Genomic DNA, 57,671 nt, shown 5'->3' on the forward strand with positions numbered 1-57,671 from the left:
GGCGGTAAAATATATGGACTTGATCCGGAAATTGCATGGAACTATGGCATCAGCTTTATACAGGGTTTTCCGCTATTTAATAAAAATGCAGAGTTTGTAGTAGATTTTTACAGAACTGATTTTCAAAATCAGGCTGTTGTAGATCTTTATGCATCACCGCAACAGGCATTGTTTTATAACCTTGACGGCAAATCATATGCTAATAGCCTTCAGGTTGAATTAAATTATGAAATAACAATGCATTTTAATATCCGTACAGCCTATAAATATTACGATATTAAAACGCAGTATACAACAGGTATGGAAGAAAGGCCTTTGCAGGCTAAACACCGGTTTTTTACTAACTTAGCATATGAAACACATATTGTTGAAGGTGGTAAACAATGGAAATTTGATTTTACCTATAATTGGATGGGGAGGCAGAAGCTGCCCTATACAGGCAGTAATCCTGAAGAATATCAAATGAGAGATTACTCGCCTTCGTTTTCTTTGATGAATGCCCAGATAACCCGTACTTTTTCAAGTGTATTTGAAGCATATGTAGGAGGGGAGAATATAGGTAACTATCAGCAGAAAAAAGCCATTTTAGGCAACGATGACCCTTTTGGCCCATATTTTGACAGCTCTATTATATATGCCCCGGTTTTTGGGCAGATGTATTACGCGGGAATACGATTTAAAATAAAATAATTAAGAATTCTAATAATAAATTATAAAATGAAAAAACTAATTTTAGTAATGCTTGTTACCCTTGTGGGATTATCAGTGCAGGCACAGGAAAAAAAACAGGAAAAAAATAAAAATGCCAAATATGAAATTAATGTAAATGGCAATTGTGACCAATGTAAAAAAAGAATAGAAAAAGCAGCGTATAGTGTTAAGGGCGTTAAATCGGCACAATGGCATCAGGATCATCATGATATGCATTTAATTATAGATGAAACTAAGTGCAGTATAGATGATGTACATGCAGCTGTTGCGAAGGCAGGGCACGATACTGATAAAGTAAAAGCCAAAGACGAAGATTATGAAAATCTTCATAGCTGCTGTCAGTATGAAAGGCTTTAATATTATTATACGGATCCCAAAATTTATTTTGGGATTTTTTTAGTGAAGATCGTGTATCCACCTAAAGCTACAAAACACACCACCAAAATAATAATAATGAAGAAAAACAAATTCATATTGGCGCTGGGTGGGCTTATGGCAATTTTGCTGCCTCAGAATTTTGCTGCTCAAACTACAGAAAATGTAGAGGTTTCCGAAGAAAGTGATAAAGACCGTTTTTTTAAAAACAGGAAATTGTATCTCAATGAGGATGGAAGTAATTATGTTAAATTTACTTTTTTAACCCAGGTATGGCTAAGAACTGCAGATTATAACCCTGGAACCACAATAAATGGCGTAGAAAAAAGTAGTGGCACAGATATCGGCATTCGCCGTTACAGAATCCAGCTATACGGACAGCTTACAGACAGAGTGTTTGCCTATAGCCAGTTTGGAGAAAATAATTTTAATAATATATCCGACAGAAAGGCCGGTTTTTTTGTTCATGATGCTTATGGTCAGTATGATATTGATAAGAAGTATATATCTATTGGTATGGGGCTTTCAGCCTGGAGTGGGCTAACACGTTTTTCTTCTCCTTCTACAGGGAGCATATTAGGTATAGATACTCCAATATATCAACAAACTACCAGCGATATTACCGACCAGTTTCTTAGAAAATTATCGGTATTTGCAAAAGGTAAGTTAGGTAAGCTGGATTATCGTGTGCAAATGGTTCAGCCCATGGCGATACAAAAGTCGGCAGGATATGATCCTGCTAACGCTATTTCTGAAAATTCATCATTTTCTGCAAATCCGCCTAAAATGCAGTGGAATGGTTATTTTCAATACCAGTTTCAAGATCAGGAATCTAATCTCACCCCATACAATACAGGTGCATATCTTGGTAAAAAGTCAGTGTTTAATATAGGTGCAGGTTTTATTTATCAAAAAGATGCTATGTGGCGTTTGAGTGTTGCTAATGATACCATTCAAAGTAATCTGGTACAACTTGCCGCAGATATTTATTATGATGCTCCGGTAGGAAGTAAAGGTCAGGCATTAAGTTTATATGGTAGTATTACGCATTCTGATTTTGGTAAAGGATATCTCAGAAATAACGGACCTATGAACCCTGCTGATGGAAATAATAATAGCTCTATATTAAACGGGGCAGGTACAGCTTTTCCAACCTATGGTAATGGTACAGTAGCTTATTTTCAGGGAGGATATAAGTTTAAAGATAATAGTATAGGTAACACTACTTTAATGCCTTATATATCTGTACAATATGCAGATTATGACAGATTAAATGATGCCATGATCTATTATGATACAGGTATTAATTGGCTATTATCCGGTAATACTTCCAAATTTACTATTGCATATCAAAATAGGCCGGTTTTTAACACTGAAGGTAACAGTATGGAAAGAAAAGGCGCTATTCTCGCTCAATATCAGGTATTCTTTAATTAGATTTAAAAAGCCCCAATATAAATTGGGGCTTTGTTTTTATTTAGTATTTATAGTTTTTACTTCAGATATTAATTTCCCATCGGCACTAAAACCTTCAATGAGGACTTTAAGAGGTTTGGACGACATTTTAGGGATGGTAAATTGAAATTCACCATTTTCATTTGTCATTATAGTAGGCTCCCAATCAACAATACCAAAATTTTCAAATCCTTTGTCATCTACGGTATTGTATGTTACGTTTTGAAAAGGCATTACTTTTTCAAAACTGTTTTTCACAATGATTTCAGGCGCTCCGCCTTTTTTGTTAGGTCTTGCGCCTTTCTTAAGATATATTTTTATCACTCCCTGATAATTACGAACAGAAGGTACAATTGCTGTAGAACTCATATAAATTTCATCTACATCTCCCATTTGTATAAGGGTTAGCATGCTATAATCTACTAGCTGTACGCCGTCCATATATATAATGGGGCCTGCCTGTGCTCCATTAATACTGTTTACAGTACGGGTATATATTTTTAATTGACCATCATGCTCATCTATCCAGAAACCGCCATATGTTTTTATGAAATTAAGAAGATTAAAGTACATATTAGCTTTTTCATCAGTTATTTTATAGCCATGCAAGTCTCCGTTTCCAAAGCTATTGGCATATTTAAGTGCAGATCCTTCAATTTTCACTTCTTCAAGTTCGGTGAACTCCTTAAAAATATTGGGATTTGTAATTGTTGTTTCCTGACTTAAGGAGTCATAATATTGAGGCTGAGGTTTAAAAGGTTTATTGAATTTTCTGTTTACATTAAGTATTTGAGGCGCCAGAGTTAGTTCTTTTGGCTGTGAGCCTTTTTTAAGAAGTGTAAAGTTTACATATGATGAATCAGGAATAATCAGGTTGTTAAAGTAAAATTCTCTTTTATCATTTACTTCGGTTGTTTCATCTATACCTGATGTAAGTGAATATAATCTTACTTTGCCAAATTTAGTATCAGTAGTTCCCGGTACAGTTCCTTTAAGCGTTACGCCCATATCAAATGTGTAGTTGCTTTTAGGTGGGTTTTGTAAAATGTCGTTCCACTTATATTTACTTCTCTGACTCATCAGGTAAAGATCAAGCTCATACATTTTTCCTTTTGAAAGTGTTGTGAAATAGTGCCTTCCTGATGCTTTCTTTTGCGTTTCAAGGTAGGGAAGGAGCATAAATGAGCCATATATATCATTCGTATCATCAAAACTGATGGTGTTTTCAGGTAAGACGGATATACTGATATTCATATTAGGATAATTGATCTTGCCTTTATATTGCAGTTTATCAGCAGATGTAGTCCCGGTATTCAATTCGGTATTCAGCATTGCTTCAGGATACTTAAAAAATATCCTTTCGGCTAACTGTATTAAATCGCTGTCCAATATTCTTATTGTATTCATTCCGTTTGCAATATCTGTGTTAGGATTTACAATAGTTTGCTCAAGATTTTTGTCATTAAGTGTAAGCTCTATAGAGGTAGCCTTGTCGTCCTGATGTATTAGCATATACAAAGGTTTGGTACCGTATAGATCAATTGTGGTTTTATTAGTCTTTACTTTTATTATAGTTTTATCGGCTACAGCATAATTGTTTACTTCAAGCGCGATCCCCTTTAGCTGACTTTGTGGTAACGACTGCTCGTATTTTTTGTCATCTACAGTTACTATAGCTTTGTAGCCTGAAGTTTCTCCTGATAGTAGCTCAAATTTGCCATAACCAAGTTTATTTAGCTGAACGGTCTTAATGGTTTTTCCTGAACTATCAATGATGTCAGCAGATGTAACAGGTAAGGCATTGCCATTGCAATCAGTTACATGTATACCTATATTATTGTTTATGCCGCTTAATAATTTACCTCCTTCAGGATTTAATTCAATATTTATTTTTGAAGGATCGGCTTTTGCTAAGGCATTTCCGCTGCCTGTTTCGGGATTAACAACAGCAATCTCATATACAGATGATTCATCTTCAATAAAATTGTTCATCCAGTTTGTGTAAAATTGGATATAGTATTTACCGGATTTAAAACTGCTTCCAAGATTAAAGCTTCCGGCAAAACTGCCTATGTTTCCATATAACAATTTGGTTTCGATTATTTTTCCGTCACTATCTATCAGAGATGCATAAATATTAACGGTTGTAAAAAAAGGAGCATTTTTTTTTCTGTGAAAAACATAGCCTTTAAACCAGATTTTTTCATTGGTCATAAAAACATTTTTGTCAAAATGGGCATGTATGTTTTCTCTTTCAAGTAAGAAATAATCAGTAACAGCTTTAATTATTTCATCATTTCGACTTTGTTGTGCACTAACTTTGTGGTTAAAAATAAGCATGCAGCTTAATGCCAGCAATGCATAAACAGAATTTTTCATAAGGTTGATTGGTTGGTAAAATTTTTCTTTCAAAATTTATGCCATAAAAATATGCTATTTATTTTTTATTTGCTTAATGAAAGCATCCAGATGGGGGTTAAAAAATAAAAAGAGGAGCATTAAATTAATGCTCCTCTTTTTTAGAGTTTGATTTAGAATGTGTTACATCATTCCCGGCATACCGCCGCCCATAGGCATACCGCCACCAGGATTATCTTCTTTAATGTCTATAAGTGCACATTCTGTTGTAAGTATCATCCCTGCTACAGATGCAGCATTTTCAAGAGCAACACGTGTAACTTTTTTAGGATCTATAATACCTGCAGAAAGCATATCTACATATTCATCTGTTTTTGCATTATAACCAAAATCAGCAGTTCCTTCCGCAACTTTTGCAACCACTACAGATCCTTCAAGGCCTGCATTTTCAACAATGGTTCTTAATGGGGCTTCTACTGCACGTGCTACTATCTGGATACCTGTAGCCTCATCAGCATTCTCAGGATTAATAGCCGTAAGTACGGCTTTAGCTCTTAATAGTGCAACACCACCACCAGCTACGATACCTTCTTCAACTGCAGCTCTTGTAGCGTGTAGGGCATCATCAACACGGTCTTTTTTCTCTTTCATCTCAACTTCAGATGCAGCACCTACATAAAGTACCGCTACACCACCTGCAAGTTTTGCAAGTCTTTCCTGTAGTTTTTCTTTATCGTAGTCAGATGTAGTAGTTTCCATCTGTGCTTTTATCTGGTTAACACGGTTTTTGATGTTGTCCTGATCGCCGGCTCCATTTACAAGTGTAGTGTTATCTTTATCTATAGTTACTTTTTCACAGGTTCCAAGCATATCAAGTGTAGCATTTTCAAGAGTGTAACCTCTTTCTTCTGCAATTACAGTACCGCCTGTAAGTATAGCTATATCTTCAAGAAGTGCTTTTCTTCTGTCACCAAAGCCAGGAGCTTTCACAGCAGCAATTTTAAGTGCGCCTCTTAATTTATTTACTACAAGAGTAGCAAGGGCTTCTCCGTCTACATCTTCTGCAATAATTAATAAAGGTCTTCCAGATTGCGCAACCGGCTCAAGTACCGGAAGTAGATCTTTCATTGAAGATACTTTTTTATCATATAATAAAATGTAAGGCCTTTCAAGTTCAGCCTCCATTTTTTCAGAATTTGTTACAAAGTAAGCAGATAGGTAACCTCTGTCAAACTGCATACCTTCCACAACATCTACATAAGTGTCTGTTCCTTTAGCTTCTTCAACGGTAATAACGCCTTCTTTGCCTACTTTACCAAAAGCAGTAGCAATAAGCTCACCAATAGTTTCGTCATTGTTGGCAGAGATAGAAGCAACCTGTTTGATTTTCTCAGTAGCACTTCCTACCTCTTTAGATTGTTTTGCAAGATCAGCCACGATAGCTTCAACAGCTTTGTCTATACCACGTTTAAGATCCATTGGATTTGCACCTGCAGCAACGTTTTTAAGTCCTTCTTTAACAATAGCCTGAGCAAGTACAGTAGCTGTTGTAGTACCGTCTCCTGCAAGATCGTTAGTTTTAGAAGCAACTTCTTTAACCATCTGTGCGCCCATGTTTTCAAGGGTGTCAGAAAGTTCAATTTCTTTAGCTACAGATACACCATCTTTAGTTACTGTAGGCCCACCAAAAGATTTGCTTATAATAACATTACGCCCTTTAGGGCCAAGGGTTACTTTTACTGCATTTGCCAATGCATCTACACCGCGTTTTAAACCGTCGCGTGCTTCAATATCAAATTTTATTTCTTTAGCCATTTTGTATTTCGTTATATGTTTTTAAAATAATTAACCTTAAAATTAGATAATAGCAAAAATCTCGTCTTCCTTCATTATAAGGTAATCTTTGCCTTCAAATTTCAGTTCAGTTCCTGCATATTTTCCGTATAAAACAGTGTCACCTACTTTTACAGTCATGTCATGGTCTTTAGTGCCATTGCCTACGGCTACTACAATACCTTTTTGTGGTTTTTCTTTTGCAGTATCAGGAATAAAAATCCCTGAAGCAGTTTGTGTTTCTGCAGCTACCGGCTCAATTAGTACGCGGTCTGAAAGGGGTTTAATGTTTAAAGCCATATTAATTGTTATTATTTATTGTTATTAAAATTGATGTTTACAGTTTTTCAGAAATTATGCCAGTCAGTGTCGGTCTGACAAAGTTTCATGATAAAAAAATGCCAGCTTAAAAAGGCTGGCATTTTATATTGTTATTTACGAAGAAATTACTTTTGTGGTTCTGCAACAGGAGCAGCAGGTGTTGTTGCTTCTGGTTTTGCAGGAGTAGTAGTGGCCGGAGTTTGTACAGCCGGTACTGCAGATTCATCAATAAAAGACTCATCGCTGCTAGCCGTAGAAAAGCTCAGGCTTGATAATAATATAAGTGCAACCAATATAGTAGCAAGGGTCCATGTACTTTTGTCAAGAAAATCAGTAGTTTTTTGAACACCGCCCATCATCTGGGAACCTCCAATAGAAGAAGAAAGACCTCCGCCTTTAGGGTTTTGAACCATAATTACCACTACAAGCAAAAAGCTTACTATCGTTATAAGTATCAGAAAAATTGAAAAGTTAAGCATCGTTCTTTAAATTGTTATTTTGTTGAATTGTCTTTATATCTGAAATACGGTCTGCAAAGAAAACACTTTTTTCCGGATATTTCAAAATTAAAATTTCATAAGCTTGTATTGCTTTGCTGTATTTTTTTTGTTCCAGATAAACCCTCGCAAGCGTTTCGGTCATAAGCATTGAGTTTTCCTGACTGCTTTTCTCAATGTTTGCAGGGGTTGGCGTTATATTTTTAACAGGTGCTATTTTAGGATTAGTCTCTATAAATTTATCTATAATTTCCATTTTTTTACTTATAGATTCATCTATTTCATCTGATTTGGCATCTTCCCTTAGTTCATCTTCTCTGTTTATAGGAGTAATTTTAGACAATTTAAGCCATTCCGCGAATGAATGGGTTTCAGATGCGCTAAATTCAAGTGGCCTGCCTATGTTTAGTTTTTCTTCTGTTTCTTTAACTGTTTTTTCAGGTTCAGGCTTTAGCTCTTCTTTTTTCTCTAAGTAAGCAATGTTATCTTCTGTTGCTTTAATAGAGTTTTTTATAGACTCTTCTACTCTGTTTTCTGCTTCAGGTCTTTGTTGTTTTACAGTTTCAGTATCTTCAACAACCTGTATAGAGCGTTTTATAGATTCCTCAAGTTTGTTTAGAGGACTAATCTGCTCTTCAGCGTCATTCGTCTCAATTTTATTTTCTATTATCTCACTCTCATTTACAGGTATAGATTGCAGCGCTTTTTCATGTTGGGTAAATGCTTCTTTATCTACACTTTGAAACTGTTCTGAAGTAATAAAATCAAACAGTATAGATCTGTCAGTTGTATAAGCTGCGGTTTTTCTGAGCTCGGTATTATAACGAAAACTATCCTGATTATATAAGCCCTTTAAGTAAATAGCACGAGCACTCTGCAGGAACGGAAATTCCGAAAGGATGTTTTCCAGTTCTGCCGTTTGCTTATCGTTCAGCGAATAAGGCTTGTTTAGCAAATATGTATAGTCTTTTGTATTCAATAGTTTTTAGTTTACAGTTTTAGTTTACAGTTATGAGATGTTCGGGCTAAGCTGTCTATCATTAACTGTAAGCTGTCAACTTTTTACCATTTAGCCAGCGATTCATTAAATATATCCTGCGTTATCCTTTCAAATATATCTTCAAGAGCATTGTTTAGTGTAGATCCTGTAGGCAGCTCATTTCCCGGAAAATCATAATAGAAACTAAAAGGCTTTTCAAAATCGTCGTCTTCCTTATTCTTATTCGTAAATCTCACATTTACAGTAATACTCAGCCTGTTTTGTGCAGCACGCTGATCGGCAGTAGCCGTCATTGGAGATATACGGTATTGTGTTATTTCACCATCATAAACAAGATCTCCGTTAGAGTTTGTAAGGCTAAGGTTTGTCTGGTTTTGTATAAGGTCCTGTAATCTTCGGGTAAAAGTACGCTCTATTCCGGGCTCTACTACATCGGCTTTATTTTGAAAATAGTTTACCTGAAAAGTTTTAGCATCAATTTTACCTGATCCTGTAAAGTTATAGCTAACGCTGCAACCGCTAAGTGTAAAGAGTATGGCAAATGCCAGTATAAATTTTAAATGTTTCATGATAATTGCCATAAGGCTATAAGTCATATTGTTTTATTTTTCGGTACAGGGTTCTTTCAGATATGCCAAGTTCATCAGCAGCTGCTTTACGTTTACCTTTATTACGTTCCAAAGCTTTTTTTATAAGTTCTATTTCTCTTTCATCTAACCTTAAGGTTTCTTCCTCTTCTACGGTTTCAGCAAAAAGATAATTGCTGTCATCATCATCGTCTTCCTCAATTACAGGCGGCTCGGGGCGGGATACCTTTTGTGGAGCAAAAACATTTGTGCTTGGCAGGTTTTCAAAGTCTTCATGAGTATCGCCATTTTGCGCACCATATATTTTCTGAATCAGACCTTTGTTTGTTTCCTGTACTTTTGATGTATTGCCGTTCTGCATTAGCTCCATAGTAAGTTTCTTCAGGTCGTTCAGGTCGCTTTTCATATCAAACAATACCTTATATAATATCTCTCTCTCATTACTGAAATCACTTTCGGGCTTTTTATCTCTTACTACTGCAGGTAGATTGCTGCCTTCTTCCGGTAAATAAGCTCTTAATGAAGCGAGTGTAATATTTCTGTTTGCCTCCAGTACGCTTATTTGTTCTGCAACGTTACGTAGTTGACGTATATTGCCGCTCCAGCGAAATTTTTGTAAAAGTGAAACAGCATCGTCATCAAGTTTAATAGGAGGCATTTTATATTTGTGTGCAAAATCTGAAGAGAATTTTCTGAACAATAAATGTACGTCTTCTTTTCTTTCGCGTAACGGGGGAAGCATAATTTCTACTGTACTTAAACGATAGTAAAGATCTTCCCTGAATTTGCCTTTTTCAATGGCATCAAACATATTTACGTTTGTAGCAGCTACAATACGCACATTGGTTTTTTGCACCTGAGACGATCCTACTTTTATAAATTCTCCGTTTTCCAGTACACGAAGCAGTCTTACCTGAGTGGTAAGAGGCAGTTCGCCCACTTCGTCCAGAAAAATTGTACCGCCGTCAGCGACTTCAAAATAACCTTCACGCGTAGCGGTAGCTCCTGTAAAAGCACCTTTTTCGTGGCCAAAGAGTTCACTGTCTATAGTTCCTTCCGGTATGGCGCCACAGTTTACTGCAATATACTTACCATGCTTTCTGTGTGAAAGGGCATGTATTATTTTAGGGATGCTTTCTTTACCTACACCGCTTTCTCCCGTAACCAGCACCGATATATCGGTAGGGGCTACCTGCATGGCTTTTTCAACCGCTCGGTTAAGTTTAGGATCGTTTCCTATAATCTCGAATCGCTGCTTTATGGCTTGTATGCTTTCCATGGTCAATCAACTACTTTAATTTTGGTTCTTATCGAATTAAAAATATCATTCAATTCGTCTTCTTTCGAAGGATCAAGCTGGGATCTGTCAATAATTGAAGCTTGCATTTTATTGAAATAAATAAGATACCATTTTTTTGTACTTTTAATTTTGACAAGATCCTCCCATTTACGCGCATTAAAAAAATCTTCGCCTTCAGTTCTAAATTCAGTTTCATTTAACGTAAAAACCAAATTAGTATAATACCTTGAATTTTTTTTGAAGTCTTTTTTTGAGCGGTTAGCCAGATTGAAAAAAATTAATACTGATACAACTATAACTGCAATTGGTGGTATAAAACCCAAGTCATTTGCCTCTGGTTTTATGCCGCTCCAGTAAACTGTCGTTGCGTTAAAAGTAAATATAATCAGTAATAGTAAAAGGTAATATTTTATCCTGCTGGAATATAATATATATACACTTGTTTCTGTAAGTGTTTTTTCTGTAAGACTTTGTTTTATAATTACTTCTTTTTGCATTCTATGATTGCATTTCAGAATAACCTACAGGATTGCCTATAAGTGTAGCAGATGTACATTCTGTAATTAATACATTTACAAAATCTCCCGGTTTATAATCTCCCTTAGGAAATACAACTACTGTATTTTGTGAATTCCTTCCGCTCCAGTGAGCGTCAGAACGTTTTGACTCTTTTTCAACAAGTACCTCTACCACCTGGCCAATAAAACGCTGTGTACGTTCCAGAGCCATTTTTTGCTGCAGGTTAATAATTTCTGTAAGCCTGCGGTTCTTTACTTCTTCAGGAATATCGTCTTCCAGTTTTCGTGCTGCCAGTGTTCCAGGCCTTTCACTATAAGCAAACATAAACCCGAAATCATACTTGCAGTGCTCCATAAGAGTAAGGGTATCCTGATGATCTTCTTCCGTTTCAGTAGGGAAACCGGATATCATGTCCTGCGAAAGTGAAATTTCAGGAATGATGCGGTAAATATTATCTACCAGCTCCATATATTCTTCACGTGTATGCTGGCGGTTCATCTCTTTTAATATTCGGGTGCTACCGCTTTGTACAGGTAAATGGATGTATTTACATATATTATTATGCTTTGCCATAACTTCAATAACTTCAAGGTGCATATCCTGCGGATTTGAAGTGGAAAAACGAAAACGCATTTTAGGGTACGCTTTGGCAACCATATCAAGTAATTGTGCAAAATCTACTGCTGTGGCTTTTTGCATTTCAGATGCCTTTGCATAATCTTTTTTAAGTCCTCCTCCGTACCAAAGGTAGCTGTCTACATTTTGGCCTAAAAGCGTAATTTCTTTAAAGCCGCGGTTGTGCAGGTCGGCTATTTCTTCCATAATGCTTTGTGGTTCACGGCTGCGTTCGCGGCCGCGTGTAAATGGAACTACACAAAATGTACACATATTGTCGCATCCGCGTGTAATAGATACAAACGCAGTTACGCCATTACTGTTAAGGCGAACAGGAGCAACATCACCATAAGTTTCATCTTTAGATAAAATAACATTTATAGCATCGCGCCCTTCTTCAACCTCTTTTAAAAGATTAGGCAGGTCTTTATAGGCATCGGGGCCTACAACCATGTCTACTATTTTTTCTTCTTCCAGAAACTGACTTTTAAGACGTTCGGCCATACAGCCTAATACGCCTACTTTCATTCCCGGATTTATTTTTTTTACAGCATTATATTTTTCCAGCCTTTTACGAACAGTTTGTTCGGCTTTATCACGGATAGAGCAGGTGTTAACCAGCACAAGGTCTGCTTCCTCAAGGTTTTGCGTAGTATTAAAGCCTTCATTGGCAAGTATTGAGGCTACAATTTCACTGTCAGAAAAATTCATCTGGCAGCCATAGCTTTCAATAAAAAGTTTTTTGGTATTTCCTTCTTTTTGTTCTAAAACAAGGCTTTGTCCTTGTTTGTTTTCTTCAATTATCTTTTCCATAATTTGCTACTAGAGTGCTTTTTTCAATTGGCAAAGATACTATTTAATTTGAAAAATATGACAAGTTGACAGATTACTCTTTCTCTAAATTTATTTTATGAACCAACTCTTTAATACTGTAAATTGATTTTAGAAGAAATACAATACTGAATAGTATAAATAAGGTTGTTGCAGGGAAGGATGACTGAAGGAAAAGGCTGCCTAATAAATAAGCAATACCTGTTGCGATCATCCTGCTTTTATAATCATACAATAAAATTTTATGATTTTCTATCTGTATCATCATTAATGAGAAGAAAGATCCTACTCCTATAAGAAAAACAATATCCTGATAAGGATTGCTTTGTTCAACAATCGACATTACAGTTAATCCTACAGCTAACAGAAAGCCTAAAAATAAAGAAGGTTTATCAATTTGGGTTTTCTGTACCCATTGAAAAGACTTGGTGTAAAAAGTGAGATCGAAATTTTCAAATTCATCTTCAGTTAAAAATTTACCTGTAAGGCATTTTCTTTTTAACGTATCAATATATTTATGAGGGAAACGGTCTCTAAAATCCATAAATAGCGCTAAAAAAACTTTATCTCCTTCAGGAACTTTTATAACAGATTTATAAAAATCAAGTTTAATTACTACATTACTAACGCTTTCATCGATGGTAAGTTTAAGTTCTTCACCATGCATAATTTTGGTTAACAGTACTCCTTTATCGCTATAAACTTTAATTTTTCTTATGTGTCCCCAATTATAGGGTAATAAAAGTTTAATGTTTAACTCTTTCATAAGCTGCGTGTAAATATATTAGATGGATGTAAAAGCTTAAAGATAATAAAGTTATCCTGTTCAGCCAACCTTTTTATTGAATAGATATGTTATTGCTGTAATAGGTTTTTGTGTTGATTTATTTTTTTTTAACAGAATTTTTAGAAGCAAAAATGTGAAATTAAAACCGTCAAAATCTAATATTTAAAAAAAACCAATACTTTTGCGACACAAAGAAAAGCAATATGGCAAAGAATTTAGTGATAGTTGAGTCGCCTGCGAAGGCAAAAACCATTGAAAAATTTCTTGGAGCAGGATACCAGGTTGAGTCCAGTTATGGACATATAGCCGATCTTCCTTCAAAAGAAATTGGCGTAGATGTAGAAAATGGCTTTAAGCCAAAATATGAGGTTTCGCCAGATAAAAAAGCATTGGTAAAAAAACTCAGAGATCTTTCTAAATCGGCCGAAATGGTTTGGCTGGCAAGTGATGAAGACCGCGAAGGAGAGGCTATTGCATGGCATCTTGCGGAAGAGCTGAAACTTGATAAAACAAAAACCAAAAGAATTGTTTTTCATGAGATCACCAAAACGGCAATTCAGAAAGCTATTGAAAATCCAAGAGATATAAATTATGATCTTGTAAATGCGCAACAGGCACGCCGTGTGCTGGACAGGCTTGTAGGATATGAGCTTTCACCTGTATTATGGAAAAAAGTAAAAAGCGGACTATCCGCGGGCAGGGTGCAGTCTGTATCTGTTCGTCTCATTGTAGAGCGTGAGCGCGAAATACAAAACTTTAAAGCAGAGGCATCTTACAGCGTTACTGCTGAATTTGTAAATGAAGCCGGCAAAAGCTTTAAGGCTAAGCTGCCTAAAAATTTCACTACTAAACAGGAAGCCCAGGATTTTTTAAATAAAAATATAGGTTCCATATATAAGGTGTCAGACCTTGAAACCAAACCTGCGAAAAAATCGCCCGCCGCTCCTTTCACGACTTCTACATTACAGCAGGAGGCAGCAAGAAAATTATATTTTCCTGTAGGTGTTACTATGATGCTGGCGCAGCGTTTATATGAAGCAGGGCTTATTACCTATATGAGAACTGATAGTGTAAACCTTTCTCAGGAAGCTATGGCTTCTGCCGAAGCTGAAATTATCAGGTCTTACGGTAAAGAGTTTAGCAAGCCAAGAAATTATGCTACTAAAAGTAAGGGTGCGCAGGAAGCCCACGAAGCAATTCGTCCTACCGATATGTCTCGCCATGGCGTTAATATAGATCGTGACCAGGCAAGATTATACGATTTGATATGGAAAAGAACTGTTGCTTCTCAGATGAGCGATGCCCACCTTGAACGTACAAATGTAAAGATTGAAGCCAATAACCATAAAGAATTATTTACTGCATCAGGAGAAGTTTTAATGTTTGAAGGATTTCTGAAAGTATACCTTGAAGGAAACGATGATGAAGATATAGAACAGGAAGGAATGCTGCCTGCATTAAAGGTAAATGAAAAACTTATAAACAATTATATTACAGCTACAGAGCGTTTCTCAAGGCCGCCTGCACGATACACAGAAGCTGCTTTGGTTAAAAAACTGGAAGAGCTTGGTATAGGCCGACCTTCTACATATGCTCCAACAATATCTACAATTATTAGTAGAAATTATGTTGAGAAAGGTAGTTTTGAAGGGCAGGAGAGAAGGTACCGCCAAATGATGTTGAAAGATAGTGCTGTAACTGAACAGGAACTTCATGAAAATGTTGGTTCGGATAAAGGCAAGCTGGTTCCTACCGATATAGGTATAATTGTTAACGATTTCCTCGTTAATCATTTTGAGACTATTCTTGATTATAATTTTACCGCCAAAGTAGAACAGGATTTTGACGAAATAGCTTCCGGTAATGAAGACTGGAGAAAAATGATGGGTGATTTTTATGATCATTTTCATCCTACCGTAAAAAATGTTGAAAAAAATGCCGAAAGAGAATCAGGTGAACGTATTTTAGGAACTGATCCGAAAACAGGAAAGCCTGTAAGTGTTCGTTTAGGTAAATTTGGGCCAATGGCACAAATAGGTGATGCTGAAGATGAAAATAAACAATTTGCAAGCCTTTTACAGGAGCAGAATATAGGAACAATTACTCTTGATGAAGTTTTAGGTTTGTTTCTGCTTCCTAAGAGTCTTGGTACATATGAAGGCGAAGAAGTAGAAGTGAATAATGGCCGTTTCGGTCCTTATGTACGTTTCGGGAAAACATTTATATCACTTCCAAAAGGCGAAGATCCTCTGGATGTAACTTTTGAAAGGGCCAAAGAACTTATTAGTGAAAAGCAACAGGCAGACGCACCTATAGGCATGTATAAAAATGAGCCTGTACAAAAAGGTGTTGGCCGTTTTGGGCCATTTATTAAATGGAACGGAACATTTATTAATGTAAACAAAAAATATAATTTTGATAATCTTTCCCAATCCGATATTAAGGAGCTTATAGAAGATAAAATTCAAAAAGATATAGAAAAAGTAATACATAACTGGGAAGACGAGGGTATACGTGTGGAAAAAGCACGATGGGGCCGTTCTGTTATTCTTAAAGGTAAAGTAAAAATAGAGCTTAATAAAGATGTAGATGCTTCTAAACTTACTTTAGACCAGGTTAAAACCATGATTGAGGAAAAGGCACCGGCAAAAAAAACAGCAGCCAAAAAAACGACAGCTAAAAAAGCTCCTGCCAAGAAAGCCACGGCTAAAAAGAAATAATATAAATGGTATTTGATTTTTTACAACCCTTAGATGCCGGTTTGCTTGAATTTATAGCCGGAGGTTCTGCTCAGGCTTTGGGTAATAAAGCTGAGTTTCATACTAATGAGCATTTTCCTGATCTTGAAAATACATCTGTTGCAATTATAGGTGTTTTAGATAATCGTGGTGCTGACATTAAAAAAGAACATCATATACACCTTAATTATATACGTAAGGAGTTTTACAGCCTTTTTCCGGGCAACTGGGATAAATCTATTGCAGATTTAGGCAATATACCGGCAGGCAATACCCAGCAGGATACTTATTTTGTTTTAAAGAGTATCGTGGAGGAATTGGTAAAAAAGAGCATTCTTCCTATTATTATAGGTGGCTCACAGGATTTGTCCTATGCAATATACAGAGCCTATGACAGACTTGAGCAAATGGTTAATTTTGTGTCTATCGATAGTAAATTTGATTTTGGGAAACAGGATGATGAACTTTCTGCAGCCTCTTATCTTACCAGAATGATTGTAGATGAACCCAACAATCTTTTTAATTATAGTAACCTGGGATACCAGACATATTATAATTCGCAGGAAGAGGTAGATCTAGTAGAAAAACTATATTTTGATGCCTACAGACTGGGCGAAGTATGCGGAAATCCCACAATTGCCGAGCCTGTGTTTAGAGATGCCGATATTGTAAGTATTGATATGACGGCAGTTAAGTCCAGTGATTCCGGAAATATTGTTAAATTTATACCAAATGGTTTTGATGGCAAAGAAATTTGTACATTAGCACGCTATGCAGGAATAAGTGATAAGGTAACCGCTTTTGGTATATTTAATCATGATGATACCCGTCAGGAGGCTCCTTTAGTGGCTCAGGTAATATGGTATTTTATTGAAGGTATGCACTATCGTTCTAATGAATATCCTTTTGGAAGCAAGGAACACTATATTAAGTATATTGTGCCGGCCGAAGATGAAGAATTGGTTTTCTTTAAAAGCGATAAAACAGACAGATGGTGGATTGAAGTGCCATATGTTTCAAATCTTAACAATAAATTAAAAAGGAATACGTTATTACCTTGTAATTATCAAGATTATCTCAGTGCCTGTAATAGTGAGTACCCTGAAAGATTATGGAAAGCTCAAAGAAAAAACATTATTTAACACAATTGTTACAAAAACAGGGTGTTTTCGCATAAGTATTCAATAGTTTACTTTTTGTTTAGGTTTTTTTAATAAAAAAATTGTTTTTTTAAAAATAAATAAATAGGTTTACGCCCTTAAAAATAGAATTACATTAATAACCCAATTTTATGAAGAAGTTCATTGCATTAACAGCAACTTTATCATTTTTAATCAGCTGTGGTTCCAGTGACCGAGGAGAACTGGTAGGAGTTAGAGGCAGAAAATGGAGGCCTGAAAAGCCTTACGGTATGACTTTAATTCCGGGTGGTGCTTACATTATGGGTAAGTCTGATGACGACCTTGCTAATGTACAGGATGCTCCTACAAAAACGGTAACTGTTCGTTCTTTTTACATGGACGAAACTGAAATTACCAATAGCGAGTATCGTCAGTTTGTTCAGTGGGTTAAAGATTCTACAATCAGAACAAGACTTGCAATTCTTGCCGATGAGCAGGGGCAAAAGCCGGGTTCAGGTGGTATTGGAGAGTTTGCATTCAAAGATCAGGAGGCTACAGAAGATCAGTCAGCTTACGATAAATATATGTATGAGAACTATTATAGTTTAGGTACTGATGATGATATGTATGCTGGTAGAAAGCTTAATCATAAGGCTAAGCTTATTACTGATCCTCAAAAATATCCGGATGAATATTATGTGGAGGTTATGGATTCTATGTATCTGCCGGAATCAGAATCGTATAATGGTTTAAGAACTATTGATGTTTCTAAATTAGTGTTCCGTTATTCATGGATGGATATTCAGGCAGCTGCAAAAGATAAATCTACTAAGAATTCAAGAGCTAAGAGAAGTAAATATATGAGACATGAGCAGGTTCAGGTTTATCCGGATACTACTGTGTGGATTAAAGACTTTGCTTATTCATATAACGAGCCGATGCATAATGACTATTTTTGGCATGAGGCCTATGGAGAGTATCCTGTAGTTGGTGTTACATGGCAAAAAGCTAAAGCTTTCTGCGCATGGAGAACGCTTAATAAAAATACATACCAAAAAGCTAAAAAGAAACAATTTGTAAACTCTTTCCGTTTACCAACTGAGGCAGAGTGGGAATTTGCTGCAAGAGGTGGTCTTCAGTCAGCTACTTTCCCGTGGGGAGGTCCTTACGCTAAAAATGACAGAGGTTGTTTCCTTGCTAACTTTAAGCCAAACAGAGGTGACTATGCTGCTGACGGTGCTTTATATACTGTAGAAGCTCAGTCTTATGATCCTAATGATCTTAACCTTTACAATATGGCTGGTAACGTTTCAGAATGGACAGATTCATCATATGATGCTTCGTCTTATGAATATGTTTCAACCATGAACCCTAACGTGCCGGATCTTGCTAACAAACGTAAAGTTATACGTGGCGGATCTTGGAAAGATGTGGCTTACTTCCTTCAGGTAAGTACAAGGGATTGGGAATATGCTGATTCAGCAAGAAGCTATATAGGTTTCAGAACTGTTCAGGATTATATGGGTACGCAAAATACCTCAAACGAATAAATTTAGTAACCAACTCAAATTTTGAATATTTAAATTAATTAACTTAACTAAAAACTAAAAATTATTTTATTATGGCACTACCTAAAAAAGTTATGAATTTCGCCTATGGTATGGGTGCGGCAGTTGTAATTGTTGGAGCACTTTTCAAAATACAGCACTGGACAGGGGCAAGCGCGATGCTTATTATTGGTCTTGGTGTTGAGGCGTTTATCTTTGCTTTATCTGCTTTCGATCCTGTTGATAAAGAACTTGACTGGTCATTAGTTTATCCAGAACTTGCTGGTGGTGAAGCTAAGAAAAAAGATGCTAAGAAAGAAAACCCGGCTGAAGCTCAGGGACTACTTTCTCAAAAACTTGACAATTTATTAAAAGAAGCTAAAATTGATGGTGCTTTAATGGAAAGCCTTGGAAACAGCATTAAAAACTTCGAATCTGCGGCAAAAGGAATCTCTCCTACAGTGGATTCAATCGCTTCTCAGAAAAAATATAGTGAAGAAATGTCTATGGCTGCAGCTCAGATGGAGTCATTAAACAGTCTTTACAAAGTTCAGTTAGAGAGTGCATCTCGTAATGCTGAGGCTAATAAAGAAATCGCTGATAACGCTGCTAAATTAAAACAAGAAATGCAGGCTATGACTCAGAACATTGCTTCTCTAAACAATGTTTATGGTGGTATGCTTTCAGCAATGGGTAACAGGGCTTAATAATTAGTTACTGTATTTTTTAACCAAACTAAAGACAACTAATTAAAATGGCAGGAGGAAAATTAACCCCTAGACAAAAGATGATTAACCTGATGTACCTGGTTTTCATCGCAATGTTGGCACTAAATATGTCAAAAGAAGTATTATCTGCTTTTGGCTTGATGAATGAACAATTTGAAGCAGCAAATGTTGATGCTTCTAAAAGTAATAAAGATCTTTATGATGCACTTGCTTTAAAAGCAACTGAATCTCCTGCACAATATGGCGAGGCAAAAAAGATATCTGAAAAAGTAAAAAATATTTCAGCAGGTTTTGTTACTTATATTGAATCTTTAAAATCAGACATTGTTAAAGAGTTTGAGAAAGAAGAGGATGGAAAGCTTCCTTATGAAGCAATGGACAAAGGAGCTATGATTGATGAAGGCTGGTTTGAAGGAGATGGATACTCTAAAAAAGGTAAAGAGATCATTGCGACTATTGAGAAATATAAAGCGGATATGAAAGCTGCTTTTGGTGGTGATATTAATAAATATCGTTCTATCGTTGCAGACATTGATAAAAAATTCAATTTAGCAGATATTAAAGATGGTGAAGGTGTTACAAAAAAATATCTTGAATATCATTACCAAGGATTTCCTGCGATTGCTTCATTAACTAAACTTTCTGCTTTACAAAATAATGTAAAAGTTATTGAGTCTAACGTTTATAATGTTGCTCTTGGTAAAGCTGCTCTTGATGCAACTTCGATGAACAAATATAAAGCTATTGTTGTTACGGATAAATCTGCATTTTTTGCTGGAGAAGCTGTTACAGGTAAAGTAGTTTTAGGACGTTATGACGATGCAACAGTGCCTACAAGAGTTTCTGTTAATGGAGGTAGTGTTTCTATGGAAAGTGGTCAGGCTAAATTTAAAGTTTCTGCTGGATCAATAGGAGAGCAGGATATTAAAGGAGAGTTTGTATTCCTTGAAGATGGAAAAGAAGTTAAAATTCCAATTGAAGGTAATTATGTAGTTGTCCCTAGACCAAACGAGGCTACTATATCTGCGGATAAGATGAATTCTGTTTATCGTGGTGTTGAAAATCCAATGACAGTTTCATTTGCTGGTATATCTGACAATAACGTAACAGCATCTGCTCCTGGTGCCTTTAGAAAGGGATCTAAATCTGGTCAGTATAACTGGAATGTAACTGGAGTAACTGGTACTACTGCAGTAATATCCGTAACAGGAAAATTACCGGATGGTACCGCTATTACTTCTAAGAAGACTTTTAATGTGAGAGGAATTCCTGCACCGGTACCTGTTCTAAGAGGTAAACAAAATTCCATGAAAGGTAATAAAAATGACCTTGCATCTTCAACTGTTAATGTTGCGTTCCCTGATTTCGTATTTGACGTTAAAACTAATGTGGTTTCTTTCGAAGTATATGTTCCTGGATCTGGAACTATGGTTTGTCAGGGTAACAGATTTAGTGGTCAGGCTCTTGCTGCAATAGCTAAAGCTAAAAGAGGTGATGTAGTTGTTATTGGTAACATTGAAGCAAGTGTTGAAGGAGCTAATGGTTATAAACCACCAAAATCAGGTTCTTTCACTTGGGAAGTACAATAATTTGATTTAAAAGAGCGTTTTTCTTTTACAGTATAAAATTAAAATAATGAATAGCAGAAATTTTTTATTAGCGGCTTTATTTTTTGCAGGTATGACTTCGTCTTTTGCACAGTCTAACTTGTTAAATGCAAAAACGCCGGATGAAATAGGTAAAAAAACCGCAGAGCAGGACTCATTAGACAATGATAAACCGCTACCTTACGGTTATGTGGGAGATAGGGATGTTTTGCTTGCCAGAAAGGTTTGGGAAGTGATAGATCTTGATCAGAGAATTAATTTTCCCATGTATTTTCCTGTTGAAGATAATATAGGCGATGATAGAAGGTCACTATTCAGTGTTTTAATCACTGCTATCAAAGACGGTGAGTTAACAGAAGTGTATGATGATTCTTACTTTACTTTGAAAAAGACTGGTGAGGATATACAATCTGTTTTCTTCTTCAAAGAACTTAACGATTATGGTCGTGAAATCATGAACCAGAATCCGGGTAAAAGCGAAGCTGATCTTAAAGCAAGTGGTATTCTTACAGACGAGCATTATACAACATCTGAATTAACAGGTGCTGATGTTACCAAATATAAAATTGTTGGAACATGGTACTTTGATAAAAGACAGGGTGAACTAAAGTACAGAATTCTTGGAATTTGCCCAATGGCAGTTGATGCCCTTACTAAATTAAGGCAGGGGTCTGAAGCTGAGCCAATAGAGCTTTTCTGGGTATTCTATCCTGGAGCAAGAGATATTTTACATAAGGCACATGCATTTAATGAGAAAAACTCTGCAATGCCAATAACTTTTGATCACTTGCTTAATTCAAGACGTTTTAATGCTGTAATTGTAAAAGAAGAAAACGTTTATGGAGACAGACTTATAGAAGATTACATGAGAGATAATTCACAGATGCAGTTGCTTGAGGCTGAGCGTATCAAAGATAAGATACGTAACTTTGAGCAGGATATGTGGAACTATTAATTAATATATTCTTCCAAAATATTTAAAACTCTTACCCTTGTGGTAAGAGTTTTTTATTTTTACACCATGAAAGACTTTATTATTGTTGGTGCAGGGCTCGCAGGAATAAGCTTTGCTGAAACTGCTTTTTTGAATAACAGGTCATTTACTGTGATAAGTGACAATTCTCAAAATTCTTCTTATGTTGCTGCTGGATTATACAATCCAATAGTTTTAAAACGTTTCAGCCTGCCTCAGGATGCGGCTATTCATTTAGACTACATGCTGCCTTTTTATGAAAGGATTCAACACCGCCTCAATATTAAAATTGATTATTCACTTCCTGTTTACAGGAAGTTTGCTTCTGTGGAAGAGCAGAACAATTGGTTTCAGGCGGCAGATAAACCTGCTCTTGAGCCTTTCCTTTTTCCGGAAATTTTACATAAAGATTTTTCCGGTCTTCCGGCACCATTTGGTTTTGGAAAAGTTCTGCATACCGGATATGTTGACACTGTTGTATTATTGAGATCTTACAAAGAATATTTAAAATCTCTTGACTGCTTCGAGGAAGAAAAATTTAATTATTCTGAATTAATTATAGAGCATGATTATGTGTCTTATAAAGGTGTTCAGGCAAGGCATATTATTTTTGCTGAAGGGTTTGGGATTCATTCTAATCCTTATTTCAAATATTTACCTCTTGATGGCACAAAAGGTGAGCTCTTGGTTATTAAAGCTCCCAAGCTAGATTTAGATGTTGCCGTAAATGCCAGTATTTTCATTTTGCCGGTTGGTAAAGATATTTATAAGGTTGGCGCAACTTATGAATGGTATGATAAAACTCCAACACCTACACAGGCAGGAAAAATGGAATTAATTGAAAAACTTAATGAACTTATTACCTGTGATTATGAGATTCTGGATCATTTAGCCGGAATAAGGCCTACTGTAAAAGACAGAAAACCGCTTATTGGTACACATCCCGAATACAAAAGAGTACACCTTTTAAATGGACTTGGCACAAGGGGAGTGATGCTTGGCCCGTCAATGGCAAATGAATTGTATTATTCTATTATATCAGGTGAGCCTGTAAGAAGAGAAGTCGGGCTGCAAAGATTTAAGCTTTCTTAGATTTTTCCCAGTCTTTATTATAATTAATAAAAAAGTTGATCCAGATATTTCTGGAAATTCGCATTGTAACAGGCATAAGTACTATTAGTGTACCAATTATGACGAAGAAGGATGTTTTGAGGCTGGCATCAAAAAAGACAAATGCTATTATAAAGGCAGCTATACTAACTGCAACACCTAGTGCGTAACTAACATACATAGCTCCATAAAAAAAAGAAGGTTCTATTTTATAAAGCTGTCCACAATGACTACACTTTTCATGCATTTTATATATATTGCCTAAATGAAAAGGATTTTTGTCTATATACATGCTTTCTTCGTGGCATCTGGGACAGGTTCCTGTTAAAATGCTATATAATTTGGATCCTTTTTTTAACATTTGCAAAAAATTTGTGATTGCACAAATTTACGACATTAATAAGACAAAAGAATAATGCTCAATATACATAATTTATCGGTTTCTTTTGGAGGAACATATTTGTTTGAAGAAGTTACTTTTAGGCTTGGAGCCGGAGACAGGGTTGGACTTGTTGGGAAGAATGGTGCCGGAAAATCTACCATGCTGAAGATACTTTCGGGAGAACAGCAATATGATTCGGGTGTTATAGCAACTGAAAAAGAAGTTAAGATTGGTTTTCTTAAGCAGGATATCGATTTTATTAAGGGCAGGACGGTGCTGGAAGAAGCGTATCAGGCTTTTGAAGAAATAAAAAAAGCGGAGGCCAAAATTGATAAAATTAATCATGAGTTAGTAACAAGAACTGATTATGAAAGCGAAGCTTATTCTCAGCTGATAGAAGATTTAAGCGATGTTACGCATCACTATGAGATTTTAGGAGGCTATAATTATGTAGGAGATACTGAAAAAATATTATTGGGACTTGGTTTTAAGCGTGAAGACTTTGATAAGCCAACTGATACTTTTTCGGGCGGCTGGCGTATGCGTATTGAATTAGCAAAACTACTGCTTCAGTATAATGATGTGCTCCTTCTGGATGAACCTACAAACCACCTGGATATTGAAAGTATTATTTGGTTGGAACAGTTTCTTAGAACATATCCCGGAGTTGTTGTGATTGTTTCTCACGATAAAATGTTCCTGGATAATGTAACTAACAGGACTATTGAGATATCGCTTGGCAAAGCTTACGATTTCAATAAACCTTATTCGCAATATCTTGAACTAAGACAGGAGCTGAGAGAAAAACAACTGGCTACCCAGAAAAACCAGGAAAAGAAAATTGAGCAGACTGAAAAACTTATTGAAAAGTTCAGGGCTAAGGCATCTAAAGCTTCAATGGCACAATCGCTAATTAAAAAGCTTGATAAGGTAGAACGTATTGAGGTTGATGAAGATGATAATTCGGTTATGAATATATCATTCCCTGTTTCAGTTACTCCCGGACGTGTTGTGGTAGAAGCGGAACATGTGACCAAGAAATATGGTGAGAAAACGATTCTTAAAAATATTGACCTGCTTGTAGAGCGTGGTAGTAAAATTGCTTTTGTTGGTCAAAATGGACAAGGTAAATCTACCCTTATTAAAGCCATAACAAAAGATATAGATTATCAGGGAACAATAAAGTTAGGGCATAATGTTCAATTGGGTTATTTTGCACAGAATCAGGCCGAATACCTCGATGGTGAGATTACCCTTCTTGAAACAATGGAAAATGCAGCTACAGATACAAACCGCTCTAAAGTTCGTGACATGCTGGGTGCTTTTCTGTTTAGAGGGGATGATGTAGAAAAGAAGGTAAAAGTACTTTCAGGTGGTGAAAGAAATCGTTTGGCACTTTGTAAGCTATTATTACAGCCTATTAATGTGCTTGTGATGGATGAGCCTACTAATCACCTTGATATAAAGTCTAAAAACGTTTTAAAGGCAGCTTTGCAAAAGTTTGAGGGTACATTATTACTAGTTTCTCACGACAGGGACTTTTTGCAGGGAATGAGTAATATTGTATATGAGTTTAAAGATCAGAAAATAAAGGAATATCTTGGCGATATTAATTTTTATCTGGAACAGCGTAACTTACAGAACATGCGTGAAGTTGAAAAAAGAGATGTTGCAGTAAAAGAAGCGCCAAAGGAAAACAAGCAGGTTTCTTATCAGGATCAGAAGAAAAATAAATCACTTCAAAACAAATTAAGTAAGATTGAAAACCTGATTAAAGAAATTGAAAAGCAGATTCAGCATGATGACAAGCTTTTAGCAGGCAATTATGAAAAATTGATGGCTGATGCCGCTTTTTTTAAAGCTTATGAAAATAAGAAAAAAGAACTGGACAAGCTTATGGAGGAATGGGAAGTTGTACAGGAAGAGCTTGATAACGCATAATAAAAAAAGTCCCGCATTTGCGGGACTTTTTTATGGTGTTTTTATTTCTACTTCAGCTTTTTTCTTTGAAATAGTTACATTATTTTTTGCATCTCCATTTTTGTTTTTAACACTTATACCATCATTACTTACACTTACTGAAGTTCCATCCGGATCTTCTTCAGTTGTTACCGTGGTAGTAGTGGTAGTAGTCTGAGGTTTAGGCGCCGGAGGTGCTACAGGATCTTCTACTGGTGGTGGTGGTGGAAGAGGTTCTTCTTTCTTTTTACAGGAAGCCATCATTAATAGGGCTAATCCTGACATTAGAATTACTTTTTTCATAATCAAAAATGTTACTTTGGTTTAGATATAAATTTACACTATTAATACTTTGTTTATCATAAGTTTATGATAAATAACTTTACTTTAAGAGATTAGGCCTATTTTCATTGAATGCTTTATAGCTTCGCTGCTTTCTTTAAAGTAGCAGGTTGCAACACCCATAGCCTCCATATTCTTTATGGCTTTTAATGCTTTTTCTTTTTTATGATGTCCTGTCTGCCTTATGTAAACTGCTTTTACTGTTACAGGGAAAATTTTGCAAATGTCTTCATATAAGAATGGGTCATGTTGAGAATCATCGCCTAATAAAGTATATTGCAGATGAGGATAAAATTCAAGTATATGCTTTATTTTATCAAATTTGTGATTATGGTTTCCTCTTCCTGTTACAAAAAAATCCATCAGGCTGGTTTTAATGTCTTTTAAAAGTAATACAGCTCTTGGCAGCTCATGCTTTTCAGTAAACTTTACAATGAACTTGTAAAGGTTCCATTCGCTGCTGGAAACATAAAAAAAAGCATTTCTTTCATCTTTTTTATTACGTCCTGCGGTACTTAGGGCCTTATAATGCTGTACAACATCTTCAAATATTTTTCTGTCATTTATATTTTTCCAGAGTAAGATGTATAATTTTTTAAAAGCGTTTCGTGTATGAGAAATAAGAAAAGTGTCATCTATATCTGAAATGAATCCGAGATTTCCTTCGTAGGGCCTCATGAAAGTCCCCTTTTCAATTATTTCCTCACCTTTATAAAAAGTACTTACATAATAGTCAGTCCACCCGTAACCAACCCTTTCTTTTTCTTTTAAAGGAATACAGAATTTAAAGTAACCATCATCCAGTGCTTTAGTATGTATTTTAATACCATTATGCTCAAGGTAAATATCTGCATTAGGAATGGTTTTAATCCTGAACATACGGATTATAGATTTTGCATTTTTAAAACGCTTCTTTTCAAATTCATAATTGCTGGCAGTATTTGGTTTAAATACATGCCCAAAAACAATTAGTTCTTCTTCATTTGCATAACCTCGGTAGAGTTTTAAGATGGGCTTCATGAAAATTTATAAATTTGATAAGAGTTTAGCAATTCTATTTGTCTAAATTTAGTAAAAAAAGTAAGATGGCTTCCTTAAAGAAATGTTTATTGGTTGTTAATCCTATTGCAGGTGGAAATGATAAAACAGAATTGGTAAATGCTACTAAAGAATTTGCTGATGCTGAGGGTATTGAACTAATTGTTTTTGAAACTACCGGCAAAGAGGATGAAAAAAGTATTCAGGATTTATATAAAAAGCATAAACCTGAACGGATACTTATTGCGGGGGGTGACGGTACAGTAAAAATGGCGGCCGAAGCTATAGGGCATAAAGATGTGATAATTGGTATTTTGCCGGCGGGTTCAGCCAATGGACTTTCGGTGGATCTTAATCTGTCTGATGATCTTGACGAAAATCTTAAAATAGCATGCCATGGCAATACAATTCAAATGGACATGGTATGCATTAATGGAAAAAAAAGCCTGCATTTAAGCGATATTGGTGTAAATGCTGAACTTATAAGGAATTATGAAGGAGGATCCATAAGAGGTAAACTTGGATATATACTACAGGCTATTAATACTCTTAAAGATCTTGAAGATCCTTTTCATGCTGTTATTAAAGCTAACGGTAAAACCATTGAAACTGAAGCGAGGATGGTAGTAATAGCAAATACTCAGCGTTATGGAACAGGAGTTACTATTAATCCGGTTGGTATTATGGACGATGGAAAGTTTGAAATAATAATATTAAAAAGCCTTGATTTATTCCTTATAGGGAAGATACTTACCGGTAATATGCCTATTGACAGTGTTGAAGATGTAGAGATTATCTCTACGGAAGAAGCTTTAATAACAACTGATAAACCTGTGTGCTTTCAGATAGATGGAGAGTTTTGCGGATTAGAGGAAAGGCTTGAAGTAAAAATACTTCACAATCAAATGAAAATAGCAGTGCCCTGATTATTTAAAAGGGCTGCGTTCTTTCCATTCAACTTTAGGATCAAAATAAGGGAACAGCTTTGGCATAAAAAGATTTATAAGCGGATTTGTATGTTTTATAATACCGTAAACCTGCTCTGCCCGTGCACCTACAGAACTTTTTATCTCCATCGCAGAACGCGCAAATATAACATGCGAAAACTGTTTTTTTACAGCATAGCCTACCATATCATATAACATGTTGAGATATAGCATTTTTTCTTTCTGTATATTATCGTCATATCCTAAAAAATAAGTGTCAATATCACATCCGTTTTGAATGAGCGTGCTAAAGCCAACCAATTGTTCATTTATAAAATATCCGTAAAAAAGGAAATCATCTTTTAATTGATGTTTAAATACTTCAAAATGATTTTTTGGCAAATGAAAGGTATTAAATGACGCATTTTTGGCAACAGTCATATAAAGATCATGAATCCGGAGTTCATAATGCTTTATATCATTTTCAGTCAGTTTTCTTTTTTCAATACCGTCAGCTTTTTTTCTTGCACGATTATATTGTGTACGGTATTTAGTATTTAGGGTTGTTAAATAATCATCAATAGATTCCCAGCCTTTTCTAATATCAAATATCATATTTGGCTGAGTACAAAACTGATAATATTCTTTATAGCCTGAATTTTTAAAATCCGGTAATTCAGAAGCGTTAAAATCTTTTATGGCGAGCAGGTTAATATATATGCATTTTTTGCGGTATTGCCGGCTTAATTCATTTAGTGCATTTTTAAATAATCCTAAAGCCTCATTTTCACTAATATCTTTATTAAATAGATAAGCATTTTGACCTGTAAGGGTATTATTGCCAATTACAATGATATGCGAAGAAAATTTCTTGAAGAGATAGTCTTTAAGGCAAAATCTTTTCTTCTCTTCTACAAAAGTATTTATCTTACTCAGATTGATGTATTGTGCTATAGCTATGCCACAAAGCATTCCATTTTTAAACAGGCCTATAAAATAGCATTGCATGTTATCCGGTGCCGCTTTTTCCAGAACAGCAAGATAATCAGTTGAAAGAAAAATATTCCTTTCGGCAATAGTGTTCCAGGCTTTGGGTAAAGATGAAGAAGAAGTGTAAAGAGTAAAAGTAAGATTTGACATTGTGTTATAAACGATAAATCTCCCGCAGGAGATTTGTCGTTATTTAAAATTTAAAAGATTATTCCCAGGCGCAGATAATACCGCCCATAATTGTTAAGCAAATAATGAAATATCCTCCATTTATAAGAATGTATTTCCAGCTTTTTCTTTCAAATAAGGCATTGATACCAACTATAGGCAATGCAAGAAAAAGTCCGGCAATAAAGCCATGAAGCATTCCGTGTTTAAATGTTCTGTAAGCATGTCCGTAATCGGCCATAAAAGCATCATAAGAAGGTTTAGGGGTCATAGCTCCTCCGCCTACCATGCCTAGCGCTCCAAATTGGTGTATAACCATAGTTTGAAGTACAAAGGCGATCATAAATGAAAAAAGAATAGTAAGGCTAAATATTTTAATCATATTTGCACCTTTTGCTTTTTCTTCGGTCATGCCGGTTTCCTTCATCCATACAGATCCAAATACTTTTGGATTGTACCATATAAACCCAATGGGCAATGTAGCTAATGCGGCAACAAGAATTGCCAGAAAGTTAATTTCCATAATTGATTTGTTTTAGTGTTTGGTACAACAAATGTATATTTTTTTGTGAAATGGATATTAACAGATTCAATAATTACTTTTTTTAAGCTAGAAATTTTAAAAATTTCCAAAAAGTTCTGTTTTTCAGATAGTTTAAGTTGTGTTCGTTATTATAAGCTTCCCGCTCAAAACTAATATTACGGTAGGCTTGTGTTTTATTGTGATAAACTAACAGAAGAATGAAATACTCGATAACATACCATATATAAAAAGGAATAATAAGCAGTTCAGCCTGCTGCCTCAGGTGTATGCGTTCATGATTAATAAGCAGGATATTATTTTTCATGCTTTCATCTTTAATAAAGATAAAAGGGAATAATGTTATAGCAGTATATCCTTTAGGTATTAAATATTTAGATGCAATCACTATCATTAAATGTAAAGTTCATAAATTTGCGCGTATGACAGAGCAAAATTCTGAAAATAAATTAATAGAAGGCGAAGATTATTACCTTACGCCTGAAGGGTATAAAGTATTTACCGAAAAATATCATTTAAAGCGTGGTTATTGCTGTAAAAACGGCTGTCGCCATTGTGCTTACGGATACGATAAAAAAACGGGAACATTTAAAAAGTAGCAGTTGTTAATGATCAGTTGACGCAATGCTGATACTGAGTAGTTAATACTGAGAACTGAACACTATAAAAATATGACATTTCAGGAACAGATTCAGGAAGGAATACCTTCCTTTTTACCGCAGCCTAAACCGTATGAAACGGATATAAATCATGCGCCTAAGCGTAAAGAGATATTAACTGCAGAAGAGAAGAAACTGGCTTTACGCAATGCACTGCGCTACTTTGAGCCTGAACATCATGCTGAACTGGCTAAGGAGTTTGCCAGCGAACTTGAAACTTACGGACGTATTTACATGTACAGGCTTCGTCCGGACTATAGAATGTATGCCAGACCTATAGATGAGTATCCTGGGAAATCGGAACAGGCAAAAGCTATAATGCTGATGATTCAGAATAATCTGGATTATGCCGTAGCACAACATCCGCATGAACTTATTACCTATGGGGGTAATGGAGCGGTATTTTCAAACTGGGCACAATACAGGCTTACCATGAAATACCTTAGCGAAATGACCGACGAGCAAACGCTGATTATGTATTCGGGGCATCCAATGGGCTTGTTTCCTTCGCATAAAGAGGCACCAAGAGTGGTAGTTACCAATGGTATGGTTATACCTAATTATTCTAAACCGGATGACTGGGAAAAATTTAATGCTTTAGGTGTATCGCAATACGGACAAATGACTGCCGGTAGTTATATGTATATCGGGCCACAGGGTATTGTTCACGGAACTACAATTACGGTATTGAATGGCGGAAGGAAGATTTCGAAGAATGGAGAAGGACTTGAAGGAAAAGTTTTTGTCACTTCCGGACTTGGAGGGATGAGTGGAGCTCAGCCAAAAGCAGGAAATATTGCGGGTTGTATTACAGTTTGCGCAGAGATTAATCCGAAGGCTGTAAATACACGTCATTCTCAGGGATGGGTTGATGAAGTTATAACCGATATTAATGCTCTTATAAAAAGGGTAGAAACGGCAAAAGCTAATAAAGAAGTGGTTTCTATAGCTTATCAGGGTAACGTGGTAGAGGTATGGGAAGCATTTGATGAAAATAATATATATGTAGATCTGGGTAGTGACCAGACATCGCTTCACAATCCGTGGGCGGGAGGTTATTATCCGGTTGGATTATCGTTTGAAGAATCTAACAAAATGATGGCTGAAAACCCTGAACTGTTTAAGGAGAAAGTACATGCATCTTTACGCAGGCAGGCTGATGCTATTAATAAGCATACTGCAAAAGGAACTTACTTTTTTGATTACGGAAATGCTTTCCTTTTGGAAGCGTCACGTGCCGGAGCAGATATTATGGCTGCAGATGGCATAAACTTCAGGTATCCTAGTTATGTACAGGATATTATGGGGCCAATGTGTTTTGACTATGGTTTTGGTCCTTTCCGTTGGGTTTGCGCTTCAGGCAGACCGGAAGATTTAGCTAAAACTGATGCTATTGCAACAGCAGTACTTGAAGAAATGGCTAAAACAGCCCCTGAAGAGATTAAACAACAAATGCAGGATAATATAAAATGGATTAAGGGAGCACAGGAAAATAAACTTGTTGTGGGTTCTCAGGCACGTATATTATATGCCGACGCTCAGGGAAGAATTAATATAGCCAATGCCTTTAATAAAGCCATTGCTAATGGAGAAATTGGCACTGTAGTACTTGGGCGTGACCATCACGATGTATCGGGTACAGATTCTCCGTACCGTGAAACATCTAATATTTATGATGGCTCCCGCTTTACGGCCGATATGGCTATTCATAATGTTATTGGTGATAGTTTCCGCGGTGCAACATGGGTAAGTATTCATAACGGTGGCGGAGTAGGCTGGGGCGAGGTTATTAATGGCGGATTTGGTATGGTTCTTGATGGTTCTCAGGAAGCGTCAAGGCGTTTAGAATCAATGCTTTTCTGGGATGTTAATAACGGTATTGCAAGACGCAGCTGGGCAAGGAACGATGAGGCTATTTTTGCTATAAAAAGAGCTATGGAAGTTCAGCCGCTGCTTAAAGTAACGCTGCCTAATATTGTAGATGACGCTTTACTAGGCTGATAATTGATAAAGTTAATTGTCAGCATTTTATTAAATTGCTATGAACCATTAACTTTTAAAATTATGAAGACTGTAAAATTGCTATCGTTACTGTTTATTACAGCCATAGCTGCTTCATGCAGCTCTATACGGGTAAATTCGGATTACGATGATAATGCCGATTTTAACCAATATAAAACCTATGGTTTTTTTGACAAGGCTATAGAAAAGGCAGAAATATCTGATCTTGATAAGAAAAGAATACTTAACGCTATAGATGCCGAGTTTCAGAAAAAGGGATTTACAAAAAGTGATAACCCTGCATTACTGGTAAATATCTTTACCAAAGCCAGTAAAGAAGTCAACGTAAACCAATGGGGATACGGTGGTGGCTGGGGCTGGGGCTGGGGTTACGGCTGGGGCCCCGGTTATTGGGGTGGTAACTACACCTCTGTAAGTACCTCTACAGAAGGGACTCTTTTTATAGATCTTATAGATGCCAATAAAAAAGAACTTGTGTGGCAGGGAGTGGGTACAGGAGTATTAACCCTGGATCGTGATAAAAAGCAAGAACGTATAAATGAATTTGTTTCAGAGATCATGAAACAGTTTCCTCCGCAAAAGAAGAAATAATATATAACCGTAGTTTTTAAAGCTACGGTTTTTGTTTTTTTAGATTTTTTAAGAAACACATAATAAATTAAAAACTGTTGAGTTATATACTTACTGTTTTAATCAATTGTTATTTCAATTATTACTTTGTTTCTGTTAGCCACGGCGTAAGCCGTGGCTTTGCTTTTTTATTAGTTGCTTAATGTTTAACATAGGTTTGATAATTAGGGATTTTAAAATATATATTTTACGTTTTAATAATATTAAGTGAGAAATTCGTAATTTTACGTTATAAATAACGTTTGTATAACATGAATACACCTATAGAAAGCAACCCGCTGATAGACAGATTGCCAAAACATTTAAAACAATTTATCAAGCCACAGGATTATAATGACTATACATCTATAAACCAGGCAGTATGGCGTTATGTTATGCGTAAAAACGTAGATTATCTTAGCAGGGTTGCCCATAGCTCTTACCTTGAAGGATTAAAAAAAACAGGTATAGAGATAGATAATATTCCAAGCATGTATGGCATGAACAGGATATTACAGGAAATAGGCTGGGCTGCCGTTGCGGTAGATGGGTTTATTCCTCCTAATGCATTTATGGAATTTCAGGCGTATAATGTGTTGGTTATTGCTTCAGATATCCGTCAGTTAGAACATATAGAATATACCCCCGCACCGGATATTATTCATGAAGGGGCGGGGCATGCACCTATTATTGCTAACCCTGAATATGCTGAATATTTAAGGCGTTTTGGAGAAATAGGGTGTAAAGCAATATCGTCGGCAAGAGATTATGAAATTTATGAGGCAATTCGGCTTTTATCTATTCTGAAAGAAGCTGAAGGTACTCCTCAGGATGAAATTGATGCTATTGAAAAGCGTGTTGACGAGCTGCAAAATGATACTGCTGAACCTTCTGAAATGGCACTTATACGAAACCTGCACTGGTGGACAGTAGAGTACGGACTTATTGGTACAGTTGAAAACCCTAAAATATATGGTGCAGGACTACTTTCCTCTATTGGTGAAAGCGCATGGTGCATGACTGATAATGTGAAAAAAGTACCTTATGATATTGAGGCAGCTTATCAGGGATTTGATATCACCAAGCCACAACCGCAACTTTTTGTAACACCGGATTTTGCACATCTTAGCCTTGTGCTGGAAGAGTTTGCTAATAAAATGGCACTTCGTACAGGTGGTCTTAGCGGCTTGGAAAAACTTATAAAATCTAAGGCATTAGGTACTATAGAGCTTAGTACAGGTATTCAGATATCGGGTGTGTTTACTAATGTAATAGAAAACGAAGGTAAGCCGGTATATATACAAACCACAGGCAATACTGCATTGTCTTACAGAGAAAAAGAACTTGTTGGGCACGGAACATCATACCATGCTGAAGGTTTTGGCAGTCCGGTAGGTAGATTAATAGGTATAAATCTTTCGGTAGAAGATATGAGTCCACGTGATTTAATGGCGTATGATATTTATGAAGGAAAGAGAGTAACTCTTGAATTTGAAGGAGATATTACAGTAAGTGGAGAAATAATTACCGGAACAAGAAATATTCAGGGTAAAATAATACTTATAAGCTTTAGAGACTGTACTGTTACCCATAATGATACAGTGTTATTTCAGCCGGAATGGGGTATTTATGATATGGCTGTTGGTAAAAAAGTAGTATCTGCTTTTTCGGGTCCGGCCGATGTTAATAGTTTCGACCTTGTTACTCATGTTCCTTCAAGTAAAACTATTAAAGCTCAAAAATCTCCTGAAAGAGAAGAACTTGAAAGCTTATACTTAAATATCAGGAATATAAGAGAAGGTAAAGAGGCTAATCACAATATTGCCGAAACATTTAAAATACTTAAAGAAAAACACAGTAATGACTGGCTGCTTTCGGTTGAGATTGCAGAGTTGTTATATAAAGATAAAAACCAGGAGTTATTGCAGGATGTTATGCTGCACCTGGATGCCGTTAAAAAGAAACGCCCTGAAGTGGGGCATCTTATTGATGGCGGATTAGAACTTATATTTGAAAAAGAGAAAGTTTCTTAAATTGATCAAGAGCGCGAAAGCGCTCTTTTTTATTGGATGGTATGGCTTAAAAACTAATGTAAGGATGTTGTTTTTGCAGTGTTGCTATCTTATCATTTAGTTTAGATAAAAAAGCACTATGCTGTTCGGTATCCGGATTGAATGGTCTGTGTGAAAGGCCTTTCTGAATACTATCTGCAAGTTTCATTATTTCCTGTGCTTGTGGGGTGATATAAGCCTCTGTAAACCTGTTCCAGATGTATTCTATAGCTACAGTTGATGGATGTATCATATCTTCAGCATAAAAGCGATAATCGCGTAGTTCATCCATCATTATTTCATAGGAAGGGAAGTAATTCAGGTTTTTTGATTTTGACTGCGCATTCAGTGTTGTTTGCAGTCCGCTAATAAGATTTGCTTTACTCCACTGATTTTCTGTAAAACCATCTTTTATGTGCCTAACGGGTGATACTGTAAATACAATTGATATTGCAGGATTGCTTTCAGTTATCATTTGTATAATGTTCTCCAGGCTTTGTTTTACATCGTCAGCAGATAACAGTTCTTTAGTAAACTGTTTTTGAGGTACTTTATGGCAATTGGCAACAAGATTGTTGCTTTCGTTGTTTCTGTAAACCCATGCAGTGCCTAGAGTTATAATAAGATGCGTTGCGTGTTTCAGATTTTCAAGAGTAGCAGCACAGGCTACATTCAGATTTTTTAGTAATGTGTTTTTATCGGTAGTGCTAAGTTCAGAATGAGCGTCAAAACAATGCCATAATCCGTTATGTTCAAAAATATCAGCTTCGGTAAATTGTTTGTTATTAATCGCGTAGCCTATAAATTTTTCTAATGCCAGAGGGTGAAACAATATCCCAAAAGGATTGGTTGTATTTCTGAACTTAAAATAGTCAAACTTCTGCCCGATATTAACCGCAAAACATGAACCTAGGGAAACAATTTTAGAATTGTAATCTATAGGGTTATTACTTTTTGAAACAGGTATTTGGGTACTGAATTGCATTTTTTTAAATTATTCGTAAACTTAAAAAAGAAAACCCCAAATACAATGCATTTGGGATTTCACTTTTGTAGATTTAATATTATTCGTAGAAGTATTGATAATGATAAATTTCCTGAACGTTGAAGTTAAAGCCTGAATTAGTTTTAATGATCGCTGAAATAGGGAAATTCATAGTATTATATTCATAAGTATTGTCATTTACAATAATTTCACCAGACGAATCATGTATGATACCCTTCAGTATGTTTTCCCCTTTGTTTAAATTACTTACAATGCCTGTAACATTTTTTAAAGGAGCATTTTTTCCATCATAAATATAGTTGTAAGTCGTATTACTTCCATAATCATATACTATTGAATTATCGGATTCGGAATATAATATTGTATAGTTTTCTTCGCTAATTTGCCCTAGTTCTGTAAATTCTGTGACTGAGGTTGCTGATACTGAACCGTCATTATTATAAATATAAGTATAGGTAGTAGTAAAATCATAACTAGTATCATCGTTTTCTGGATAAATAATTTTAGTTATATCAGACTTGATTTTTCCATCATTGTTATATTCAAAAAAATCCTCTATGGTTACCTCAGAAGAAACAGATTTTGTATATGTTATCTGATTCCCAACATAGGTATATGATTCATAATATCCATCTGGCCCTGATATACCTATTAATTTATGCCCGTCATAGTTGTAATCATATGTAGTTTCTACTCCATCTTCATCAGTTATAACCATTTTTTTTAAGAGTAATGTATCTTCACTGTTTGCTGATTGCGAATCATCGCTGGAACATGATGCCATAAATAAAGCCAATACGGCCATTGTAATAATTTTTTTCATTGGTTGTTGGTTTGGTTAAAAAAAGTAAAGTCCCAAATATAAACATATTTGGGACTTTAGTGTTCTTATTTTAAAATGATTATTCGTAGAAGTATTGTATGTTGATTTGTTCTTCATCTCCAAAAGAATTTAAAACTTCTGTTGATGTTAACGGATAACCGGCTGCATTATAAGTATAACTGAAAACAGACGATTCATCATCAGAGCCTCCAAAATTGGCTGTATAAGTAACAGTATTATTTAGTCCTCCTCCGGCTTCAGGATAGCTTAGAGTCATTGAATCGTAGCTAGTTATATTTTTTAATGGGAAATTTTTGGAGTCATAAGTATATTGAAATACTTCACCATCAGATTCGTACTTGATAATATTACCATTGGTAATAGTAATAGTTCCTGTTCCTCCCTCATAAGTTTGAGAATCAAGGTCACCATAATATCCATTAACAGTTATTGTACCATTGCTATTGTAAATATATTCGTTTTTATCTCCTATCTCCTCATCAAAAGATAAAGTTGTAAATGTTGCAAGTTTATTATCTGAATTGTAAGTAAATATGTCTTCCTGAATAATTTCTCCTCCCTCGTGATATTTAATAGACGTAACTAAATCTCCCTCATATATATACTCATCATAAGAACCATCATTACGTGTTATTTTTGTTAGCTTTGTTCCGCTATAAGTAAATGTTGAAGTTAGAGTGCCTTCTGACGATGTCTCAATAGTTTTTTTAAGCAGCACAGTATTTTCAGTATTGTTTGATGTTGAATCATCATCAGAACATGATGCCATAAATAAGGCAATAGCTGCAATTGCAAAAATTTTCTTCATTGCTTTTGAAATTGATTGTTAATAATTGGTTTGCGAATATAGTAATTTTCTGATGCAAATTGTTAAAAAAAAGGGTTGCATTACTTTATTTAAAAAGTAATGCAACCCTCTTGTTTTTTTGTAATATATGTTTACCTGATAAAGTTTTCTGCGGCACTTAAAGCTTCGTTTATTCCTGCCGCATTTTTACCGCCCGCAGTTGCAAAGAAAGGCTGTCCGCCACCACCGCCTTGTATGTATTTGCCCAGTTCACGCACAACTTGTCTGGCATTAAGTCCTTTTTCGGCTACAAGCTCTTTAGAGATATAGCAGGTAAGCATTGGCTTACCTTCATCGGCAGTAGCTAATACAAGGAAAAGGTTATTGCCAAGTGTTCCCAGTTCATAAGCAAGGTCTTTCGCTCCTGTGGCGTCAAGATCTACCTGTTTAGCTAAAAACTGAATTCCGTTTATTTCTTTAAGCTCTTTAGCCAGTTCACCTTTAAGGTTCTTAGCCTTATCGCGAAGTAATGCTTCAAGCTGTTTTTTTAGTTTAGCATTTTCATCCTGAAGCGAAACTACAGCCTTAAGTGTATCCTGTGGATTTTTAAGAGCAGTATTAATTTCTTCAAGAGACTTTTCCTGTGTAGCAAAATAAGCTTTTACAGCTTCATTGGTAATTGCTTCGATTCGTCGGATACCTGCTGCCACAGCACTTTCACTCACAATTTTAAAGTACCATATATCGGCAGTATTGTTAACGTGAATACCGCCACAAAGCTCCATGCTGTCGCCAAATTTAATAGCACGCACGTTGTCGCCATATTTTTCGCCAAACAATGCCATTGCACCTTCTTCAACCGCCTGTTTGAACGGAATGCTTCTGCGTTCTACAAGTGGCAGATGTTCCTGAATTCTTGCATTTACAAAATCTTCAACTTCTTTTAGCTCACTATCACTAACTTTTGCAAAATGCGAAAAGTCAAAACGCAAATACCCCGGACTTACTAACGATCCTTTTTGCTCTACATGAGTTCCAAGAATGGTTCTCAAGGCCTGATGTAATAAATGCGTAGCAGAGTGATTGCTGGCAGAGTCGCTGCGAAGCTTTTCGTTAACCTTCGCTGTAAATGTTCCGTTTACGTTTTCAGGTAACTTTTTAGCGATATGTAATATAAGGTTGTTCTCTTTTTTAGTGTCAAGTACTTCAATAGTCTCATTAGCCGAAACTAATGTACCTTTATCGCCAACCTGTCCGCCACCTTCAGGATAAAAAGGTGTATTATTAAGTACGATTTGGTATAAAACACCATCTTTTTTAGAATCGACTTTGCGGTAACGCGTAATTTTTACTTCGTTTTCCGTCTGGTCATAGCCAACAAAAGTTTCAGTGTTGCCTTCGGTTAACAGAACCCAGTCATCGGTAGCAACTTCAGATGCAGCACGGGAACGGTCTTTTTGTTTTTTAAGCTCAGCATCAAACCCGGCTTTGTCATAACTCATTCCTTTTTCTTTAAGGATAAGTGCTGTTAGATCCTCAGGGAAACCAAAAGTGTCGTATAGTTCAAAGGCTTTAGCTCCTGCAACTTCTTTACCTTCTGTTTGTGTAACAACGTTTTCAAGCAATTGAAGTCCCTGCTCAAGTGTTCGAAGGAAAGAAGCTTCTTCCTCTCTTATTACATTGGTTACTAAAGATTGCTGTGATTTTATTTCCGGGAAAAATTCGCCCATTTGTGCAGCCAATATAGCTACAAGCTCATTAATAAAAGGCTCTTTTTTATCAAGGAAAGTAAAGCCGTAACGTATTGCTCTTCTTAATATCCTTCTGATAACATAACCAGCTCCGGTGTTAGATGGTAACTGACCGTCGGCAATAGCAAAAGCTACTGCACGAACGTGGTCTGCAATAACTCTGATTGCTATATTTACTTTTTCTTCGGCATCATTTGCTGCCTTAATAGTATATTTTACACCTGTTGAGGTTTCAATTTTTTCAATAAGCGGCGTAAAAACATCAGTATCGTAGTTAGACTGCACATTTTGCAGTACCATGCAAAGGCGCTCAAAGCCCATACCGGTATCTACATGTTTTGCAGGAAGTTTTTCCAGAGAGCCGTCTGCTTTACGGTTAAACTCCATAAATACATTATTCCATATCTCTACTACCTGCGGATGGTCATTATTTACAAGCTCTTTGCCCGATATTAATGCTTTCTCTTCTGCAGAACGTATATCTACATGGATTTCAGAACAAGGCCCGCAAGGACCCTGATCTCCCATTTCCCAAAAGTTATCTTTTTTATTGCCGAATATAATTCGGTCTTCGTCTATCAGTTCCTTCCAAATATCATAAGCTTCCTGGTCAAAAGGTACATTTTCTTCAGGGCTTCCTTCAAAAACACTCACATATAAAATGTCTTTGGGTATTTTATATACTTCGGTTAAAAGTTCCCATGCCCAGTTAATGGCATCTTTTTTAAAGTAATCGCCAAAGCTCCAGTTACCAAGCATTTCAAACATAGTATGGTGATAAGTATCAAAACCTACATCTTCCAGATCATTATGTTTACCCGAAACGCGAAGGCATTTCTGGGTGTCGGCAATACGCTTGCTTTTTGGTGTGCCGTTGCCAAGGAAAAATTCCTTAAACTGGGCCATACCCGAGTTGTTAAACATAAGCGTAGGGTCGTCTTTTGTAACTATAGGTGCAGAAGGCACTATTAGATGGCCTTTTTCCTTAAAAAAATCTAAGAATTGTTTTCTGATATCCTGGGATTTCATATTTGGGCTGAAATTTTATTTTATCATTAAAAGCAGTCGTTAACCGAAAAATAGCTGTAAAACCGTAACATTTATTACATTTGTTCGTTTATCAGTTATAGCGCCTGCAGGCATTTTGCCTAAGGTGCAAAAATAGAATAATTTAGAACATGGCGAAGGTAAAATATTATTACGACGCAGAAAACTTAGCATATAGAAAGATAAAGCGCAAGAAGGGGCGCAGTATAGGGTATATTGTACTTTTTTTAGTAGCATCGGGCCTTTTTGGTTTCCTGTGTTTTGTGGCTCTTTTAAATACTCCGTTTTTTGAAACGCCTAAAGATAAGCTACAGGCAAGGGAGATAGAAAATATGAAGATACGCTATGAGATACTTAACCGTAAAATGGATCAGGTAGATGAGGTTCTCAGTAGTATTGAAAGCAGGGATAATAATCTTTACCGTACTTATTTTAATGCATCTGCAATTCCCGAAGAACAGCGTAAAGCGGGTTTTGGTGGTATAAACAGATATAAAGACCTGGAAGGATTTGATAATTCCGAACTGGTTATAGGTACTACTAAACGCCTGGATGTTATTTCTAAAGAGCTGGTTGTACAATCTAAATCATTAGATGAAATAGCAAAACTGGCTAAAGATAAGGAAAAGCTGCTTTCGGCAATTCCTGCAATCCAGCCCGTAAAAAATGAAGATTTGCGCCATATGGCTTCTGGTTTCGGGTACAGGAGTGACCCTTTTACAAAAATCCGTAAGTTTCATGCCGGGATGGATTTCTCTGCTAAAACAGGAACGCCGATTTACGCTACCGGTGATGGTGTAATAGTGGTAGCAGATAATAAGGCATCTGGTTATGGTAACCATATCGTTATCCGTCACGGATTTGGATATAAAACTTTATATGGACACATGAGCAGGTATAAAGCTAAAGTAGGGCAAAAAGTAAAAAGAGGAGATGTTATAGGTTATGTAGGAAGCACAGGCCGAAGTGAGGCGCCACATTTGCACTATGAAGTACATAAAGGAGGACAGGTTGTAAACCCGCTTAATTTCTATTATGGAAATATTTCTGCAAAAGAGTACATTTTAATTTCTAAATTAGCTAACCAGGAAAATCAATCACTTGACTAATGCATTTAGAACTGCCGGAAAAAAGATATTATAGTATAGGCGAGCTTGCCAAGGCGTTTGATGTTAATGCATCACTTATACGTTTTTGGGATAAGGAATTTGATGTGCTTAAACCAAAAAAAAATGCCAAAGGCAACAGGATGTTTACACCGGAAGATGTAAAAAATCTGCAGCTTATTTATCATCTGGTAAAAGAAAGAGGCTTTACGCTTGAAGGAGCTAAAGTACACTTGAAAGAAGGACAGAAAAAAACATTGGACAAATTTGAAATTATCAGTAAATTAGAAGCTATTAAAACCAATTTAATAAATCTTAAAAACGAACTTTAAAACAGACACAAATGAAAAAATGGATTATCCCCGTAGTTGTTATTGTTATTATTGCTTTATGGGCAATATCTTCGTATAACGGACTTGTGAGTGTGAGGGCAGAGGCGAGAACGGCATGGTCTAATGTTGAAAGCAGCTACCAAAGGAGGAATGACCTTATTGGTAATCTTGTTAAAACAGTACAGGGAGCTGCAGATTTTGAGAAAAGCACGCTTACAGATGTTATTGAAGCAAGATCTAAAGCTACTTCAGTTACTGTAGACCCATCTAATATTACTCCTGATCAATTGGCACAGTTCCAACAGGCGCAGGCCGGTGTTTCTGGAGCGTTATCAAGGTTACTTGTAAACGTTGAGCGTTATCCTGACCTTAAAGCTAATTCCAATTTTCTTGCACTTCAATCACAAATTGAAGGTACAGAAAACAGGATCAATGTGGCACGTGACCGTTACAATGAAGCTGTAAATACTTATGAAGTAAAAACAGAAAGATTTCCGGGTTCTATTTTTGCAAGTCTGTTTGGCTTCGAAAAAATGGCAAGGTTCAAATCTGAAGCAGGTGCAGAAAAAGCGCCGGATGTACAATTTGATTTTAAATAAAATATGTCAGACGCTAAACACTTTTTCACACCTGATGAAGAGCAGCTAATAGTGAATGCTATTATTACCGCAGAAAAAAACACTTCGGGCGAAATAAGGGTACATATAGAAAATCATAGCGAAAAACCTCCTCTCGAAAGAGCTAAGGAGGTTTTTTACCTTTTAAACATGGATAAAACTAAGGCTCGTAACGGGGTACTGTTTTATTTGGCTACTACAGACCGCACTTTTGCCCTTTTAGGTGATGAAGGGATAAATACTGTAGTAGAAGATGATTTTTGGGACTGTACTAAAGATGTTGTTATAGACCATTTTAAAAATAACCGTTTTGCACAGGGACTTGCAGAAGGAATACTAAGAGCTGGAGATCGCCTAAAACAGTATTTTCCTTATGAAGAGGATGATGTTGATGAACTGCCTAACGAAATTTCTAAAAGTTAATGAAGAATTTATCACTCAAAAGCAGTAACCTGCTTTTATATATTTTTTTGTTTATTACTACAATTAGTTTTGCTCAAACGGGCAAAATACCACCCAAGCCATCCTTTGAGACGAGCTATTATGAAATAGGGACTAAGTTGTTAGATGAAGGGCAAAAGAAAACTATAGAACAAAAACTTATTAATTATGCCGACAGCACCTCAACCCAAATAGTTGTTGTAGTTGTGCCTACCACTGATGGGCAGGATATAGATCGTTATAAGGTCGACTTAGCTCACTCATGGGGAATTGGCCAAAAAGGTAAGGACAATGGAATATTACTGCTGGTAGCAAAAGATGACAGGAAAGTTGCAATTGCATCGGGTTATGGTACAGAGCATTTGCTTACTGATGCCATGTCAAAACTTATTATAGAAAATGATATACTTCCGGCGTTTAAGCAAGGTAATTTTTATGCAGGAATAGATAATGGCACTACTGCTATTATGCAGGTAATGAAAGGGGAGTATAAAGAGCAACGTAAAAATTTAAGAAAAGGAAAAGGCAGTGATGGTGGAGGGATTATTTTCTTTATAATCATTTTTATAGTTATTATAATTATACTTTCTAAAAGAGGCGGCGGCGGAGGCCGTGGCGGAAGACGCGGTTTTGGCTCAGACCTTGCAGATATACTTATCCTAAGCAGCCTTGGGCGCAGTGGCGGTGGCTTTGGCGGGCATAGTTCCGGAGGTGGCGGCTTCGGTGGCGGAGGTGGTTTCGGTGGCGGCTTTGGCGGCGGCGGTTTCGGCGGCGGCGGAGCATCCGGAGGCTGGTAAATATAAAAAGAGAGAGGCTGCATTTGCAGCCTCTCTCTTTTTATTCCTGTTCCCGGTTAAGTTCAGTTACGAAATAAGAAGGATAGATACCTGTTCTTGCAAAAAAAGCTTTAGAAAAATGCTGTGCAGTATTAAAGCCGGCTTCTTCTGCCAGTGCTTTAATAGTATAATTTCTGAATTTATTATCTTTTTTAAGCAGGTCTACTATATAATCTATCCTCAGATCGTTAAGGTAATTAATGTAATTTTTGTTTCTGTAATAATTAATAATCTTAGATAGATAATTAGTGTTTGTATTAAAAGAAACCGCCAGATTAACCAATGTAAGATCTTTTTGAAGGAATTTATTGTTTGCCTCAAATTTTTCAAGTTGTTTTAAAATGGCATTTACAACTTCCTGATTTATATCCAGTTGTTTAGGTTCTTCTTTTTCCTCGTGAATAATCACGGTTTCGTTATTGCTCACAGAATTTGTAAGCATAAGCTCGTCAAACTTTATCCTGTAATTACGTTGATTGGTATAATAACGATAAAGAAGGTACAGAGTAATCAAAAATAAAATCCCAAGGCTTATAAAAAGAATATAATTAGTATTTTCCTGTTCATCAAGCTCTTTTTTTAATTGTTCCCGGGCTAGCTCCAGCTTATGAGAGTCGTATTCTTTATGTACTTTTCCTGAAATATATTTGAAATTACGGGTAAGCAGGCTATCAGCTTTAAGGAGTTTTTCTACATAATGAAGCTGCATTTTAGTATTATGCTCCTTTTTATAGTAATTGATCAGAATTTCATAGTTCTCTCTTAAGTCAGGTCTTATATAGTTTTTTTCTACAAAGGCACGGTCAACTTTTCTAAAATAATTTAAAGCTTCATCAGTATCATTTAGCGCTAAATAGCTTTTGCCTAAATAAAAGTAACCAACGGTTTCATTTGCAAAGTCCCCTGCTTTGGCTAAAATAGGGGTTGATGCTTTTAGTTTTTCTATAGATGTTTTATAGTTGTTAAGTGAGTATTGATTTATACCTTCTGAATGAATAAAATAATTTTTATCAATATCATTAGTTTGTTCAGATGCTTTAAGACCTTCATCATTTGTTTTTGTACATAAATCGTATTTTCCGGTTTTATTATAACAGAGGCTTAAAGCATGTAAACAATTAATATACCCTTTAATATCATTAGTTTTAAAATACTTTGCTGATTCTTTAAGTGAAGGTATAATTTCTTCATAAAATCCCAAATAGAATTTTATGGTTGATATATGGTATTTTATTATATATTTTAAAGATTCATTATGTGTGTTTTCAGCATGTTCATTGGCAATGATATAGTTGTCTAATGCTTTTTGATATTTTTTTTTACTATAATAAACAGATCCTTTAGCTATATACCCCGTAGTAATATATTCTTCATTATGAATATCCCTGCCATGAATAATCATACTATCTGCGTAGATAATATTTTGTTCAGGTTTAGAAAGATAAACCATGTTTTCGTAAGTGTAATTTATCTCTTCATGGTTATTTTCCAGCTTAGCCTTTTTAAGACAGGCAGATAGATACATCCATGATTTTTCAGGATTTTTAGTTTCATAAAAATCTACTTTTCCATTTAAATATTTATAGGATTTATTTTTAAGAGAGTCGGGAAGTTTTTGTGCAAACAAAAACTGATAGTTAATCAGATATAAAAAAAGCTGCAGGAGAAGAGTTTTTTTTATCATATTCAATTGTCGGTGAATAATTATACAACATATTCATCATTTAACAGGCTTTTCAAACCGAAATGACCTGTCAGAATTGTAAAGATAGCCCATTTACAATTAAGATTTGGTTATAATTGTTTTTTTGGTTTAAGTCTTTGTAAATCATTGTTTTTAGTGTAAAAGTTTGAGGTGTAATTCGCGAATTCGTAGAGTTTAATTCGCGAATTACATTCTATATCATTTGTACAGGCATGCGTACAAGTGTAGTTTTGACTTCGAAATCCTGAAGAAATTCGGGTAAGATCTAAAAATAAATTCACCTGGCCAGGCGAAAATGAAACTTAAAAATTATTTCATAATTAAATTTTTTTACCATGAAAAAGTTCATTGTACCTGTCCTGTCCGTATTTTTTTTCATGTCTTGCACCGCAGACGAAACACTTTCAGAAAGTGATAATTTAGAGATGCCTAATCGTGACCATATAAAACTAAAAAGCTTAGACATTGCAAAAAATCCAGCCAACAATTTAGATTATATTGGTATTCTTCATGCAGAGATATTAGAAGGTTATATCCAAGATTATAGCAGCTCAACGGAGTTAATATATGTTATAAACGGCGTAGAAGCTGTTGCTTTCAATGATACTAATTTTTATTCTATTTTAAATAATTATCAGGGTTTGAATGCTAATGAGACAGAATGGGTAATTGATAACACTATTAAACCTCAGGAAATAATAAACATTACATATATGAGCCAAAGAGGTAAAGATCAAATGTCAAGTTTTATATCAATGCTTGATTCCTTTGAAAACGAGCAATATTCTATGGTTTACAATACTATAACTGCTTTCGAAAAAAAAGTCGACACGGATTCAAGTTTGACAGGAATCGATAAGCAAACCATTTTGGCTACAACTTCTACAGCAAGATATTCAATAGCATTTGAAAATAGAGGGGGCGGACGTGGATGGAATAAAACAAAAGTTGGAATTATAGCCTCAATCAATTCTGATGTTGCTGAAGCCGTAACCACATCTGTTGCGGCAAATATAATGGCAGAATAACTTTAAATATACTTATTATGAAGATGCGTTATTTTTTATTTGTGATACTTATTATTTCCAATATAATATGCCTTTATCTTATTATAGATTTATCAAGTTATGATGGAATGATAAGCTATCTTAAAAATGGTAGTGAAAAGTTTACTAATCCGAGGCAGACTGCCATGGTATTTTTAGTAACCTGTTTAGCCAACCTGCTTTTTATTTCGGCTACTCTTATGAAGAGTATAATTTTTTCAGATAGTAATAAAAGGCCAAGTATGAGGTTTTAGTCAGAGTAGTGCCTGCTATTACCTTATTAAAAAGGGCTGCTTTAAGCAGCCCTTTTATTTTTTAGAAAAACCAAAAGCGGTCATTGGAATCATCATTATTTTTCTTTTTGCCGAATTTATCAATCTTAAGGCTCAAAGAGAACATTACATAACGTTTTAGCACAGTATTTTGTGTGTCTGTAATAGAAGTAGGAGATATATAGCGCATAGTGCTTAAGTTCTGATTTAGTAAATCATATACCTTTACTTTAAACATAAGTTTATCATTAAGAAAGTTATATCCTAAACTGGTATTCCATAAAAAGAAATCTTTTTTATATCCTGCACCAAGATTAGAATTGTAAGTATATGTGAAATCATTGCCAAAAACTACGTGCTTAGGCCAATAGTTGGTAGTCTGCACTCCTACTTTATGAATAAAGTTTGATGAAAAATCAGAGCTGTAATTGGTATAATGTGTTTCATTGTATTCAAAGCTGTATATAGGGCTTATGTTTAATAATTCGCCATAATCATAAGATAATCCTACTTTAGGGCCAATTCTATAAGATCTGGCTTCATACATCTGTTTATTTGTAACACCTTTATTCAGAGCATATCCTCCGTTAAAAGAAAGGTTAAGCCTGTATTTGTGGGCAGAATCTTCATTTTTAATCTGTTTACTCCAGCTGGCCCCAAACCAACTATCAAATGTTCCGCTGATGTTACCATATGTAGTAGTTTGTTTACCTCCTGTATCTAAGTCTGTAAATCCGGCGACACTGCTCTCATCATAGCTTCCTCCTGCATAGAATGAATAACCTGTATGTGAAGCATAGTCATAGTTATACAAGCTCATATAAAATGAATGTGCTTTATTAGGGTTAAGGTTTTCATTACCTATTGTAGTGTATAAAGGACTGCTTAAATCGGCTATTGGCAATATTTCAGCTGCCCTTGGCATAGTTACCTCATAACTATAATTAAGATATAATGACTGTGATTTTGTAAGTTTAAAATTTAAATATCCATTTGCCCACGGTAAAAGGTAATTTTTATTTACAGTATAATTGTTACCCATATAGCTTCCAAAGTTCTTAAAATCAATTATAGAGGTTCCGAGGCCAACTCCGAAATAGAATTTTTTCTTATTTATGCTTATATTCGTATATGGGGTAATTCTTGTTTCGTTGCTCCTAAGGTAATTGGTTAGCTCATTATATATATCTGTAAAGCCTCCGGTAACTTCGCTGAATTTATAACCTTTTCGGTTTTCAACATTTGTAGTGTTGTTGTAAGTAGCTCCCACACGTAATCTGAGGGAATCTGTAATGGCTTCATTAAACTGCAAATTACCTCTGTAAAAGTCTCTGCTTTCTCTGTTTTTTCTAAGCTGATTCCTTATGTCTGCTCTTGTTTCATAAATTCCGTCATTATTTGCATCTTCATAAAAATAAGTGTCTGACTGCGTATATTCTTCTGCATCTTCAAGCTTATTTTCGGAATTGAATTCAAAACTTAATGATCTTCCCTTTTTGTTAAGGCTTTTTGTATAATTAAGATTTGTTGTAAAGGCGTTATTATCTGTATCACTATGGTTAGATCCTGAAGATTCGTTTAACAGTCTGTTGTCCTGATTACGGGTTGTTCTCTGTGAAGTAGAAGTTGTTTTTGTGTTTGCTTTTGAAAACTTTGGAGAAAAGAAAATTGTTGAGGTGGAGTCAACTTTAAATTCAAATTCAGAGTTTAAATTATGCGCATATTTAAATGTATCTGTTCTTGAAGATGATTCGCTTGTCTGCATTTTATCTGCATTAGGATCATTGGGGTTATCTGGTAAAAACACCTGAGATCTTGTTTTATTATTGTTATCCGTATCGGCACTGGTATAAAAATAATTTATGTTCGGATCAAACCCTTTAAACCATTGATCAGCATAAGTAAGTCCGAATATATTGGTTCTTGTTATACCGCGACTGCCACCAAACTGCATTCCGTTTACACCAAAACTTCCATCACTGCTGGTGTAAAAAGAGTTATTTCGGCCTCCGTTCATGCTATCAAATATTTCATCCATACTAAATCCGGTAGTATTGATATTGTTAGATGATGCTAACAGGCTTATTTTCCGGTTTCCTTTAAAATAGTTAATCAGGGCATTACTTTCATAACGTTTATTGCTGCCATAACCGCCTACAAACCGTCCAAAAAAACCTTTATTCTTTTCTTCATCTATAGTTAAGTTTATACTGGCATTGTTACCGCTTGCTTTATCCCCGGTTAATTCTTCTGTTTTAGTTTTTGTGTCGGTAACCTGTACTTTATTTATTATCTCTGCCGGCAGATTTTCAAGTGCTATTTTCCCGTCTTTATCAAAAAATGGTTTACCATTAACAAGTATCTGGTTTACTTCTTTACCATTTACTTTTATCTTTCCGTCATCACCAATTTCCACACCCGGAAGCTGCTTCAGTAAGGTTTCTACATTTGCATCAGGTCTCACTTTAAAAGATGCAGCATTAAATTCTAAGGTGTCTTTTTTTATTCGAATAGGAGGTATCTCATTTTCTATAAGTACCTCATTTAATTCAGTAGATTTATCGGCTAGCTTAATTGTCCCAAAATCTCTGTCTTCGTTAAGATTATCAACCTGCTGCTTATAATCGGCAAGGCCTATATAAGAGATTTTTAAAAAAACAGCTTTATCCAGTTTACGGATTTTTAACTGCCAATTTCCATTTTTATCTGAAATAGTGTAGTCAACTATTGTAGAGTCTTTTACTGAAGTTAGGTAAATTGTTGCCGATTCCAGTGGGAAATTTTGATCATCTGTAACTTTGCCTTTTAAATTTATAGTTTGTCCAAAGGCAGTAGTAAGGCTTAAAAAAAGCAATAAATTAATAATATTGCGCATTTTAGTTGGTTTTGGTTAGTAGGTTAATACTTATAAAACCGCTAATTAACAATTTTAGTATGACTAATTCTCTAAAAATTTAATTTTTTGTATTAATTCTTTCTTCTCCCCCTGCCATTTCTTTTTCCTCCCTGTTTGTCTTTACCTGTTTTTCCTCCAAATTCTCCAATTTTATAACTAAGGGAAAACATTATGTAGCGTTTTAATACCGTGTTTTCCTGGTCTGTAATTGTGGTAGGGCCAATAGTTCTGGATGTGCCTAAGTTTTGATTAAGTACATCATATACTTTTACCATAAACATTAAATCGTCATTAAGAAAGTTATAACCTATGCTTGTATTCCATAAATAAAAATCTTTTTTAAAATTCCCTGAAATATTTGAGTTATAGGTATAGCCAAAATCATTTCCAAAAACTACATGTTTTGGCCAGTAGCTGGTAGTCTGTAAATTAAATCTATGTACATAATTTGCAGTAGAATTAATTCTGTAATTGGTATAATTATATTCATTGTAATTATAATGATAAGAGGGGCTTATAACTAAAAGTTCTCCATACTCGTATGTGAAATTTGCATAAGGGCTAAGGATAATTGATTTACTATTATATAATTTTTCATTAAGAAACCCTTTATTAACATTATAGGAAGTGCCTAAACCAACTCCTACACGATAAGTATTGGCCTCTTTAGTAAATGTTTTATTCCAAAAAGGATTTATATAAGCGCTCATTGCACCTGAAATATTCTTATAAGTGGTCTCTGTTATACCGCTATCATTAGTTTTGCTGTAGGAAGTAACCTGATTTTCATAAAAAGAAACATTTGCCCACAAGAAAAAACCCGATCGTGAAGAGGTATTATAGTTTCGGTAATTGGCTCTGATGCTATGGCTGCCTGTGGGTGAAAGATTTGGATTTCCTATATATGTATTTAACGGATTACTTTTATCTTCAATAGCTAAAAGCTGATTTGCCTGAGGATAATTTACACTATAATTATAACCTCCGGATATGGATGTGCCTTTTTCAAACCGGTAAGATAAGTTTAAATTAGCCGACGCCACTACATAATCTTTATTAAACCGGTATTCTTTATCTACATAAAACGCATAGTTTTTAAATGAGGTTACATCGGTACCTAAATTTATATATACATTTAGCTTGTTTTTAGAGATATTTATGCCTGTTCTGGGAGAAAAGGTAGTAGTGCGGGAAAATGTATAAGAAGAAAGTGAATCGCTATACACAGAATATTTTCCTGTTTCTTCATCAAAATCATAGGTATGGCGATTATTAACTGTGCTGCTGGTATTGTATGAAGTACCAATATTAATATTTAAAGAGTCGGTAATAGGCTCTGTATATTCAAATCCTGCCGAGTAGCTGTCACTATTGTCTTTATCATAAATTATCTGGTCACGGTTGTCAACTTCAGTTTCGGTAACGCCTGCCGGATATTTATATTTTACAGTATTAGACTGGTTTAATCTGTTCCCGTCATTTTTTGTATTGTTATTATTCATTGTTAAGCTGATTCCTCTCCCTTTTCGCGAATTGAATGCTTTATAGTAAGTAAGCTGATTACTAAAACTATTATTGTCGTTTTCAGTTACAGATGATGCCTTGCTTTCATTCATTGGCCTGTTATCAGTTAACCTTTCTGAAAAGCTTTCAGATTTATTGGTTGTTTTAGAATTCGAAACTGAAAATTTTGGAGTAAGACTTATTGTTGATGTAGAATCTATTTTAAATTTAAAATCGGTATTAAAATCATGTGAAGTTCTGTCATTCTCAGATCGTGAGGTAGAATTTGTCCTGTAACTTTTATCTATAATCGTTCCCGGGTTATCTTTATCTTCACTTTCCGGCAAATAATTTATAGCATCGGTACGGTTGTTGTTTTCTGTATTACTGTTTTTATATGAATAACTTACCGAAGCATCAAAATCTTTAAACCATTCATCATTATAATTAAGTCCGAGTAAATCAGATTTTGTAATACCCCTTCCGCCCCCCGAAAAAGCGGAATATGTATTTCTTCCGCCTCCCATACTGCCAAATATATCATTCATAGAAAATCCGGAGGCATTAATATTGTTGGAAGAAGCCAGGAGGCTTATCTTTCTCTTGTCTTTAAAGTAATTTAAAATAGCGCTGCTTTCATATCGTTTATCACTGCCATAACCGGCTAGAAACTTCCCAAAGATTCCCTTGTTCTTGTCTTTTTTTATGGTAAGGTTTATAGAAGAATTATCGCCGCTTGCTTTTTGGCCGGATAGTTCTTCCTTCCGGGTCTTTGTGTCGCTTACCTGTACTTTATCTATAATTTCAGCAGGCAGGTTTTTAATTGCTATTTGTCCGTCCGAATCAAAAAACGGCTTGCCATTTACTAATATTTGGTTCACCTCTTTTCCGTTTACTGTAATCTTGCCCTCGGTGTCAATATCTACACCGGGTAATTGTTTTAATAGGGCTTCAACATTGGCATTGGGCCTAACTTTAAATGATGATGCATTAAATTCAAGGGTGTCTTTTTTTATCCGGATAGGAGGTACTTCCGATTCAATAACAACTTCGTTAAGTTCTGTAGCCTGGTCTTCAAGCTTTATTGTTCCAAAGTCTGTATCCTGTTCTATAGCTGCATATTCTTTTTTGTAGTTAGCAAGTCCCACATAAGAAATTTTAAGAAAAACAGGATCGGTTATCTTTTTTACTTTTAGTTCCCAGTTCCCGTTTTTATCAGAAATGGTATAATCTACAATAGATGAGTCTTTAACTGTAGTTAGGTAAATTGTAGCTGCTTCAAGAGGAAAATCCTGTTTGTCAGTTATCTTTCCCTTTAAGATTATATTTTGTCCTAGGGCAGATAGCGAGCATAAAAATAGTAGTAGCGTGAGTATCTTATGCATAAAAAAATTAGCTGTTAGTAAGGGTATCCCTTAAAAACAGCTAATTAAGTATATTAGTATGGTTTTTACAAAAAAATATTATTTCTGGCGGAAGTAAATATCAATTGGAACACCGGAGAAATTATATATTTCGCGCATCTTATTTTCAAGAAAACGCTTATAGGGTTCTTTTACGTACTGTGGCAGGTTGCAAAAGAAAACAAACTGCGGGGTAGGAGTAGGCAGCTGCATACAAAATTTAATTTTTACATACTTACCTTTAAGCGCGGGTGGCGGCATATTTTCAATAATAGGCAGCATAGTTTCATTAAGCTTAGATGTAGCTACGCGCTGTTTCCTGTTTTCAAATACCTCAACTGCGGTTTCAAGCGCTTTTAGTAAACGCTGCTTAGTAAGTGCAGAAACAAACAGGATTGGCACATCTGTAAACGGTTGAAGTTCCTCACGAATTTTGCGTTCGTAATCGCGGGTAGACATAGTATCTTTTTCAACAAGATCCCATTTATTTACTAGTATTACTACGCCTTTACGGTTCTTTTCTGCAAGCCAGAAAATACTTTGGTCCTGACCTTCAAAACCACGGGTAGCATCTATAATAAGAATACAAATATCGCTGTGTTCAATAGCTCGTACAGAGCGCATTACAGAATAAAACTCTAAATCTTCCTTAACTTTTGCCTTACGGCGAATACCCGCCGTGTCAACAAGGTTAAATTCAAACCCGAAACGGTTATATCTGGTGTCAATGGCATCACGGGTAGTACCTGCAATATCAGTAACTATATATCTGTCTTCACCAATCAGTGCATTTATAAACGATGATTTACCGGCATTGGGACGGCCTACTACTGCAAAACGCGGTAGTGCAATAGCATTTTCGTCAGGAGCTTCGGCTTCAGGCATTAATTTTACAAGGGCATCAAGCAGTTCTCCGGTCCCGGATCCATTCATACCTGCAATGGTATAGTATTCACCAAGCCCAAGATTGTAAAATTCTACGGCATCTTTTTCGCGCATGGCATTATCTACCTTATTTACAGCAAGTAAAACCGGTTTTGTAACTTTCCTAAGCAGTTTGGCAACTTCATCATCCATAGGTGTAATGCCTTCTTCAACATCTACCACAAAAATGATAACATCGGCCTCATCTATAGCAAGCTCTACCTGACGGCGTATTTCGGCTTCAAAAACATCTTCAGATCCCTTAATATAACCTCCTGTATCTATAACAGAGAATTCTTTGCCATTCCATTCACTTTTACCATAGTTCCTGTCGCGTGTAACCCCGCTTACAGAATCTACAATGGCTTCTCTTCGCTGTATCAGTCGGTTAAAAAAAGTAGACTTACCTACATTTGGCCTTCCTACAATAGCTACTATATTATTCATTCCTTATTTTTAATTTTTTGCAAAAGTACGTATAAAGTTGCAGAGTTGCTAAGTCGTTCAGTAACTAAGTTTTCATAGAGCTTTACGAACCTAACAGGTAAATTTAAAGCTGCTTCAAAACTTACTTATTGTCATAACCAAACCTTCTCAGCTGGTATGCGTTGTTTCTCCAGTTTTTATTCACTTTTACAAACATTTCTATATGTATCTGTTTTCCGAAGAATTTTTCAAGATCCGCTCTTGCTTCAATACCTACTTTTTTAATAGCAGATCCTTTATGGCCTATTATAATACCTTTTTGGGTATCACGTTCAACCATAATTACAGCTTTTATACGAATTATATCGTCATCTTCAATAAATTCTTCTGTTTCAATTTCTACAGCGTACGGAATCTCTTTATCATAATGTAAAAGAATTTTTTCGCGAATAGTTTCATTTACAAAAAAACGCTCCGGTTTGTCTGTAAGCGCATCTTTAGGATAGTAAGGCGGCGATTCGGGCAATAGCTCCAGTATGCGGTTAAATACTTCTTTTACATTAAAATTTTCAAGTGCAGATATGGGGTATAATTCAGCATTTGGCACTTTTTCTTTCCAAAGCTCCATTTGCTCTTCCAGTTGTTCCTGGCTTGATTTATCTATTTTATTAAGTAATAAAAGTACCGGTATTTTAGAATGTATGATTTTATTAAAAAAAGATTCGTCTTTTAATTCCTTTTCGCCTATCTCAACCATGTATATAAGTATATCTGCATCTTCAAATGCCGATTTTACAAAATCCATCATAGACGATTGCAGCTCATAAGCCGGTTTTATAATTCCGGGAGTGTCTGACAGTACAACCTGAAAGTCTTCACCGTTTACAATACCCAAAATGCGGTGACGGGTGGTTTGTGCCTTAGATGTAATGATAGACAAACGCTCGCCTACAAACGCATTCATAAGGGTAGATTTGCCCACATTTGGGTTACCAATAATATTTACAAAGCCTGCTTTGTGTGCCATAATAAAATAATTAAGCTACAAAGGTAGGCATATCAGCGCAATAGTAGAAATAAAGCAGAAAATAAAAGATTTTTAGGCGTTTCCCTTGCAGTTGTCCGTAATGGTTGTATATTTGCACTCGAAACATCGCGGGATAGAGCAGTAGGCAGCTCGTCGGGCTCATAACCCGAAGGTCACAGGTTCGAGTCCTGTTCCCGCTACTAAGAAAGCTTCAGAGAAATCTGGAGCTTTTCTTTTTTACATAGTTCTTATCATGGGATCACAGGAAACAAGCGATAATGATTGTTTAAAATAACAATTTGATAATAATACTATGCAGATGTAGATAAAATGTTGTATATTTGCACCCGAACAGCGCGGGATAGAGCAGTAGGCAGCTCGTCGGGCTCATAACCCGAAGGTCACAGGTTCGAGTCCTGTTCCCGCTACTAAGTAAAACCCATCGGTAAAAACTGATGGGTTTTTTGTTTTATAATTTCACAAATAGTTATCTTTAAGTTTTTCGTAAAATTGTCCATACTTTAAATTTTTAGATATGAAGTTTTTATTATGTGCATTACTATTTCTTTGTTTTTCATTCGGTGAGAATTTTGTAACTGAAGATGTAAATTACAGCCAGCAATTTTTTTTAACGGATATTGATGTACAATTGATTAAATCAAAAATTGACGGTGTGACAACAGGTTTCATACCTAAATCTAAATCAAAATTTTTTCCTGATAAGAAAAAAAATCAGTACTACTCTGGTTATTATTTAATTAAAAAGAGAAAAGATCTGACTTCTTATTTAATAGGAAAACTCATTGTATATGATTCTATAAATCCTAAAATTTATAAAAAGACAACTGAAGAATTTATTGAAATTACATTAATTGATAAAGGTATTACATTGTATGATAAATTTGAAGTAGGGATGTCTCAGGAAAAGTTGTTGAAAATTTTAAATAATAATTATCATAAACACGGGAATACTTTGGAAATTCATGAAAATAAGTTCAGAGCTTTTTTTCAAATCAAAGATGATGTAGTTGTAAAAATTAAAGTTGGTATTTATAGAGATGATATAAATACTGAAAAAATGTTAAGAGAATTTAATTGGGATGTACAAGATGGTTTTTAATAGAATTCATCTAAAATGTATATAAAGAAAATAACTATAAAACTTCGATATTAATAACAAGCGATAAGGTTTGCAAAAATAAATATGCCAAATTGGATTTGATGGTTCGTGTAAATTAATTCGCTATAATAAAGTGTAATCGGTTAATTATCTGATATTTTGAAATTAAAGCTTGCCGCATCATTCTATTTCACTACTTTTGCCGCCGCTAACAAAGGCACATCTACAGGGAGAATATATGAATATGAAAAAAATAGTTGAGTACAGAAAGTTACTTGACGTTACAAAAGCAGCTACACTGAAAGAGCTTAAAACAATATACAGGAACAGTATGAAAGACTGTCATCCTGATACATGCACCACTGATGAAGAACGTCATGCTGCTGAAGAAAAAAGTAAGGAAATTATTGAAGCTTACCACTTTTTGGTAAGTGTAGCTCCTGAAACAGCAGAAAAGAATTTATCTGAGTATAACAAAACTACTTCAGCATCAGGCATACTTGATTTTTATATGGAAAATCAGGCATTGTATATAAACTTTGTAGATGGCAGCTGTTATGAGTACTTTGGCGTACCAAAACAGGTTTATATTAAAATGGTAAATGCTGAATCTCCTGCACGCTTTGCAAGGCGTCATATTTACGGTACATACCTGTACAGAAGTGCAAGCAAAATTGTAGCTAACGCAGAATAATTTTCTCAATTATACTTAAACGTCCCGCTAAGCGGGACGTTTTTAATTTTGTCTTTCGTAAATATAGGTTTTACCATTACCCATATAAGTGAGGTAAAGTTTTTCATCTTTAATTGTAAAAGCAATCAGGCCTTTGGTTCCGTCGTCAAATTTTGCATCTAACACCTGATAGTTATCTTTATCTTTTATTGTAAATGGCCCTGCTTTTACAATGTCAAAAAGAACCTGCATGAAATTGTTTCCTTCTATTTCCAAATAGGCAATCTTAAGGTTTTCTGCATATACTTCAATATCTGCTTTAATGCGGGGTTCCATTGCAGAGCCTAATGATTTTCCGGTTTCAGTTACTGTAGCTTTTCCTGTAGCAATATCAAGGCTTGCGTTTACAGTAGAATATGTTACCAGTTTCCATTTGCCCTGTAAATCTTTTTCTGTAAATTTTTGAGCCCAGGCGGTCATAAAAATCATACAGGTAATTATAGTAAGCATTAACTTTTTCATAAAGATTAAATTCTACGTGATTAGCAAAAATAGAAAAAGCCTTTTAAATAAAAAGGCTTTCCGGATATTCTCTGTAAGGTTAGGTTTTTTTATCCTTTATTAAAAATAAGCTCAGCCGATTGTCCTTGTTCGGATTTTGATAAATGCAGCTGATTATCTTTTAAGAATACTACCATTTCAGACGTTGTTGCATCTGCCCATGTAGCGTTTAGCATTTGGGTTCCGGCTTCATCTTTCAGTGTATAAGTGCCTTTTTTTTCTTTTCCGGCTATTTTTTGCTCAACAGTATTGCCTGTAAATGTGGTAGTAGAATTTTTAAGTTGTTCGGTAGCCTGTTTCATACCTTCATTTATTTGAGCCATAATGTCAGGAGTTAACTGGCTTTTCAGTTCTTCTGAAACTGTAACAAGGCCCGTAGCAAGATCAAGGTAAATACCGCTTGCATTAAAGGCTGCAAGTTTCCAGCTGCCCTGCAATTCTTTTTCACTAACTTTTTGTGCTGAAGCCACAGAACATATGCAGCAGGCAACGAATAGATAAATTATTTTTTTCATGTAATTATTTATAGGAACATAAAAGTATTTTAATTTTTTTAATACTAATAAAGTTTAACACAAAAAAATATTTTTTTTTAAAACAAGTTTGGTTTTATATAATTGTTTATTAAGCTTTTAAATTGTGCAGATT

General features: G+C 35.4%; 52 protein-coding genes and 2 tRNA genes (1 of these 54 running past the window's edge). 27 read left to right on the top strand and 27 right to left on the bottom strand.

Features of this window, described 5'->3' with window-relative positions:
* The 3 genes from NHE85_RS09075 to NHE85_RS09085 all read left to right on the top strand — a co-directional run.
* Positions 1–690 carry the 3' portion of a carboxypeptidase-like regulatory domain-containing protein gene (locus tag NHE85_RS09075; RefSeq protein ID WP_374676557.1) on the top strand. It extends 1,545 nt beyond the left edge of the window, so 690 of the gene's 2,235 nt are visible here — the last part of the coding sequence; its start codon lies beyond the left edge, outside the window; the stop codon is at positions 688–690.
* Positions 691–717: 27 nt separating this feature from the next.
* Positions 718–1,068: a heavy-metal-associated domain-containing protein gene (locus tag NHE85_RS09080; RefSeq protein WP_252811711.1), complete on the top strand. Its 351-nt coding sequence runs from the start codon at positions 718–720 to the stop codon at positions 1,066–1,068.
* A 96-nt stretch (positions 1,069–1,164) separates the two neighbouring features.
* The gene (locus NHE85_RS09085) at positions 1,165–2,523 is read left to right on the top strand and encodes a hypothetical protein (protein WP_252811712.1); all 1,359 of its coding nucleotides are present in this window, start codon (positions 1,165–1,167) and stop codon (positions 2,521–2,523) included.
* A 36-nt stretch (positions 2,524–2,559) separates the two neighbouring features.
* Here NHE85_RS09085 and NHE85_RS09090 read toward each other — a convergent pair whose 3' ends face one another.
* From NHE85_RS09090 to NHE85_RS09135, 10 genes are all read right to left on the bottom strand, one after another.
* On the bottom strand, positions 2,560–4,920 hold the full coding sequence (locus NHE85_RS09090; protein ID WP_252811713.1) for a hypothetical protein: 2,361 nt from the start codon (positions 4,918–4,920) through the stop codon (positions 2,560–2,562).
* 162 nt (positions 4,921–5,082) lie between these two features.
* Positions 5,083–6,714: a chaperonin GroEL gene (gene groL / locus NHE85_RS09095; protein WP_252811714.1), complete on the bottom strand. Its 1,632-nt coding sequence runs from the start codon at positions 6,712–6,714 to the stop codon at positions 5,083–5,085.
* 42 nt (positions 6,715–6,756) lie between these two features.
* On the bottom strand, positions 6,757–7,032 hold the full coding sequence (gene groES, locus NHE85_RS09100; RefSeq protein ID WP_252811715.1) for a co-chaperone GroES: 276 nt from the start codon (positions 7,030–7,032) through the stop codon (positions 6,757–6,759).
* A gap of 146 nt (positions 7,033–7,178) precedes the next feature.
* Positions 7,179–7,532, bottom strand: a complete 354-nt coding sequence (gene secG / locus NHE85_RS09105) for a preprotein translocase subunit SecG (RefSeq protein ID WP_252811716.1) — start codon at positions 7,530–7,532, stop codon at positions 7,179–7,181.
* Positions 7,525–8,529 carry a tetratricopeptide repeat protein gene (locus NHE85_RS09110; RefSeq protein WP_252811717.1) on the bottom strand — a complete coding sequence of 335 codons (1,005 nt, stop codon included), beginning with the start codon at positions 8,527–8,529 and terminating at the stop codon, positions 7,525–7,527. The genes secG and NHE85_RS09110 overlap by 8 nt, the downstream gene beginning before the upstream one ends.
* An 83-nt stretch (positions 8,530–8,612) precedes the next feature.
* The gene (locus NHE85_RS09115) at positions 8,613–9,119 is read right to left on the bottom strand and encodes an LptE family protein (protein ID WP_252811718.1); all 507 of its coding nucleotides are present in this window, start codon (positions 9,117–9,119) and stop codon (positions 8,613–8,615) included.
* Positions 9,120–9,135: 16 nt separating this feature from the next.
* Entirely contained in the window at positions 9,136–10,416 is a 1,281-nt protein-coding gene (locus tag NHE85_RS09120) for a sigma-54-dependent Fis family transcriptional regulator (RefSeq protein WP_252811719.1), read from the bottom strand.
* A 2-nt stretch (positions 10,417–10,418) separates the two neighbouring features.
* Positions 10,419–10,934: a YcxB family protein gene (locus NHE85_RS09125; protein WP_252811720.1), complete on the bottom strand. Its 516-nt coding sequence runs from the start codon at positions 10,932–10,934 to the stop codon at positions 10,419–10,421.
* 1 nt (position 10,935) lies between these two features.
* On the bottom strand, positions 10,936–12,384 hold the full coding sequence (gene miaB, locus NHE85_RS09130; RefSeq protein WP_252811721.1) for a tRNA (N6-isopentenyl adenosine(37)-C2)-methylthiotransferase MiaB: 1,449 nt from the start codon (positions 12,382–12,384) through the stop codon (positions 10,936–10,938).
* A gap of 73 nt (positions 12,385–12,457) precedes the next feature.
* Positions 12,458–13,168 (bottom strand): hypothetical protein, encoded by a 711-nt coding sequence (locus NHE85_RS09135; protein ID WP_252811722.1) that lies wholly within the window; start codon positions 13,166–13,168, stop codon positions 12,458–12,460.
* Positions 13,169–13,392: 224 nt separating this feature from the next.
* Here NHE85_RS09135 and topA point away from each other — a divergent pair, with 224 nt between their 5' ends.
* The 7 genes from topA (at position 13,393) to NHE85_RS09170 (ending at position 22,995) form a co-directional block, all read left to right on the top strand.
* Positions 13,393–15,909, top strand: a complete 2,517-nt coding sequence (gene topA / locus NHE85_RS09140) for a type I DNA topoisomerase (protein ID WP_252811723.1) — start codon at positions 13,393–13,395, stop codon at positions 15,907–15,909.
* Between the two features lie 5 nt (positions 15,910–15,914).
* Complete coding sequence (locus tag NHE85_RS09145; protein WP_252811724.1) at positions 15,915–17,069, top strand: formimidoylglutamase; 1,155 nt, start codon at positions 15,915–15,917, stop codon at positions 17,067–17,069.
* A gap of 149 nt (positions 17,070–17,218) precedes the next feature.
* The gene (gene gldK, locus NHE85_RS09150) at positions 17,219–18,598 is read left to right on the top strand and encodes a gliding motility lipoprotein GldK (RefSeq protein WP_252811725.1); all 1,380 of its coding nucleotides are present in this window, start codon (positions 17,219–17,221) and stop codon (positions 18,596–18,598) included.
* A 68-nt stretch (positions 18,599–18,666) separates the two neighbouring features.
* On the top strand, positions 18,667–19,302 hold the full coding sequence (gene gldL / locus NHE85_RS09155) for a gliding motility protein GldL (protein WP_252813292.1): 636 nt from the start codon (positions 18,667–18,669) through the stop codon (positions 19,300–19,302).
* 47 nt (positions 19,303–19,349) lie between these two features.
* Positions 19,350–20,912, top strand: coding sequence for a gliding motility protein GldM (gene gldM, locus NHE85_RS09160; RefSeq protein ID WP_252811726.1), 1,563 nt, complete (start codon positions 19,350–19,352; stop codon positions 20,910–20,912).
* A 46-nt stretch (positions 20,913–20,958) separates the two neighbouring features.
* Positions 20,959–21,885 (top strand): gliding motility protein GldN, encoded by a 927-nt coding sequence (gene gldN, locus NHE85_RS09165; RefSeq protein ID WP_252811727.1) that lies wholly within the window; start codon positions 20,959–20,961, stop codon positions 21,883–21,885.
* Between the two features lie 66 nt (positions 21,886–21,951).
* Positions 21,952–22,995: an FAD-binding oxidoreductase gene (locus NHE85_RS09170; protein ID WP_252811728.1), complete on the top strand. Its 1,044-nt coding sequence runs from the start codon at positions 21,952–21,954 to the stop codon at positions 22,993–22,995.
* Here the strand turns inward: NHE85_RS09170 and NHE85_RS09175 are convergent.
* Positions 22,982–23,374 carry a DUF983 domain-containing protein gene (locus NHE85_RS09175; protein WP_252811729.1) on the bottom strand — a complete coding sequence of 131 codons (393 nt, stop codon included), beginning with the start codon at positions 23,372–23,374 and terminating at the stop codon, positions 22,982–22,984. The two genes, NHE85_RS09170 and NHE85_RS09175, sit on opposite strands and share 14 nt — an antisense overlap.
* 54 nt (positions 23,375–23,428) lie before the next feature.
* On the opposite strand from NHE85_RS09175, the gene NHE85_RS09180 reads away from it, so the two are divergent.
* On the top strand, positions 23,429–25,336 hold the full coding sequence (locus NHE85_RS09180; RefSeq protein WP_252811730.1) for an ABC-F family ATP-binding cassette domain-containing protein: 1,908 nt from the start codon (positions 23,429–23,431) through the stop codon (positions 25,334–25,336).
* Positions 25,337–25,366: 30 nt separating this feature from the next.
* Here NHE85_RS09180 and NHE85_RS09185 read toward each other — a convergent pair whose 3' ends face one another.
* The gene (locus NHE85_RS09185; protein WP_252811731.1) at positions 25,367–25,657 is read right to left on the bottom strand and encodes a hypothetical protein; all 291 of its coding nucleotides are present in this window, start codon (positions 25,655–25,657) and stop codon (positions 25,367–25,369) included.
* A gap of 84 nt (positions 25,658–25,741) precedes the next feature.
* The gene (locus tag NHE85_RS09190) at positions 25,742–26,716 is read right to left on the bottom strand and encodes an App1 family protein (protein ID WP_252811732.1); all 975 of its coding nucleotides are present in this window, start codon (positions 26,714–26,716) and stop codon (positions 25,742–25,744) included.
* Between the two features lie 65 nt (positions 26,717–26,781).
* On the opposite strand from NHE85_RS09190, the gene NHE85_RS09195 reads away from it, so the two are divergent.
* Positions 26,782–27,660: a diacylglycerol kinase family protein gene (locus NHE85_RS09195; protein ID WP_252811733.1), complete on the top strand. Its 879-nt coding sequence runs from the start codon at positions 26,782–26,784 to the stop codon at positions 27,658–27,660.
* Here NHE85_RS09195 and NHE85_RS09200 read toward each other — a convergent pair whose 3' ends face one another.
* From NHE85_RS09200 to NHE85_RS09210, 3 genes are all read right to left on the bottom strand, one after another.
* Positions 27,661–28,800 (bottom strand): peptidogalycan biosysnthesis protein, encoded by a 1,140-nt coding sequence (locus NHE85_RS09200; RefSeq protein WP_252811734.1) that lies wholly within the window; start codon positions 28,798–28,800, stop codon positions 27,661–27,663.
* 58 nt (positions 28,801–28,858) lie between these two features.
* A complete protein-coding gene (locus NHE85_RS09205; RefSeq protein ID WP_252811735.1) occupies positions 28,859–29,341 on the bottom strand; it encodes a DUF1761 domain-containing protein in 483 nt (160 codons plus the stop codon).
* An 82-nt stretch (positions 29,342–29,423) separates the two neighbouring features.
* Positions 29,424–29,753 (bottom strand): hypothetical protein, encoded by a 330-nt coding sequence (locus NHE85_RS09210; RefSeq protein WP_252811736.1) that lies wholly within the window; start codon positions 29,751–29,753, stop codon positions 29,424–29,426.
* Positions 29,754–29,781: 28 nt separating this feature from the next.
* On the opposite strand from NHE85_RS09210, the gene NHE85_RS09215 reads away from it, so the two are divergent.
* From NHE85_RS09215 to NHE85_RS09230, 4 genes are all read left to right on the top strand, one after another.
* On the top strand, positions 29,782–29,958 hold the full coding sequence (locus NHE85_RS09215; protein WP_252811737.1) for a DUF5522 domain-containing protein: 177 nt from the start codon (positions 29,782–29,784) through the stop codon (positions 29,956–29,958).
* A 72-nt stretch (positions 29,959–30,030) separates the two neighbouring features.
* Positions 30,031–32,019 carry a urocanate hydratase gene (locus tag NHE85_RS09220; RefSeq protein ID WP_252811738.1) on the top strand — a complete coding sequence of 663 codons (1,989 nt, stop codon included), beginning with the start codon at positions 30,031–30,033 and terminating at the stop codon, positions 32,017–32,019.
* Between the two features lie 63 nt (positions 32,020–32,082).
* Entirely contained in the window at positions 32,083–32,631 is a 549-nt protein-coding gene (locus NHE85_RS09225; RefSeq protein WP_252811739.1) for a DUF4136 domain-containing protein, read from the top strand.
* Between the two features lie 290 nt (positions 32,632–32,921).
* Positions 32,922–34,682: an aromatic amino acid hydroxylase gene (locus tag NHE85_RS09230; protein WP_252811740.1), complete on the top strand. Its 1,761-nt coding sequence runs from the start codon at positions 32,922–32,924 to the stop codon at positions 34,680–34,682.
* A gap of 46 nt (positions 34,683–34,728) precedes the next feature.
* On the opposite strand, the gene NHE85_RS09235 is transcribed toward NHE85_RS09230, so the two are convergent.
* The 4 genes from NHE85_RS09235 to alaS form a co-directional block, all read right to left on the bottom strand.
* A complete protein-coding gene (locus tag NHE85_RS09235) occupies positions 34,729–35,685 on the bottom strand; it encodes a GSCFA domain-containing protein (protein ID WP_252811741.1) in 957 nt (318 codons plus the stop codon).
* A 79-nt stretch (positions 35,686–35,764) separates the two neighbouring features.
* On the bottom strand, positions 35,765–36,529 hold the full coding sequence (locus NHE85_RS09240; protein WP_252811742.1) for a hypothetical protein: 765 nt from the start codon (positions 36,527–36,529) through the stop codon (positions 35,765–35,767).
* Between the two features lie 79 nt (positions 36,530–36,608).
* On the bottom strand, positions 36,609–37,358 hold the full coding sequence (locus NHE85_RS09245; RefSeq protein WP_252811743.1) for a hypothetical protein: 750 nt from the start codon (positions 37,356–37,358) through the stop codon (positions 36,609–36,611).
* A 131-nt stretch (positions 37,359–37,489) separates the two neighbouring features.
* Positions 37,490–40,117, bottom strand: a complete 2,628-nt coding sequence (gene alaS, locus NHE85_RS09250; RefSeq protein ID WP_252811744.1) for an alanine--tRNA ligase — start codon at positions 40,115–40,117, stop codon at positions 37,490–37,492.
* Between the two features lie 149 nt (positions 40,118–40,266).
* Between alaS and NHE85_RS09255 the strand changes: the two genes are divergently transcribed.
* From NHE85_RS09255 to NHE85_RS09275, 5 genes are read left to right on the top strand one after another with little or no spacing between them, the layout of a single operon-like run.
* Complete coding sequence (locus NHE85_RS09255; protein ID WP_252811745.1) at positions 40,267–41,244, top strand: M23 family metallopeptidase; 978 nt, start codon at positions 40,267–40,269, stop codon at positions 41,242–41,244.
* Positions 41,244–41,573, top strand: a complete 330-nt coding sequence (locus NHE85_RS09260; protein ID WP_252811746.1) for a MerR family transcriptional regulator — start codon at positions 41,244–41,246, stop codon at positions 41,571–41,573. The genes NHE85_RS09255 and NHE85_RS09260 overlap by 1 nt, the downstream gene beginning before the upstream one ends.
* A gap of 11 nt (positions 41,574–41,584) precedes the next feature.
* Entirely contained in the window at positions 41,585–42,172 is a 588-nt protein-coding gene (locus tag NHE85_RS09265) for a LemA family protein (RefSeq protein ID WP_252811747.1), read from the top strand.
* Positions 42,173–42,175: 3 nt separating this feature from the next.
* Complete coding sequence (locus NHE85_RS09270; RefSeq protein ID WP_252811748.1) at positions 42,176–42,613, top strand: TPM domain-containing protein; 438 nt, start codon at positions 42,176–42,178, stop codon at positions 42,611–42,613.
* Positions 42,613–43,428: a YgcG family protein gene (locus NHE85_RS09275; RefSeq protein ID WP_252811749.1), complete on the top strand. Its 816-nt coding sequence runs from the start codon at positions 42,613–42,615 to the stop codon at positions 43,426–43,428. Before NHE85_RS09270 ends, NHE85_RS09275 begins: the two co-directional genes overlap by 1 nt.
* A gap of 40 nt (positions 43,429–43,468) precedes the next feature.
* Here NHE85_RS09275 and NHE85_RS09280 read toward each other — a convergent pair whose 3' ends face one another.
* Entirely contained in the window at positions 43,469–45,094 is a 1,626-nt protein-coding gene (locus NHE85_RS09280) for a helix-turn-helix domain-containing protein (RefSeq protein ID WP_252811750.1), read from the bottom strand.
* 413 nt (positions 45,095–45,507) lie between these two features.
* On the opposite strand from NHE85_RS09280, the gene NHE85_RS09285 reads away from it, so the two are divergent.
* Both NHE85_RS09285 and NHE85_RS09290 read left to right on the top strand, forming a co-directional pair.
* Entirely contained in the window at positions 45,508–46,200 is a 693-nt protein-coding gene (locus tag NHE85_RS09285; protein WP_252811751.1) for a hypothetical protein, read from the top strand.
* A 17-nt stretch (positions 46,201–46,217) separates the two neighbouring features.
* Positions 46,218–46,472 (top strand): hypothetical protein, encoded by a 255-nt coding sequence (locus tag NHE85_RS09290; RefSeq protein ID WP_252811752.1) that lies wholly within the window; start codon positions 46,218–46,220, stop codon positions 46,470–46,472.
* 61 nt (positions 46,473–46,533) lie between these two features.
* On the opposite strand, the gene NHE85_RS09295 is transcribed toward NHE85_RS09290, so the two are convergent.
* The 4 genes from NHE85_RS09295 to era all read right to left on the bottom strand — a co-directional run bounded on the left by NHE85_RS09295 (position 46,534) and on the right by era (position 54,669).
* Complete coding sequence (locus NHE85_RS09295; RefSeq protein WP_252811753.1) at positions 46,534–49,365, bottom strand: outer membrane beta-barrel protein; 2,832 nt, start codon at positions 49,363–49,365, stop codon at positions 46,534–46,536.
* A 92-nt stretch (positions 49,366–49,457) separates the two neighbouring features.
* Entirely contained in the window at positions 49,458–52,274 is a 2,817-nt protein-coding gene (locus NHE85_RS09300; RefSeq protein ID WP_252811754.1) for an outer membrane beta-barrel protein, read from the bottom strand.
* A 78-nt stretch (positions 52,275–52,352) separates the two neighbouring features.
* Positions 52,353–53,663, bottom strand: a complete 1,311-nt coding sequence (der, locus tag NHE85_RS09305) for a ribosome biogenesis GTPase Der (protein ID WP_252811755.1) — start codon at positions 53,661–53,663, stop codon at positions 52,353–52,355.
* A gap of 121 nt (positions 53,664–53,784) precedes the next feature.
* Positions 53,785–54,669 (bottom strand): GTPase Era, encoded by an 885-nt coding sequence (gene era, locus NHE85_RS09310; RefSeq protein ID WP_252811756.1) that lies wholly within the window; start codon positions 54,667–54,669, stop codon positions 53,785–53,787.
* Between the two features lie 127 nt (positions 54,670–54,796).
* On the opposite strand from era, the gene NHE85_RS09315 reads away from it, so the two are divergent.
* The 4 genes from NHE85_RS09315 to NHE85_RS09330 all read left to right on the top strand — a co-directional run bounded on the left by NHE85_RS09315 (position 54,797) and on the right by NHE85_RS09330 (position 56,483).
* Positions 54,797–54,869 (top strand) — tRNA-Met (locus NHE85_RS09315).
* A gap of 155 nt (positions 54,870–55,024) precedes the next feature.
* Positions 55,025–55,097 (top strand) — tRNA-Met (locus NHE85_RS09320).
* A gap of 107 nt (positions 55,098–55,204) precedes the next feature.
* Entirely contained in the window at positions 55,205–55,789 is a 585-nt protein-coding gene (locus NHE85_RS09325) for a hypothetical protein (protein WP_252811757.1), read from the top strand.
* Positions 55,790–56,033: 244 nt separating this feature from the next.
* Positions 56,034–56,483, top strand: a complete 450-nt coding sequence (locus tag NHE85_RS09330) for a KTSC domain-containing protein (protein WP_252811758.1) — start codon at positions 56,034–56,036, stop codon at positions 56,481–56,483.
* Between the two features lie 42 nt (positions 56,484–56,525).
* Here the strand turns inward: NHE85_RS09330 and NHE85_RS09335 are convergent, their stop codons facing one another.
* Entirely contained in the window at positions 56,526–56,984 is a 459-nt protein-coding gene (locus NHE85_RS09335) for a hypothetical protein (RefSeq protein WP_252811759.1), read from the bottom strand.
* Positions 56,985–57,073: 89 nt separating this feature from the next.
* Entirely contained in the window at positions 57,074–57,538 is a 465-nt protein-coding gene (locus NHE85_RS09340; RefSeq protein WP_252811760.1) for a hypothetical protein, read from the bottom strand.
* Positions 57,539–57,671 lie beyond the last annotated feature (133 nt).

The organism is Flavobacterium sp. NRK1, assembly GCF_024054175.1.
In the GTDB taxonomy this organism is placed as follows: domain Bacteria; phylum Bacteroidota; class Bacteroidia; order Flavobacteriales; family Flavobacteriaceae; genus Flavobacterium.

What these genes read in the sequence shown, in the direction of transcription:
- der (WP_252811755.1), bottom strand. Translation starts at nt 53,663, where the DNA reads ATGAATAATATAGTAGCTATTGTAGGAAGGCCAAATGTAGGTAAGTCT.
- NHE85_RS09245 (WP_252811743.1), bottom strand. Translation starts at nt 37,358, where the DNA reads ATGAAGAAAATTTTTGCAATTGCAGCTATTGCCTTATTTATGGCATCA.
- NHE85_RS09340 (WP_252811760.1), bottom strand. Translation starts at nt 57,538, where the DNA reads ATGAAAAAAATAATTTATCTATTCGTTGCCTGCTGCATATGTTCTGTG.
- NHE85_RS09230 (WP_252811740.1), top strand. Translation starts at nt 32,922, where the DNA reads ATGAATACACCTATAGAAAGCAACCCGCTGATAGACAGATTGCCAAAA.
- NHE85_RS09180 (WP_252811730.1), top strand. Translation starts at nt 23,429, where the DNA reads ATGCTCAATATACATAATTTATCGGTTTCTTTTGGAGGAACATATTTG.
- groL (WP_252811714.1), bottom strand. Translation starts at nt 6,714, where the DNA reads ATGGCTAAAGAAATAAAATTTGATATTGAAGCACGCGACGGTTTAAAA.
- alaS (WP_252811744.1), bottom strand. Translation starts at nt 40,117, where the DNA reads ATGAAATCCCAGGATATCAGAAAACAATTCTTAGATTTTTTTAAGGAA.
- topA (WP_252811723.1), top strand. Translation starts at nt 13,393, where the DNA reads ATGGCAAAGAATTTAGTGATAGTTGAGTCGCCTGCGAAGGCAAAAACC.
- NHE85_RS09135 (WP_252811722.1), bottom strand. Translation starts at nt 13,168, where the DNA reads ATGAAAGAGTTAAACATTAAACTTTTATTACCCTATAATTGGGGACAC.
- NHE85_RS09255 (WP_252811745.1), top strand. Translation starts at nt 40,267, where the DNA reads ATGGCGAAGGTAAAATATTATTACGACGCAGAAAACTTAGCATATAGA.
- NHE85_RS09200 (WP_252811734.1), bottom strand. Translation starts at nt 28,800, where the DNA reads ATGTCAAATCTTACTTTTACTCTTTACACTTCTTCTTCATCTTTACCC.
- NHE85_RS09335 (WP_252811759.1), bottom strand. Translation starts at nt 56,984, where the DNA reads ATGAAAAAGTTAATGCTTACTATAATTACCTGTATGATTTTTATGACC.
- NHE85_RS09240 (WP_252811742.1), bottom strand. Translation starts at nt 36,529, where the DNA reads ATGAAAAAAATTATTACAATGGCCGTATTGGCTTTATTTATGGCATCA.
- NHE85_RS09080 (WP_252811711.1), top strand. Translation starts at nt 718, where the DNA reads ATGAAAAAACTAATTTTAGTAATGCTTGTTACCCTTGTGGGATTATCA.
- NHE85_RS09275 (WP_252811749.1), top strand. Translation starts at nt 42,613, where the DNA reads ATGAAGAATTTATCACTCAAAAGCAGTAACCTGCTTTTATATATTTTT.
- NHE85_RS09170 (WP_252811728.1), top strand. Translation starts at nt 21,952, where the DNA reads ATGAAAGACTTTATTATTGTTGGTGCAGGGCTCGCAGGAATAAGCTTT.
- NHE85_RS09195 (WP_252811733.1), top strand. Translation starts at nt 26,782, where the DNA reads ATGGCTTCCTTAAAGAAATGTTTATTGGTTGTTAATCCTATTGCAGGT.
- NHE85_RS09090 (WP_252811713.1), bottom strand. Translation starts at nt 4,920, where the DNA reads ATGAAAAATTCTGTTTATGCATTGCTGGCATTAAGCTGCATGCTTATT.
- gldM (WP_252811726.1), top strand. Translation starts at nt 19,350, where the DNA reads ATGGCAGGAGGAAAATTAACCCCTAGACAAAAGATGATTAACCTGATG.
- NHE85_RS09125 (WP_252811720.1), bottom strand. Translation starts at nt 10,934, where the DNA reads ATGCAAAAAGAAGTAATTATAAAACAAAGTCTTACAGAAAAAACACTT.
- miaB (WP_252811721.1), bottom strand. Translation starts at nt 12,384, where the DNA reads ATGGAAAAGATAATTGAAGAAAACAAACAAGGACAAAGCCTTGTTTTA.
- NHE85_RS09215 (WP_252811737.1), top strand. Translation starts at nt 29,782, where the DNA reads ATGACAGAGCAAAATTCTGAAAATAAATTAATAGAAGGCGAAGATTAT.
- NHE85_RS09270 (WP_252811748.1), top strand. Translation starts at nt 42,176, where the DNA reads ATGTCAGACGCTAAACACTTTTTCACACCTGATGAAGAGCAGCTAATA.
- NHE85_RS09290 (WP_252811752.1), top strand. Translation starts at nt 46,218, where the DNA reads ATGAAGATGCGTTATTTTTTATTTGTGATACTTATTATTTCCAATATA.
- NHE85_RS09220 (WP_252811738.1), top strand. Translation starts at nt 30,031, where the DNA reads ATGACATTTCAGGAACAGATTCAGGAAGGAATACCTTCCTTTTTACCG.
- NHE85_RS09330 (WP_252811758.1), top strand. Translation starts at nt 56,034, where the DNA reads ATGAAAAAAATAGTTGAGTACAGAAAGTTACTTGACGTTACAAAAGCA.
- NHE85_RS09260 (WP_252811746.1), top strand. Translation starts at nt 41,244, where the DNA reads ATGCATTTAGAACTGCCGGAAAAAAGATATTATAGTATAGGCGAGCTT.
- NHE85_RS09120 (WP_252811719.1), bottom strand. Translation starts at nt 10,416, where the DNA reads ATGGAAAGCATACAAGCCATAAAGCAGCGATTCGAGATTATAGGAAAC.
- gldN (WP_252811727.1), top strand. Translation starts at nt 20,959, where the DNA reads ATGAATAGCAGAAATTTTTTATTAGCGGCTTTATTTTTTGCAGGTATG.
- NHE85_RS09205 (WP_252811735.1), bottom strand. Translation starts at nt 29,341, where the DNA reads ATGGAAATTAACTTTCTGGCAATTCTTGTTGCCGCATTAGCTACATTG.
- NHE85_RS09210 (WP_252811736.1), bottom strand. Translation starts at nt 29,753, where the DNA reads ATGATAGTGATTGCATCTAAATATTTAATACCTAAAGGATATACTGCT.
- NHE85_RS09115 (WP_252811718.1), bottom strand. Translation starts at nt 9,119, where the DNA reads ATGAAACATTTAAAATTTATACTGGCATTTGCCATACTCTTTACACTT.
- NHE85_RS09085 (WP_252811712.1), top strand. Translation starts at nt 1,165, where the DNA reads ATGAAGAAAAACAAATTCATATTGGCGCTGGGTGGGCTTATGGCAATT.
- era (WP_252811756.1), bottom strand. Translation starts at nt 54,669, where the DNA reads ATGGCACACAAAGCAGGCTTTGTAAATATTATTGGTAACCCAAATGTG.
- NHE85_RS09265 (WP_252811747.1), top strand. Translation starts at nt 41,585, where the DNA reads ATGAAAAAATGGATTATCCCCGTAGTTGTTATTGTTATTATTGCTTTA.
- NHE85_RS09235 (WP_252811741.1), bottom strand. Translation starts at nt 35,685, where the DNA reads ATGCAATTCAGTACCCAAATACCTGTTTCAAAAAGTAATAACCCTATA.
- NHE85_RS09185 (WP_252811731.1), bottom strand. Translation starts at nt 25,657, where the DNA reads ATGAAAAAAGTAATTCTAATGTCAGGATTAGCCCTATTAATGATGGCT.
- NHE85_RS09145 (WP_252811724.1), top strand. Translation starts at nt 15,915, where the DNA reads ATGGTATTTGATTTTTTACAACCCTTAGATGCCGGTTTGCTTGAATTT.
- secG (WP_252811716.1), bottom strand. Translation starts at nt 7,532, where the DNA reads ATGCTTAACTTTTCAATTTTTCTGATACTTATAACGATAGTAAGCTTT.
- NHE85_RS09300 (WP_252811754.1), bottom strand. Translation starts at nt 52,274, where the DNA reads ATGCATAAGATACTCACGCTACTACTATTTTTATGCTCGCTATCTGCC.
- NHE85_RS09285 (WP_252811751.1), top strand. Translation starts at nt 45,508, where the DNA reads ATGAAAAAGTTCATTGTACCTGTCCTGTCCGTATTTTTTTTCATGTCT.
- NHE85_RS09325 (WP_252811757.1), top strand. Translation starts at nt 55,205, where the DNA reads ATGAAGTTTTTATTATGTGCATTACTATTTCTTTGTTTTTCATTCGGT.
- NHE85_RS09190 (WP_252811732.1), bottom strand. Translation starts at nt 26,716, where the DNA reads ATGAAGCCCATCTTAAAACTCTACCGAGGTTATGCAAATGAAGAAGAA.
- groES (WP_252811715.1), bottom strand. Translation starts at nt 7,032, where the DNA reads ATGGCTTTAAACATTAAACCCCTTTCAGACCGCGTACTAATTGAGCCG.
- NHE85_RS09175 (WP_252811729.1), bottom strand. Translation starts at nt 23,374, where the DNA reads ATGTTAAAAAAAGGATCCAAATTATATAGCATTTTAACAGGAACCTGT.
- NHE85_RS09225 (WP_252811739.1), top strand. Translation starts at nt 32,083, where the DNA reads ATGAAGACTGTAAAATTGCTATCGTTACTGTTTATTACAGCCATAGCT.
- NHE85_RS09295 (WP_252811753.1), bottom strand. Translation starts at nt 49,365, where the DNA reads ATGCGCAATATTATTAATTTATTGCTTTTTTTAAGCCTTACTACTGCC.
- gldK (WP_252811725.1), top strand. Translation starts at nt 17,219, where the DNA reads ATGAAGAAGTTCATTGCATTAACAGCAACTTTATCATTTTTAATCAGC.